Annotated in this window: 50 protein-coding genes and 1 pseudogene (1 of these 51 only partly in view); 24 read left to right on the top strand and 27 right to left on the bottom strand. The window is 48.7% G+C overall.

Annotated elements, in window-relative coordinates:
- Both KVT34_RS20220 and KVT34_RS20215 read right to left on the bottom strand, forming a co-directional pair.
- Positions 1–719, bottom strand: partial view of an ankyrin repeat domain-containing protein gene (locus KVT34_RS20220; RefSeq protein WP_217560641.1) — the 5' portion only. It extends 367 nt beyond the left edge of the window; only the first 719 of its 1,086 coding nucleotides appear in the window; it begins with the start codon at positions 717–719; the stop codon falls past the left edge of the window.
- Between the two features lie 209 nt (positions 720–928).
- Complete coding sequence (locus KVT34_RS20215) at positions 929–1,510, bottom strand: TetR/AcrR family transcriptional regulator (protein ID WP_217560640.1); 582 nt, start codon at positions 1,508–1,510, stop codon at positions 929–931.
- 280 nt (positions 1,511–1,790) lie between these two features.
- Here KVT34_RS20215 and KVT34_RS20210 point away from each other — a divergent pair, with 280 nt between their 5' ends.
- Entirely contained in the window at positions 1,791–3,002 is a 1,212-nt protein-coding gene (locus KVT34_RS20210) for an MFS transporter (protein ID WP_217560639.1), read from the top strand.
- A 92-nt stretch (positions 3,003–3,094) separates the two neighbouring features.
- On the opposite strand, the gene KVT34_RS20205 is transcribed toward KVT34_RS20210, so the two are convergent.
- The 4 genes from KVT34_RS20205 to KVT34_RS20190 all read right to left on the bottom strand — a co-directional run bounded on the left by KVT34_RS20205 (position 3,095) and on the right by KVT34_RS20190 (position 7,474).
- A complete protein-coding gene (locus KVT34_RS20205; protein ID WP_217560638.1) occupies positions 3,095–4,183 on the bottom strand; it encodes a low temperature requirement protein A in 1,089 nt (362 codons plus the stop codon).
- Positions 4,184–4,409: 226 nt separating this feature from the next.
- Positions 4,410–4,952, bottom strand: a complete 543-nt coding sequence (locus KVT34_RS20200) for a hypothetical protein (RefSeq protein WP_217560637.1) — start codon at positions 4,950–4,952, stop codon at positions 4,410–4,412.
- A gap of 57 nt (positions 4,953–5,009) precedes the next feature.
- Positions 5,010–5,753: a hypothetical protein gene (locus KVT34_RS20195; RefSeq protein WP_217560636.1), complete on the bottom strand. Its 744-nt coding sequence runs from the start codon at positions 5,751–5,753 to the stop codon at positions 5,010–5,012.
- A 233-nt stretch (positions 5,754–5,986) separates the two neighbouring features.
- Positions 5,987–7,474 carry a malate:quinone oxidoreductase gene (locus KVT34_RS20190; protein WP_217560634.1) on the bottom strand — a complete coding sequence of 496 codons (1,488 nt, stop codon included), beginning with the start codon at positions 7,472–7,474 and terminating at the stop codon, positions 5,987–5,989.
- Between the two features lie 416 nt (positions 7,475–7,890).
- On the opposite strand from KVT34_RS20190, the gene KVT34_RS20185 reads away from it, so the two are divergent.
- Entirely contained in the window at positions 7,891–8,265 is a 375-nt protein-coding gene (locus KVT34_RS20185; protein WP_217560633.1) for a hypothetical protein, read from the top strand.
- Between the two features lie 105 nt (positions 8,266–8,370).
- Entirely contained in the window at positions 8,371–8,793 is a 423-nt protein-coding gene (locus KVT34_RS20180; RefSeq protein WP_217560632.1) for a DUF4259 domain-containing protein, read from the top strand.
- Positions 8,794–8,900: 107 nt separating this feature from the next.
- On the opposite strand, the gene KVT34_RS20175 is transcribed toward KVT34_RS20180, so the two are convergent.
- From KVT34_RS20175 to KVT34_RS20145, 7 genes are all read right to left on the bottom strand, one after another.
- Positions 8,901–9,518 (bottom strand): hypothetical protein, encoded by a 618-nt coding sequence (locus tag KVT34_RS20175; RefSeq protein ID WP_217560631.1) that lies wholly within the window; start codon positions 9,516–9,518, stop codon positions 8,901–8,903.
- Between the two features lie 221 nt (positions 9,519–9,739).
- Positions 9,740–11,449, bottom strand: coding sequence for an ABC transporter permease (locus KVT34_RS20170; protein WP_217560630.1), 1,710 nt, complete (start codon positions 11,447–11,449; stop codon positions 9,740–9,742).
- 17 nt (positions 11,450–11,466) lie between these two features.
- A complete protein-coding gene (locus KVT34_RS20165; RefSeq protein ID WP_217560629.1) occupies positions 11,467–12,474 on the bottom strand; it encodes an ABC transporter ATP-binding protein in 1,008 nt (335 codons plus the stop codon).
- An 81-nt stretch (positions 12,475–12,555) separates the two neighbouring features.
- The gene (locus KVT34_RS20160) at positions 12,556–13,644 is read right to left on the bottom strand and encodes an extracellular solute-binding protein (RefSeq protein WP_217560628.1); all 1,089 of its coding nucleotides are present in this window, start codon (positions 13,642–13,644) and stop codon (positions 12,556–12,558) included.
- A gap of 74 nt (positions 13,645–13,718) precedes the next feature.
- Positions 13,719–14,537, bottom strand: a complete 819-nt coding sequence (locus tag KVT34_RS20155) for an MBL fold metallo-hydrolase (protein WP_217560627.1) — start codon at positions 14,535–14,537, stop codon at positions 13,719–13,721.
- A 20-nt stretch (positions 14,538–14,557) separates the two neighbouring features.
- Complete coding sequence (locus KVT34_RS20150; RefSeq protein ID WP_217560625.1) at positions 14,558–15,700, bottom strand: GntR family transcriptional regulator; 1,143 nt, start codon at positions 15,698–15,700, stop codon at positions 14,558–14,560.
- Between the two features lie 380 nt (positions 15,701–16,080).
- On the bottom strand, positions 16,081–17,640 hold the full coding sequence (locus KVT34_RS20145) for an SAM-dependent methyltransferase (protein WP_217560624.1): 1,560 nt from the start codon (positions 17,638–17,640) through the stop codon (positions 16,081–16,083).
- Between the two features lie 402 nt (positions 17,641–18,042).
- On the opposite strand from KVT34_RS20145, the gene KVT34_RS20140 reads away from it, so the two are divergent.
- Together KVT34_RS20140 and KVT34_RS20135 are read left to right on the top strand one after the other, a co-directional pair.
- Positions 18,043–18,309: a pentapeptide repeat-containing protein gene (locus KVT34_RS20140; protein WP_254635026.1), complete on the top strand. Its 267-nt coding sequence runs from the start codon at positions 18,043–18,045 to the stop codon at positions 18,307–18,309.
- A gap of 172 nt (positions 18,310–18,481) precedes the next feature.
- Entirely contained in the window at positions 18,482–19,273 is a 792-nt protein-coding gene (locus KVT34_RS20135) for an AIM24 family protein (RefSeq protein ID WP_217560623.1), read from the top strand.
- 151 nt (positions 19,274–19,424) lie between these two features.
- Here the strand turns inward: KVT34_RS20135 and KVT34_RS20130 are convergent, their stop codons facing one another.
- The gene (locus KVT34_RS20130; protein ID WP_217560622.1) at positions 19,425–23,009 is read right to left on the bottom strand and encodes an S-layer homology domain-containing protein; all 3,585 of its coding nucleotides are present in this window, start codon (positions 23,007–23,009) and stop codon (positions 19,425–19,427) included.
- Positions 23,010–23,220: 211 nt separating this feature from the next.
- Entirely contained in the window at positions 23,221–23,958 is a 738-nt protein-coding gene (gene srtB, locus KVT34_RS20125) for a class B sortase (protein WP_217560621.1), read from the bottom strand.
- 110 nt (positions 23,959–24,068) lie between these two features.
- On the opposite strand from srtB, the gene KVT34_RS32770 reads away from it, so the two are divergent.
- Positions 24,069–24,584, top strand: a complete 516-nt coding sequence (locus tag KVT34_RS32770) for a Cys-every-fifth RiPP peptide CefA (RefSeq protein WP_369016294.1) — start codon at positions 24,069–24,071, stop codon at positions 24,582–24,584.
- A gap of 697 nt (positions 24,585–25,281) precedes the next feature.
- Here KVT34_RS32770 and KVT34_RS32990 read toward each other — a convergent pair.
- Positions 25,282–27,147: pseudogene (locus KVT34_RS32990) on the bottom strand (DUF7601 domain-containing protein); the annotation flags it as partial.
- A 3,396-nt stretch (positions 27,148–30,543) separates the two neighbouring features.
- On the bottom strand, positions 30,544–30,807 hold the full coding sequence (locus tag KVT34_RS20115; RefSeq protein WP_217560618.1) for a hypothetical protein: 264 nt from the start codon (positions 30,805–30,807) through the stop codon (positions 30,544–30,546).
- A 33-nt stretch (positions 30,808–30,840) separates the two neighbouring features.
- Between KVT34_RS20115 and KVT34_RS20110 the strand changes: the two genes are divergently transcribed.
- Positions 30,841–31,911: a hypothetical protein gene (locus KVT34_RS20110; RefSeq protein WP_217560617.1), complete on the top strand. Its 1,071-nt coding sequence runs from the start codon at positions 30,841–30,843 to the stop codon at positions 31,909–31,911.
- A gap of 293 nt (positions 31,912–32,204) precedes the next feature.
- The gene (locus KVT34_RS20105; protein WP_217560616.1) at positions 32,205–33,275 is read left to right on the top strand and encodes an SDR family oxidoreductase; all 1,071 of its coding nucleotides are present in this window, start codon (positions 32,205–32,207) and stop codon (positions 33,273–33,275) included.
- Positions 33,276–33,341: 66 nt separating this feature from the next.
- Here KVT34_RS20105 and KVT34_RS20100 read toward each other — a convergent pair whose 3' ends face one another.
- The 3 genes from KVT34_RS20100 to KVT34_RS20090 all read right to left on the bottom strand — a co-directional run bounded on the left by KVT34_RS20100 (position 33,342) and on the right by KVT34_RS20090 (position 35,926).
- A complete protein-coding gene (locus tag KVT34_RS20100; RefSeq protein WP_217560615.1) occupies positions 33,342–33,713 on the bottom strand; it encodes a winged helix-turn-helix transcriptional regulator in 372 nt (123 codons plus the stop codon).
- A gap of 290 nt (positions 33,714–34,003) precedes the next feature.
- On the bottom strand, positions 34,004–34,465 hold the full coding sequence (locus tag KVT34_RS20095) for a phage tail protein (RefSeq protein ID WP_217560614.1): 462 nt from the start codon (positions 34,463–34,465) through the stop codon (positions 34,004–34,006).
- Between the two features lie 264 nt (positions 34,466–34,729).
- Positions 34,730–35,926, bottom strand: coding sequence for a macrolide family glycosyltransferase (locus tag KVT34_RS20090; protein ID WP_217560613.1), 1,197 nt, complete (start codon positions 35,924–35,926; stop codon positions 34,730–34,732).
- A 206-nt stretch (positions 35,927–36,132) separates the two neighbouring features.
- Here KVT34_RS20090 and KVT34_RS20085 point away from each other — a divergent pair, with 206 nt between their 5' ends.
- From KVT34_RS20085 to trpB, 8 genes are all read left to right on the top strand, one after another.
- Positions 36,133–37,653 (top strand): MDR family MFS transporter, encoded by a 1,521-nt coding sequence (locus tag KVT34_RS20085; protein WP_217560612.1) that lies wholly within the window; start codon positions 36,133–36,135, stop codon positions 37,651–37,653.
- A 46-nt stretch (positions 37,654–37,699) separates the two neighbouring features.
- Positions 37,700–38,662: a helix-turn-helix transcriptional regulator gene (locus KVT34_RS20080; RefSeq protein WP_217560611.1), complete on the top strand. Its 963-nt coding sequence runs from the start codon at positions 37,700–37,702 to the stop codon at positions 38,660–38,662.
- Between the two features lie 22 nt (positions 38,663–38,684).
- Complete coding sequence (locus KVT34_RS20075; RefSeq protein WP_217560610.1) at positions 38,685–39,437, top strand: SDR family NAD(P)-dependent oxidoreductase; 753 nt, start codon at positions 38,685–38,687, stop codon at positions 39,435–39,437.
- Between the two features lie 316 nt (positions 39,438–39,753).
- On the top strand, positions 39,754–40,329 hold the full coding sequence (locus tag KVT34_RS20070) for a class I SAM-dependent methyltransferase (protein ID WP_217560609.1): 576 nt from the start codon (positions 39,754–39,756) through the stop codon (positions 40,327–40,329).
- 67 nt (positions 40,330–40,396) lie between these two features.
- Positions 40,397–41,005, top strand: a complete 609-nt coding sequence (locus KVT34_RS20065) for a DedA family protein (protein WP_217560608.1) — start codon at positions 40,397–40,399, stop codon at positions 41,003–41,005.
- Positions 41,002–41,703, top strand: coding sequence for a response regulator transcription factor (locus KVT34_RS20060; protein ID WP_217560607.1), 702 nt, complete (start codon positions 41,002–41,004; stop codon positions 41,701–41,703). Before KVT34_RS20065 ends, KVT34_RS20060 begins: the two co-directional genes overlap by 4 nt.
- The gene (locus tag KVT34_RS20055; protein WP_217560606.1) at positions 41,696–43,123 is read left to right on the top strand and encodes a sensor histidine kinase; all 1,428 of its coding nucleotides are present in this window, start codon (positions 41,696–41,698) and stop codon (positions 43,121–43,123) included. The genes KVT34_RS20060 and KVT34_RS20055 overlap by 8 nt, the downstream gene beginning before the upstream one ends.
- A 239-nt stretch (positions 43,124–43,362) precedes the next feature.
- Positions 43,363–44,526, top strand: coding sequence for a tryptophan synthase subunit beta (gene trpB, locus KVT34_RS20050; RefSeq protein WP_217560605.1), 1,164 nt, complete (start codon positions 43,363–43,365; stop codon positions 44,524–44,526).
- A gap of 381 nt (positions 44,527–44,907) precedes the next feature.
- Here trpB and KVT34_RS20045 read toward each other — a convergent pair whose 3' ends face one another.
- Positions 44,908–45,495 carry a DUF4304 domain-containing protein gene (locus KVT34_RS20045; protein ID WP_217560604.1) on the bottom strand — a complete coding sequence of 196 codons (588 nt, stop codon included), beginning with the start codon at positions 45,493–45,495 and terminating at the stop codon, positions 44,908–44,910.
- 192 nt (positions 45,496–45,687) lie between these two features.
- On the opposite strand from KVT34_RS20045, the gene KVT34_RS20040 reads away from it, so the two are divergent.
- Positions 45,688–46,053, top strand: coding sequence for a PadR family transcriptional regulator (locus KVT34_RS20040; protein WP_217560603.1), 366 nt, complete (start codon positions 45,688–45,690; stop codon positions 46,051–46,053).
- Complete coding sequence (locus tag KVT34_RS20035; protein ID WP_217560601.1) at positions 46,040–47,077, top strand: HAAS signaling domain-containing protein; 1,038 nt, start codon at positions 46,040–46,042, stop codon at positions 47,075–47,077. The genes KVT34_RS20040 and KVT34_RS20035 overlap by 14 nt, the downstream gene beginning before the upstream one ends.
- Positions 47,078–47,291: 214 nt before the next feature.
- On the opposite strand, the gene KVT34_RS20030 is transcribed toward KVT34_RS20035, so the two are convergent.
- The 4 genes from KVT34_RS20030 to KVT34_RS20015 all read right to left on the bottom strand — a co-directional run bounded on the left by KVT34_RS20030 (position 47,292) and on the right by KVT34_RS20015 (position 51,386).
- The gene (locus KVT34_RS20030) at positions 47,292–48,767 is read right to left on the bottom strand and encodes a serine hydrolase domain-containing protein (RefSeq protein ID WP_217560600.1); all 1,476 of its coding nucleotides are present in this window, start codon (positions 48,765–48,767) and stop codon (positions 47,292–47,294) included.
- Positions 48,768–48,814: 47 nt separating this feature from the next.
- Positions 48,815–49,924 (bottom strand): sensor histidine kinase, encoded by a 1,110-nt coding sequence (locus tag KVT34_RS20025; protein WP_217560599.1) that lies wholly within the window; start codon positions 49,922–49,924, stop codon positions 48,815–48,817.
- Positions 49,909–50,604, bottom strand: a complete 696-nt coding sequence (locus KVT34_RS20020) for a response regulator transcription factor (protein WP_217560598.1) — start codon at positions 50,602–50,604, stop codon at positions 49,909–49,911. Before KVT34_RS20020 ends, KVT34_RS20025 begins: the two co-directional genes overlap by 16 nt.
- Positions 50,605–50,801: 197 nt before the next feature.
- Positions 50,802–51,386 carry a TetR/AcrR family transcriptional regulator gene (locus tag KVT34_RS20015; RefSeq protein WP_217560597.1) on the bottom strand — a complete coding sequence of 195 codons (585 nt, stop codon included), beginning with the start codon at positions 51,384–51,386 and terminating at the stop codon, positions 50,802–50,804.
- Between the two features lie 160 nt (positions 51,387–51,546).
- On the opposite strand from KVT34_RS20015, the gene KVT34_RS20010 reads away from it, so the two are divergent.
- Positions 51,547–53,019 carry an MFS transporter gene (locus KVT34_RS20010; protein ID WP_217560596.1) on the top strand — a complete coding sequence of 491 codons (1,473 nt, stop codon included), beginning with the start codon at positions 51,547–51,549 and terminating at the stop codon, positions 53,017–53,019.
- Between the two features lie 792 nt (positions 53,020–53,811).
- Positions 53,812–54,303, top strand: coding sequence for a hypothetical protein (locus KVT34_RS20005; protein WP_217560595.1), 492 nt, complete (start codon positions 53,812–53,814; stop codon positions 54,301–54,303).
- 200 nt (positions 54,304–54,503) lie between these two features.
- On the opposite strand, the gene KVT34_RS20000 is transcribed toward KVT34_RS20005, so the two are convergent.
- Positions 54,504–55,001, bottom strand: coding sequence for an SMI1/KNR4 family protein (locus tag KVT34_RS20000; protein ID WP_217560594.1), 498 nt, complete (start codon positions 54,999–55,001; stop codon positions 54,504–54,506).
- A gap of 105 nt (positions 55,002–55,106) precedes the next feature.
- On the opposite strand from KVT34_RS20000, the gene KVT34_RS32985 reads away from it, so the two are divergent.
- The 3 genes from KVT34_RS32985 (at position 55,107) to KVT34_RS19990 (ending at position 56,018) form a co-directional block, all read left to right on the top strand.
- On the top strand, positions 55,107–55,295 hold the full coding sequence (locus KVT34_RS32985) for a YetF domain-containing protein (RefSeq protein ID WP_309244121.1): 189 nt from the start codon (positions 55,107–55,109) through the stop codon (positions 55,293–55,295).
- Between the two features lie 17 nt (positions 55,296–55,312).
- Positions 55,313–55,447, top strand: a complete 135-nt coding sequence (locus tag KVT34_RS32980; protein ID WP_254635025.1) for a DUF421 domain-containing protein — start codon at positions 55,313–55,315, stop codon at positions 55,445–55,447.
- 145 nt (positions 55,448–55,592) lie between these two features.
- A complete protein-coding gene (locus KVT34_RS19990; protein ID WP_217560593.1) occupies positions 55,593–56,018 on the top strand; it encodes an exosporium protein C in 426 nt (141 codons plus the stop codon).
- Positions 56,019–56,189: 171 nt separating this feature from the next.
- On the opposite strand, the gene KVT34_RS19985 is transcribed toward KVT34_RS19990, so the two are convergent.
- On the bottom strand, positions 56,190–56,633 hold the full coding sequence (locus tag KVT34_RS19985) for a cell wall hydrolase (protein ID WP_217560591.1): 444 nt from the start codon (positions 56,631–56,633) through the stop codon (positions 56,190–56,192).
- A 228-nt stretch (positions 56,634–56,861) separates the two neighbouring features.
- On the opposite strand from KVT34_RS19985, the gene KVT34_RS19980 reads away from it, so the two are divergent.
- Positions 56,862–57,605 carry a GntR family transcriptional regulator gene (locus KVT34_RS19980; protein ID WP_217560590.1) on the top strand — a complete coding sequence of 248 codons (744 nt, stop codon included), beginning with the start codon at positions 56,862–56,864 and terminating at the stop codon, positions 57,603–57,605.
- Positions 57,606–57,671: the final 66 nt, after the last annotated feature.

The raw sequence follows: 57,671 nt of genomic DNA, 5'->3' as shown, positions 1-57,671 counted from the left end.
TGAAGCTCAGCCGGCTCCAGGGATTTCAAATAGTCGGCCAAAGCGGCATTCTTATTGCCCACCGCAATCGTATACGCCCGGTCGCCGTCCTTTTCCGTTATCGTAATGTCCGCACCGCGTTCAATCAAATACTTAACCATCGCGACATTGCCTATGCGCGCGGCAACGGTTAGAGGAGTCGCTTGATAAGGATAAACTTGGTCCGGTTTATTGTAATTAATGTCCGCCCCATGATCGAGTAAATACCCGAGTGTCTTAAGATCATGGTCCGACACGGCCTGGCGCAATACGGCGCTGCCGTGCTTCTTTATATCCAATCCCAGCTCATGGAGGAGCGGAATATTGTTTTTATTTCCATAATAGGCCTGCGAGTAAGCTCCAGAGCCCACATGATTGAGCTTGTCCGCTTTAGCGCCCTGCTCCGCAAGATAGCGAACGGTGTCTTCCTTGCAATAGCGGACAGCCCGCAAAAAAGCCGGATTACGAGGAACATTCAGGTTAACGCCGTGCTCTACAAGCAGCTTTACAACGTCCAGCCTCTCCGATATAAGCGCCAAGTCGAGCGGACTCAGCGTCGTATACTTGCTCAGTTGAATGCCCTCTTCAATATCCCAGCCTGCCGCAATGGTCTCCCGCAGAGCCGGTATATTTCCTTGGTAAATGTGCATCGCGATTTCCGGCAGCTTCTCGAATTTCCCGATATCTTTCAGTTGGATCATCGATTATCCTCTCCTACCCCAAGTCTTACAAGAAGTATAGAAAAGCTCTTGGAAAAAAACAACAGGCACCAGGCTGCGGCCGATAGTCCGGGAAGCCGGCGGGATAAATTTTGAGATGTTGCTCTTATATTCGGTCCAAATGACTAGCCGTATGCCGGTCGCTTTGCCATAGTCATTCCCTTCCCCTCAAAAATTCAGAAGAGCTGATTTCAAGCTTTAGAACGGATTCCTTCTAATGCGGTCTGTACCAAATACTCCACATAGGGTTCGTCCAGCTTGTCCCCTGTCACAAGCAAACGATAGAAAATCGGTCCATAAATGAGATCAATGCATATGTCAATGTCGATCCCATTTTTCAATTCCCCAAGTTGAATTCCCTTCTCCAAAAGACCCCTTGCCTCAAGCCGGCGGGGACGGAAAAATCGGGTTCGATAGGCTTCCGCCAAGCCTGAATCAAATTGTCCTTCGCCCAATAATTCCGTAATGATCGTTCCCTCCCGGCTTGTCAAAAACCGGGTTAAATTCGTGGCGTGAATTAAAATATCCTTACATGCCGAACTCGTATCAGGCACGGGTAATCTGGCTGTGGCGGCATACATGAAACCATCCATTACTACGGCAGCCTTGTTAGGCCACCATTTATAAATCGTGGCCTTGCTGACTTGGGCGCGATCGGCAATTTTATCAACCGTGACGGCTTGAAAGCCGTTCTCCAGCAACAAGTCATAAGACGCGGAAAGAATAGACTTCTGCGCTTCCACATTACGCGGCCTGCCTCTTTTGCCATTCATCGTAACCGTCTCCTTTCGTCCATACCTCTCTTAACCGTTAAAAAACTATACGTTCAGTATACCAAGTGTGAATAAAAAATAAAGTTCAAACTGCCTATTTACAAAACTACACGTTCAGTATATGATTCTAATATCAATTAATAAACTGATCGTTTAGTATTTAAAACATCGAAGAAGGGAGAAATTATCCTCCGGAGAACACCGCACGGAATTGTAACGGCGTGGAACTATGCAGTTGCTGCGTTAGAGCATGATATTTCGATATAAGGAGTTGTCTAAAATGAATGTTTTCAAAACACAAACAACCGAAAAAAATATCCCGGCATGGCTAACCCTGCTGCTGGCAGCCGCATGCGGTATCATTGTAGCCAATCTTTACTATGCGCAGCCTTTGGTCGGGGAAATCAGCACTTCAATCGGGCTGTCCGCAAACAGCTCCGGCTTTATCGTGACGTTAACGCAGATTGGTTATGTAGCCGGCTTGTTGTTTGTCGTGCCTCTGGGAGATATCGTTGAGAACCGAAGACTGGTTGTCGTTTCATTGCTTCTCACAGGGGCCGCCCTTGCAGTCACGGCAGTGTCAAAACAGGCGGTGCCATTCTTAGCCGCTTCTTTTGTAATCGGATTAGGGTCGGTTGCCGCGCAGGTACTCGTGCCTTTCGCATCCTACCTTGCCTCCGAAACTTCACGCGGCCGCGTTGTCGGCAATGTCATGAGCGGGCTGCTGCTTGGAATCATGCTTTCGCGCCCTCTGTCGAGCTTGGCAGCCGACTTCTTTGGCTGGCATGCCGTATTCGCTTTGTCAGCCTTAGCTGTCATTATTCTGGCTGTCGTCCTGTCCAAGGCGCTGCCTGTTAGAAAACCGTCGACAGACACATCCTATACGGCTCTGCTCGGTTCGATGTGGCACTTGCTGCGAACAACCCCGATCTTACGCCGCCGGGCTGCCTATCACGCCTGTGTGTTTGCGACTTTCAGCTTATTTTGGACAACGGCACCGTTGCTGTTAGCCGGACCGCTCTTTCATTTTTCCCAGAAAGCCATCGCGCTGTTCGCGCTTGCCGCAGTCGCGGGTGCAATAGCGGCTCCCGTAGCCGGACGATTGGCCGACCGCGGCTGGACCAAACCCGCAACGGGAATTGCACTCGCTGCGGTCGCCATTTCTATGCTGCTGCCGCTTGTAATCCGTACGGGTTCATCCGTCGGGGTAGCTGTTCTTGTCGTTTCAGCCGTATTATTGGACGCCGGCGTCTCCGCAAATCTCGTACTTGGGCAACGCGCGCTCTTCTCGCTAAGCCCGGAAATTCGCAGCCGGCTGAATGGGCTCTTTATGGCTATTTTCTTTTTTGGCGGAGCCGTCGGATCTGCAATCGGGGGGTGGATATACGCCACGGGAGGATGGAGCGCCGCGTTATGGACCGGTATAGCTTTCCCGATCGCCGCCCTGCTTTATTTTGCCACGGAAAAGCGATCCAACGCGCAAAGAGGTTAACCTCTTTCGTAAAAACAAAACCATCCCGCGAATTTGCTTATTCCGGGATGGTTTTTCATTCATCTTTTTTTGAATTCCTGATAGTTCAATCATCAAGTCGTCATTTTCGCATACGCGATAAAGAAGACCATCATCTCCCCGACAATCGCATAATTGGGTACATGATAAATCAAGTTTAATGCTATACAGCAGCCCAGAATCCCTAATAATACGGCCAAATGATAAGGCTTTAAACGCAGATGTTTGGGTCGGTACAGGTGAAAAACCAAAGAAGTGGAGAAAAAGTAAAGAAGAACGGAACCGAATGCAAAAATCAACATGAACATATAATTTAATTTCTCTTGATATAACAACTGGATGGCAGCCGCGATCATACTCATGGACAAGTAGATGAATAAGTGTCCGTAAATAATCGTCTGGCCGGCCGTTTGGATTTCCTTGCTCACCTTGGTTTCGACATTTTCAAAGTACTGCCACCAGATGGCGATCACTAACACGCTTGTAAACGCAACGAACAAAACGGATGGCAGATCCCAACTGTTGAACTGCAGCACGGCCAGAATACTGACCACCGATTCACCCAATAGAATGAGCGTAAATAAGGCAAACCGTTCAAATAAGTGAGGCGTATGTATAGGTGTTTTTACCAGGTGCTTTCGCCCGATCAGGGGAAGTATAATATCGACGGCAATCCCCAAGTACAGAACGGCATACCGGATCCACGAGTCAAAGAAAAGCGAACAAGAGGAGATCAAGATTCCGATCAGAAAGTGCGTCCCCAAATAAGAAGCGGTCGATTGTTGATGAGCGGCTTTTGATTTATGCACCAACAAATATTGAATGGCGGTCAGTGCCCTCGAACCTATATATCCTATGAAGAAGGGAATATAGTATTGATCAAAATCAGGAGATAAGCTCGCTGTCATAATTAAAATAAAAAAGAGCTGCAGGATGCTTAATATTCGATGGATAAAGATATCTTGACCGAATCGGTTTACAAAGAGCGTTTGTCCTACCCATCCCCACCAGATCGGGATAAAAATCAGTACGAATTTAACTAAATATTCAATGGGAATGACCCCATGATCCGCATGCAGTAAGACATGAGTTGCCTTTGAGACTGCCGCGACAAAAAGAAGATCATAAAAAAGCTCTAACCAGGTGACCTTTTTCTCAACCATACACTTTTAAGCCCTCCTATATGGACGCATGTTTTCTAAAAAAATTAAGCGGAATGAAGGCTTTGCTTCATCTGAATGATCCATTTATTATACCAATTTTCGTATCAGGGTCTATACGATTAACAATTGTATCCGCTGCACATACAAAAAAACCTTCAATCCGAACGGACCAAAGGTTCTAACCCCAATGATTCCCCGAGGCTGATTCTCCAAAGTTGGCAGCTATCTAGATGTTTCTGTTATCCGGGTGAACGTCGGCAGGCTCGTAATCATTCATACGCAGCAAGATATACTCAATTTCTTCTAAGGGCATTTTCAATTCTTGGCTGACTTCATATAGCCCCATATCCTGTGCAAGAAGCTCCCGCGCTCTATTTATTTTTCCATGAAGCCAGTTGTTCTCCAGCATCCAACTCTTCACCTGGGCCAAGAAGCGGTTCTGAGTGTCCTTATCCGCGTACTTCTTATATTTAGCAACAGACTCCGACAGATAGTCGTATAAATAAATACCTAAGGTCTCACGCTGCTCGTTCTTAGACATCCGCAGATACTGCTCGTAAATTAGGCTCATGTCTAAACCCAATAAGTTATCCCGGCTGTCAAAACGTCTGAATGTCTTTCGTCCATAGCTTTCGGGTAAAACACGAAAGACAACAACGATCGCATAAGGAAATTCCCATGTTTTCGCCGCTTCTTCTAACGGTAACAGTTCATCTGTCAATTCACTCACACACGTTCCATGTGTATCTAAATAAAAGGATAGTTCCATGAGGACCTCCTCTTGCTGCCGTTTTTTTGATCCGTCTTAAAAGGCTGCTTGCAGGTTTCATGACTTCTTCGGATACGGTTCGCATCCTTTCGACACGAGCCACTGTTTTATAACGTCTACCGCCTGTATTTCGTCCTGTTCATACATGACGGCCACCTCTTGCCCGTTGGCGTAATTAAATCTCACATAACCGCCCCATGCCTGATAGAAGAGGAAGCAAGAATATTCGGTTTCAACGGACAGATCCGGCGAAAAAGCCGCTCGGCACATTCCGGCCAGATCTACCAGCGAGAACCCTTCCTGTCCCGGTGGCAGCCGTAAAAAGAAATGGCTCCTTGACCCCGTCCACGGCTCGTAATAAACGGCTCCCTCCCGGCCGCATCCGTACACCTGACGATAGATTTCGTCCAGCACCGAAGCGTACGTCGCTTCATCTTCCCGCTCCCGCGTCTGGAGAGGAATCGCCGTCACTCGTTCCCCATGCCGCGGCAGCCAAAGCAGCTGAGCCGTCTGGGGATGCACCGCCAGAAAATCGCCGTCCACCGTCGTGCCTACAGCGACACACTCTGCGATCTGCCGCTCGGTAATCGGGCTGTCCGCGTCATGCTCCCATAACCCGTACTCGGCAAAAGGCTTAAGCACCTCCGGGTCCGGCAGCTGCACATTCATCCATCCCCTATAGGTCCCTTCGCCGAAGGACCGCAAAAACCGGAGATAGCCCGGTGGAAAAACGGCCTCGTCTATCGCAAGCGCTTGGTTGATGCCGTCAGATAGCGGCTTTGGCCGAGATACCAGATACATGCGTCTTCCCCCCTGTGTCATGAACTTTTAAATTTTCATAGTAAATTTGGATAGTCAATTCAGCTTAGATTTAAAGCAGCCTGGCTCTATTATACTATATATAGGAATTGCTTCTATCATTTCCCCCCTACGTATACGACGTGAAACGCCAGTCTATCGGATTTCCAGATCTTCTGCCGCAAACGCAAAAAAACCTTCGATCCAAGAACGGATCAAAGGTTCCTTATCTATAATCAGTTATAAGCCAGTTCTTTCTCGACCAGACCAAGCGTCTGAGCCGTTGACGTGAGAATTTCTTGGAAAAGCTCGGGATTGTTCAAGAGTGACACGCCGTAAGAAGGAATCATTTCTTTGATTTTCGGTTCCCACTCTTTCATATGCTGCGGGAAACATCGTGCCAAGATCTCCAGCATCACGTGTACGGCAGTCGAAGCCCCCGGAGAAGCGCCGAGCAGCGCGGCGATTGAGCCGTCAGCGGCTGTAATCACTTCCGTACCGAATTGTAGGGTGCCTTTGCCGCCGGCTTCCGTATCCTTGATCACCTGCACACGCTGGCCCGCCACGACGATATCCCAGTCCTCGCCTTTGGCGTTCGGGATAAACTCGCGCAGTTCTTCCACGCGCTTCTCATTCGATAATAGTACCTGCTGGATCAGGTATTTGGTCAAGGCCATCTCTTTGACACCGGCCGCCAGCATCGTCAAGACATTATCCGGTTTCACCGACGTGATTAAATCAAACATGGAACCCGTTTTTAAGAACTTAGGCGAGAAGCCGGCGAACGGTCCGAACAGCAGCGATTTTTTGTTGTCAATATAGCGTGTATCCAAGTGCGGAACCGACATAGGCGGAGCTCCGACTTTGGCTTTGCCGTATACTTTGGCATGGTGCTGTTCGATCACTTCCGGATTGTTACACACCATAAAGAGCCCGCTTACCGGGAATCCGCCAATATGTTTTCCTTCGGGAATACCGGACTTTTGCAGCAAATGCAGGCTTCCGCCGCCGCCGCCGATAAAGACGAATTTCGCCGTGTGGCGTTCGACGCTGCCGTTATCGAGGTTGCGCACCTTCAATTCCCACGATCCGTCGGCGGCACGCTTAATATTGTCCACGCTATGTTTGTAATGCATCTCCACATTTTGGGTCTGCAGGTAGTCAAAAAGCATGCGCGTTAAAGCGCCAAAGTTGACGTCCGTCCCAGAATCGATTTTAGTAGCCGCGATCGGTTCACTCGATGTACGGCCTTCCATGATAAGCGGAATCCATTCCTTCAATTTCTCGGGATCATCGGAAAACTCCATCCCTTGGAATAAAGGGTTGTTCGACATCGCTTCAAACCGTTTCTTCAAGAACGTAACATTCTCTTGCCCCTGCACCATACTCATATGCGGAATCGGCATAATAAAATCCTGCGGATTGCGGATCAGCTTGCTGTTTACAAGATAAGACCAGAACTGTCTGGAAAGCTGAAACTGTTCATTAATTTGAATCGCTTTGCTTATATCTACGGAACCGTCCGGTTTTTCGGAAGTATAGTTAAGCTCGCACAGTGCGGAATGGCCTGTACCCGCGTTATTCCATTCGTTAGAGCTTTCTTCTCCTGCCTTTGCGAGTTTCTCGAACACTTTGATTTCCCATTCCGGCACTAGCTCTTTCAGTAACGATCCCAAAGTCGCGCTCATGACCCCGGCACCGATTAAGATAACGTCTGTTTTCATGATAACCTTCCTTATCCTCTATATTTATAAAAAAAGAGCAGGCACGCCTGCTTCGTATAGTAAAAAAGCAAGGCACCACCTAAGAACGAACCGATTCTGTCTCCACTATAACCCTATCTACTCTATTATAATTATTTTTACACTAAAATATCTACCATTAAGTACTTCCAAAAGCCCTAAAAACAAAAAAAACCAAGTCCTTAACTCAGTTTATGCAGAATTAAGGAGTTTGGTTTGTATTTTTTGTGAGTTCTTCTAGTTTCCGCCGTAGTTTAGCAGCGCAGAATCTTAGCGCACTTTCAGCAACGGCACGTTTTGAGGTAAAAATATAGACTTATTTATATGATTAAATTAATCTTAGTAGGTAGGATCATTTTTCCATTTCTGAATAAGAGAAGGAAGCGAGGTGTCTGCCGTTGAGTGCACTGATTGTGATACTTGTCATTATCTCACTAATTACGGCGTCCGTTGCAAGTACCATCGTGGTTCTGATGCTGCGTACCCGCAGCAAACAACGCCTGCAAAGCAAAACCATTCTTACGGAAGGGACTTCCGCGCAAGCGGTGATCAATTCCATCCGGCAAACTAATGTACAAGTGGACGATCAGCCGGAAGTCTTGCTTGATCTGACCGTCACCCAACAGGACGGCAAGGTGGTCCACGCCTTGGTAAAAGCCGTCATCCAGATCGTGAATATTCCCGCTTTTCAAAAAGGCAGCGTCATTGAAGTGAAATATATGACCATAGACAACGAGCAAAAATTCGCTGTGGTCGGTTCCTATATGCCTTAGAGCAGGAATGGCATGCTGTTCCCGCCCGGGCTATGTCATTGAGCGTCATGCGCCTAAAGCAGAGAAGACTAGCATAAAAACAGGTAACGAAAGGTGAGATCAACCATGGGATCTTGGGGTACGGCATCGCTGGAAAGTGACGAAGGACTGGACGTTCTTCATGCGTTAACGGAATACACAACGGAGCGTAAATCAGTCCAGTTAAAGGAACTGATCGCTCATTTCAAGGAGATCGGATTCCTTTCGGAGGACCCGGACGAGGAGGATTTCCTTTACGATAACACGGCCATCGCTCTGTCTGAAATTGTATGCGCCTATATCGAAAACGGCAAGACGAAGTACGAGCAGCTGAACGGCCTGAACGAGATTGTCTTGGAGACTGAGGATGTGCTCGAATTGAAGCAGCTGGTTCAGCAGGTACTCGATAATAAAGGCGGAGACCGAGAGCTGTATGAGCTGAGAGACGGGGATTCCGACTGGATTAAACATATGGAAAATATGGTTCGTATTTTGTCGGAGCGGCTATAATTGCCGGAAAACAGGTGCAGGATGCCGCCGCTTAAAACGGCCGGCGGCATCCGGCCCAAAGCCGCGTAACGCGGCCTTTTTTTTCGAAAGGCTTTCGGGAAAGATGTCTACTGCTTGCCCTTCATAACAAGTTCATATTTTTTAAAAATCCAGGAATCCGCCAGTTCATTTGCCGCATTTTGGCTTATGCGAACAGGCGGTTTTTGCTCTTGTAAAGCATCTGCCGCGTAGGCCGAGAAACGAAGCGGCTTTGTGATTTTTTTCGTATAGCTTGCCAGTTCATCAAAAAAAGCATAAGTTAACGGCTGATGTTCCCGGATATCCTCATACACGTAATACTTCCCTTTCTCATCCTCCAGATTAATTTGAAAGCCCTTGGGAAGCGAAAGCATGACATACGGCAATTCATCTTCCGCCCACTGCCCATGATAGGGAAATCGGATTCCTTCGTTTCTTACAAAGAATCCGGAGCTTTCATTGCCCGCAGCAAAAGGAATTGAATATACGAAGAATGGGTAGTAATTCGGCTTTTCTTGTGCCGTAAAATATCGGTAAAACGTTTGGTAAGCCTCAACTACCTCATGTTGATCATGTTTGGTCCGGGCATGATTAGTAAGATGAAATTGTGCCTGTTTCGGCTCAAAGTGCTTCAAGACACTTTCAAATTCTTCCGGCGTTATGAAAAATTTAAGTTTATAGAATCCGCTGTGCTTCAATCTGTCCATTCATCTCACCGCCAAATATAGAATCGGGTTATAAACCAAAGTTTGGCACTCCTCGCATCTAATAATGTCGGATACCTATATTCCACACATCCTTACGTCCTCCTGTCTTCTCCGAACATTATTTTTCACCGTTATTTACGGTTCCGGCTGATCTAGCGGCATAATTAAAATAGAACCCCCTTGCTAAGGCAGGGGGTCCATTTCATGGTTAAAAAAGCTTTTTACACCTTACTTTTTCTTCCATATACAAAGTATAAAGTAATGGCGGACATAACCATCAATATGACGGAATATACCAACGTTAACGCTTTGGTGTCAGCCAGAGCCTGTGCATCCGTACTGTTCTTGATAACGATACCGAGAGGCTGGTACAAAGGATGATAGAGAAATACGGTAAGATCGTAATCCGCCAAAATACCGTTGAAATTCAAAGCAAGAATGGCCAGCGTTGACGGGAGAATAATGGGCAGTAATACTTTGGTGAATGTGTAGAATGACTTGGCACCCAAATTTTTCGCCGCATCCTCCAGGTTACTGTCCAGACTGAAGAAAGACGCTTTCACCATCCGGAGAGTGAACGGTATGTGCACGATGACATAGGCAAGAAACAGCATCCAGACGGACCCAACCAATATATAATTCCCGATAATCAGTCTTGGCGTGTTAAAAGTTACGATGAGCCCGATCGCGATTAAAGTCGACGGCAGCATCCACGGGATCAGCAGCGCATACTCCAGAGCCATTGTCCACTTGTTCTTGTATTTATGCAAAATTCGCGATGCCGCCAAGGCCAGAGCCACAACGGTTACCGATGCTGCAGCGGCGTACGCAATACTGACAAGATAAGGTTTGAATGCGGACATGTTGGAGAACACATTCATATAATTGCTCAAGGAGAAGCTGTGAAAATTCAACGTTGCCGTTGATATGCTGTGTGCATCCGTAAATGAAAAGACGATAATGAGAACGACCGGAATGATATAAAGGAGAAACAGGAAGTACGCCAGAATATGCACGGCAGCATTTCCAAGCTTATTGTTGATCTTTTGCTTAACCAGCTCCGACTTGACTTTGGAAACGGACATGAAGTTACCTTTTCGTTCAAATCTGATCATAAGGGTCAGCAGAATTAAAGTAGCCAAGCCTAGAATGAGAGCCAGCAGCGCAGCTAAATCTTTGGAGGACGCACTGTTCGAGAAGGTTAAGATCATCGGTGTGATCGTTTGAAACTCTACTCCACCTAAGATCAGAGGAGCGGACGTTGCAGCCAGTCCCGTCAGAAAAATCAAGATGGTCAGCGCGAACATCGTAGGCTTCAAGACCGGGAGAACGACTCTCCACAGGATATAAAAGGTCGATGCCCCCATATTCTTTGCCGCTTCTACGGTTTGAAAATCAATTTTACGAACAGCATTGCTTAGAAACAGGACGTGGTTGGAAGTGCAGGCGAACGTCATTACGAACAGAACGGCCCAGTAGCCGTGAAACCATGTCGTATCAAAGGAAGGAAACAGATTGACCAGCAGCTTGGTCATGAATCCCGTTTCACCGTATACGAATTTATACCCCGACACCAATACGACACCGCTATAGATAAGAGTTGTAAAATAGCCCAGCCTTAAAATTTTCGCACCCTTAATATCGAAATATTCCGAGATCAGAACCAGAGTAACGCCGACAATGTTTACCGTAAAAACAAGGGATACGGCCAGAATAAAACTGTTATACAAGCTTCTCATCGCACGTTCGGATGACAAAAGCTTCTCCGCCGCCTCGAACGAAAATTTACCGCCCTTAAAAAAGATTTCATAATAGGTGTTCAGGTTAGGATAAATCAGAAAGGCTATGACAAACCAGGCTATCAGAGCATAAAAAACGAATGCGGTCGGATTGATGGATGTCAGCCTTTTTTTTATTTTGTCTGCGTTCAACACACTTCCTCCTTCCCTTAGTACTGCAGAATATCGCTGATACGGATATAAATATCAATATCGTCGCCGACTTTATCGGGAGCAAACCCGCTTTCTTTCTCGATGGTCTTGATGAGTCCCCCTCCGGCCACCTCTATTACATATTTGCTGTACAGCCCATAAAACTCCTGATCTACGATTTTGCCTTTCATTTGTACAGCTTCAGTACCGGGCAGGGGCAGCAAGCTCACTTTTTCGTTGCGGATATAGGCTATTTTGTTAGGGTCGATGCAATCCTTCAATCGGCTGTTTCGGATAATCAGCGGGTCGATTCTATTGATATCGCCTATAAAATTACATACAAACTCCGTTTTGGACTGATTGTATACTTCTTGAGGACTGCCGACTTGCTCGACGATTCCATTATTGAAGACAGCGATGCGATCCGACAATGTCAGTGCTTCTTCTTGATCGTGAGTAACATAGATCGTGGTGATCCCGAACTTCTTCTGAAGATTTTTTAACTCATTGCGCAATTGTACCCTCAGCTTGGCGTCCAAATTGGATAAAGGCTCATCCAGCGCCAGAATACTCGGCTTTAGGACCAGCGCTCTGGCAATCGCTACGCGCTGCTGCTGGCCGCCGGACAATTCCGACACCTTCTTAAAAAGCTGGTCTTCCTTCAGATCCACCTTCTGCGCAATGTCCCTCACTTCCCGGTCTATATCGGCCTTCGAAGCCTTTTTAACACGCATACCGAAAGCGAGATTATCATACACATTCATAGTCGGAAACAGGGCATAGCTCTGGAACACCATGCTGATCTCTCTTTTTTCGATAGGCACATGGGTAATGTCTCTGCCGTCCAGCATAATGTGTCCGCTCGTAGGTTTGATAAATCCGACCAGACTGCGCAGAATCGTTGTTTTTCCACACCCCGACGGTCCGAGAAAGGTAAAAAACTCGCCTTCTTTTATTTGCAGATTGAGGTTTTTGATGGCGTGGAAATGACCGAATTTAATTTGAATTTCATTAAATGTTATCATAGTTACCCCTATTCCCGTTTTCTTAAAGAATAACTGCATATTGGCCCCCCAATATGCAGTCTGTCGTTCATCCCGCTTTGCTTATTTCATGATCTGTAATTCAATTTTCTCTACCCATTTTCCGATGTTGCCGGCAATAAAGCCCCAGTCCATAGGCTGTGCTTTTAAATTGGAATATAAAGCCTTCACGGATTCATTAGCCTTTGCGGCAGCTTGGATGTTCGCAGGCATGGAATTGAATTTAGAGGCAAATTCCCCTTGGACTTCAGCAGTCCCTATCCACTCGACGAACCGTTCTGCCGTTGCTTTCTTCTTCGTGCCGTTAATGATAGCCGCATGTTCCACAATCATAGGCACGCCGATTTGCGGACTTACGATGCCTGCTTTCACTTTATACTGTTCTTCCTTCTTGCTTAGTGTGCCGGAAACCACCGCTCCAAGCGGCGTTTTACCGCTTGCCAGATTGGCATAGAAGTCTTCCCCTTCAACCGCTCTTACCCCGTTGTCAAACAATTGCTTAACTTCATTCCAGCCTTCTTTGGAAATGCCGAGTTCACCGTTCGGATCCTGATATCGGGTCAGAATTCCCGCGACTACGAGCTGCGGCGTAATTTGTCCCAGCAGGGTTGGAGCTTCATATTTACCCCTAAACGCTTGATCTTTATAGAGCTCCGTCCAATCCTTCGGTGCAGTCTCGGCTGTAAATTTATTCGGGTTGTAGCTAAGCAGAATAGCCTGCTTCACTAGTCCGTGATAAAAGCCCTCCGGGTCGTTTAAGCCCGGCTCCACATCTCCAGCCCATTTCGGAACATACTTGGACAGGACATTTTCTTTCTTCAAATTTTCATAAAGCATGTTGTTCAAACCGAACACAACGTCCGCGATCGGATTGTTCTTCTCGGCAATCAGCCGGTTGGTTAAGTTGGCACCGCCTGCTCCGACAAGCTCAATCTCAAAGCCGGCGCTTTTCGCTTTGTCGACCAGCCATTCGCCGCGGCCATCCGAATTCGCATTTGTATAAACAATCAGCTTTTCATTCTTGACCTGTGCAGAAGACGACGTATTGGATGGGGCAGTCCCATCCGCATTCCCGTTGTTATTGCCGCCGCAAGCAGTTACCGCAAGACACAGGATCGTCAGTAAAGATGCACTTACCATTTTTTTGAACATTCTGATTCACACTCCCTATTCATGTAGGTGGAATTTTATAAATCCATGATAATTCGTAAACCGCATCCGTACGGTTAGATGTGGAGGATCATTCCGTCATGGGCCACCACAACCCCCGCGGGTTTGAATATGTTTTCAAATTCATCGTGAAGCAGCTTGGAATTATGGCTGAAGTGCGTGACGATGATGCGTCCTTCTTCTTTTAAAATCTGCTCGTTCCGAAACTCACGCTGGGCCTCCAGTACCGTCTCGATACACATATGATTGCGATCGCGGGATTTCCCGGTGTATCCGTGAGTGCAGTCGAGTATGGCACCATCCAGATTTCTTCCCTTCAACCACGCCCACGTAGCTTCCGGAAACCAGCCCGAATCGTGCCCGTACAGCAGGCTTTTGCCCTCCTTCTCGATCACGTACAACAAGCATGTTTCCATCTTGTCATGGTCCGCCAGCAGGGGGGTAACCCTCGCATCGCCTACCGATATCGTCTCAAACGGACGGAGGAGATGAAAGGCAAACCGTTCCCCTTCAAATCGGCCGATGGCAGCACGCGTATGATGCATCACGGCATCGTTTCCGTAAATATGCAGCGGATACGGAAGGTTGTGAGCGATTCCCGCTCTGCGGCATTCCAAGTCATAAGCGTTATAATGATCCGAGTGCGTATGGGTGACAAGCAGGTGCTCGATTGCGCCCAAATCAATGTTGTCGCGAAGCGCCTGCATATAAGAATCGGGGCCATAGTCGAATTTGATTACATCGTCAATGATGGCCGAGCTTCGTGTACGGATGTTTTTTCCTCCAAGCTCCCGTGCTTTGAGGCAATACTCACAGCGGCAAAATGCATTCGGAAAGCCCTCTGCGGCCGCGGTTCCCAGAAAATGAATTTTCATATAAACTCCTTCTGTCAATCCTAAAGAACGGATTTCCTCTCTACGATCGTCGTTTGAATTTTGATGGTAATTTGTTTCTCAAGAGAATGCTTAACTCTCTTCATAAGAAGATTAAATGCCGATTGGGCAAGCTGCTCGGTATCCTGTCTGACCGTTGTAAGAGGAATCGGGGTTAATGCCGATAATTGGATATCGGAGAACCCGACAATAGAAAGCTTGTCAGGGACAAGAATTCCCATACGTAAAGCTGTATATAAGGTTGAAATGGCAACATGGTCATCTCCGCACATAACCGCTGTCATCTGCGGATTTTCATGAATAAACCGTTCCTGTTCCGGGTCCCCCTCGTTAATATGGCTCGGATTGCAAGGAACGCTTTTGAAATGAATAGATTGGTTTTTGACTGGAATCGCATGATCAAGCAACGCCTGGATATAACCTTGATACCGCTCTTCCCGGCTTGTGATATTATCTAGCGAATTCGACGTGTATCCGATTTCCCTGTGCCCCTTCTCGATCAGATACTTAGTCATTTGGTAAGAACCCAGATAATGATCGTGATACACGCAATCAATCTGAACCTCATGAAAAATCCGGTCGATAATAACAATTGGAAATTGCATCAATTTTAACCTCAGCACTTGGTCACTGCACGTCTTGCGCCCTTGAGGAAACAAAACGATGCCGCTTATTCCCCCATCCACAAGCCTCTGCAGGCAGCGATCCTCATCCTCTTTATTCCGGCTGATTTTCAGAATAAGATCGCAGTCGTGCTTTCGTGCTTCGTTCTCGGCTGCTGCAATGATTCTTGATGTGTAGTCAGATAGATGGGGCACGATGAGAGCAATCTGATTACTTTTCTTCTTTTCTATTGGAAGCGCTTTCTTTTCTGTTGATAGCAGTCCGCTTTCAGGCACTCCGTCCTGTTTTCCGGAAAGGAAGGTCCCTCTTCTCGGCAAACGGTACACCAGGCCCTTCTCAGCCAACTGTTCCAGCGCCAGCTTACTCGTCATCCGGCTTACGCCGAACAGCTTCGCGAGCTCTCCTTCTGAAGGGACGGGATCATGCGGCTGAAGCCTGCGGCTCTGGATAATCTCCAGGACCTTATCGGCAATTTGCAGATACAGCAGATTCGGTTTCTTTGTCGCCTGTACATTCTTCATCTAAGGTTTTTACTGGCCGGTAACTTCTTTCTGTCGGCATATTTATCCATAGGTGTCGGACATTCCCCTTCCTGAGTTATTGGTGATCTAAAATGAGCTTACTTAATGTCACTGACATATTCAATGACATACGTATTAAAAATATGTAAATAGAGCATTTTTCATTAGAATTCCTTGAAAGATCGACGATTCCTATATCAGTGAAACCCATATTTTCATAATCTAACATTTTGCAAAAACGGCTCTTAGGCATACAGAAGGGCCGTCCCCACCCGTCACTTCAAATGACAGGAGGACAGCCCTCTCTTGGTACAGTCAACCTTGTTTTTTCCAGTTACTAGTTACTACAGCCAACCGTTTGCCAGACCTTTTTTACTACTTTACTCGGGTTCATCAAAATGGCTGATCAGCGCCAACGCCTCTTCATGATCAGGCTCAAGCTCTAACAATTTTCGTGTGTAACTCAATGCATCTTCAACTAACTCCAGCTCGAAACAACATATGGCGAGACAATAAAACACGGTTGACACGACCTCGTCTTGTTCTTCCTCTACCGAAATTTCCAAATACCGTTTGGAGTGTTCGTACATGTCCATCTCAAACAGGATCAATCCGGCATCGAGCGCCAGATCGTAACGCTGCTCCATGACGTAGTAGGAGGACCACATCAGCTCTATGCCTCTCAACAAATCCTGCTTTTCTTCATCGTTCGCGTCCGGTAACAGACTGGAAATCCGCTTCGTGCTTTGAATGAAAAATTCCGCGTCATATCCGCCCAAACGCCAAAAGCTTAAGATTTGCTCCAGCCTCATGCTGTCCAGATTCCGATCTACCCAACCCTTCATACTAAAAAACTCATCCGGACCGAAGCGTTCGATGCATCGGCGATAAGCCAATCTCATACTCGGATAGTCCTTCGGTTTGTCCAAATGGAGGATACAACCGACATTTATATTTTTGTAATGGTGGGGAGGAAATAACGCCTCGGCTCCTCTTTGTTCAAAAACATGTACGAACGCATGGTAGTTGGCCGTTAAAGAAAAACTTCCATGCAAGACCAACTCCGGCGGTTCCGCGAATTTCCAATTATCCAGCAGGTGATCTCCTTTGTCCGCCGTTATCAATAGGAAACCGGCCTGAGATAATGAATTCAACCGCTCTAAACAAGTTAACCCGGCGGCTGGAAATAAAATATGGGAGTCTTCCAGCTGCTCCTGGTAAAGGGAGATGACATCGCGGTAAGGATAGGTTTCTTGTTCATACTCAGGCGCCCGCCGATGCTCATAGTGCAAAGTGATTTGATTCAACCATTCCGACGGTTTAAGGGAATCCTTATGTTCGGGATACTCGACATCAACATCCGCTTCATAAATTTGTCCCTCACTCACATAAATCAGCTCTTGCGGGATGCCGTCAAAAAAGTAGTTGGCCACAATGATTACCGGTTGTTTTAAATCTCCTTCACTAACGGTTGTACCCGCTACAACGAGGTTCAATACCGTATCATGGACAGCGTCAAATTGCGCAAAATCGAGTAAACCCTCGGCAATGAAAGTTTGCAAGGCGGGATGTTCCTTCCAAGCCATCACATTGCTCATCGCCAAATCCGTCATGATATAGCGGAACCCGGGCAGCGGTATTCCCGCGTAGTCTCTCATCTGACACAACTCATGCAGCACATGGTAGGCGAAACGTCCGGCTCCGGCACCAAGCTCTACAATGGTAACCGGCTCCGAACCATATCCCTTACTCGCGCGGTCTTGAAGCAGCCCAAAGATCATTTCCGCATAAGCGGCGGCGATCATCGGATTACTCGTTATGTACTGAGGAACCTGGTCATTGTTCCAAGCCTTCGTCCCCAATTCTTCGTAATATTTCCGCTGGATATTCCATATAGGCGCTTCACTGAAGCGGTAACGCTCTTTCTTATTATCTGTCATTTCATCGATCCTGCTCTCTCGAAGTCATTATTACCTCTACTTATATAACTTACATCAATAAGTCCTTTTTTTATACACCTTGTATCAAAACCTTGTACATTCCCCGCATATTCTTCCGGCTTCTCCGCCGCCGCTGTTTATTTAGAGCAGCGCTCACCGTGTTGTCTGTAACGTTATTTTTGCCTTCCAGGATTTAGGTTGCTATTAACCGAACTTATAAAAAAAGACTGAAACTCGCAGTATTCTTACGCAGCCAAACTTCACCGGTGAAACAGGAGGTTGTCATTTTGAACAAAAAGCCATTCATTACAAGGTGGGACGACGAGCAGCTCGCTGAAGCCAACCGGTCATTGGCCGCCGTTACAAGCTGAATAATGCCAGAATCAGCGAACGATTTGAGGATTGCGATTTTACGGAAGCAATTTAAGCAAAGCCATAGCAAACGACGTAGCGTTCATACGATGCCGTTTTTCCGATGTTAATTTTCGCGGCGCCATGTTTATGCATGGCCGGTTTGAGGAATGCAGCTTCGAAGGGGCTGTTTTTCATAACGGTTCGTTAGCCGGAAGCCGTTTTACGGGAGAGACCGGCCTGCTTCCGGTTTGGGGAAATACGATACCGGATGGCGTTAAGATCAATGGGGAGAGATTGGTTTTAACCCCTGACTAAGGGTGTTTCTATCTCGCTTCAAGAGAAAACTATTTCGCCGTCGTTACTGTCGGACCCAAAAGGGCATTTAACCAAAAAACAAGGAAGAGGATTTTTATTGTCGAATACCTATGTATATTGGCAATATTTGTACATATTTAAGATAATAACTCGCCCAGGGGGACTAATTACTATGGCTTACACGATTAATAATCTTAAAGATAACGACAATGTTGTGATTAAGGAACAGCTTGGTGGATTTACGGTGATCGAGTATAAAGAAGATCTGAGCAATACAACAATGACGGAAGCACAAAATAACTTCTTTATGAGCAAAAGCAATATGCGCAATAAGCAGCTTATGGTCGAACTAAACAATAGTGAGATTATGTTGAGCGCAGGGGCTATGCAGTATATGATTGGTAATATTGAATTAACCACAGGCATCAAAGGTGTCGGAGGTTTGATGAGAAACCTAGTATCTAGTGCAGTGACCGGAACCAGTGCAGTAAAACCTCTTTATAAAGGGACCGGTACGATTTTAACGGAAACCACTTATAAATACCTGTGGTTAATTGATGTGGACAACGATCATATTGTGATGGAAGATGGCATGTTCTTAGCATGCGAAACCACGCTCGAATTAGCCGTTACTGCGCGTAAGAATCTTTCCTCTGCCGCACTCGGCGGAGAAGGCCTTTTTAATTTAAGCGCAAAAGGGAAAGGTATTCTTGCACTGGAAGCGCCGATTCCAACCGAAGAAGCTGTTGTCATCGAGCTGGAGAATGATGTGCTGAAGGTCGATGGAAGCTTTGCGTTAATGTGGTCGAATTCACTAGACTTCACCGTAGAGAAATCCGGAAAAACCAAAATGGGATCTTTAGCTACAGGAGAGGGACTCGTCAATGTTTATCGAGGAACAGGAATGGTATGGCTAGCTCCGCTCCGCTCCCTTCCATACAAAGTGGGTCCTAATCCCTCCTAATACAGCTTCAGGGCTGGAAGCCGGCAATGAATTGTTAATAGTTAGACTATCATTTATACGGCTTGCATGCAGCGCAATTTTATTAAGTTATGCTGGCGCAAAAAATAAGCTCCCCCGAAATTAATTACGGGGAAGCTTATTTCTCGATCACTTATATTTTAAGGTGTTTCAGTAGAGACAGAATCGTGGTCGCCGATTCGGCTCTCGTAGCTGTTGCCATCGGTTCAAACTCATTGTTGTCCCTTCCCTGAATGAGTCCCGCTTTAGCCGCCGCCGCGACATAAGGGGCTCCCCATGAAGGAATCTTATCCGCATCCGAAAACGTAGGCTCGGCTTTCGGATCTACGGCGATCTTGGAAGCGCGAACGATTAACGTTACCAGTTCCAGCCGGGACAACGATTGATTCGGCCGAAGCGTATTGTCGGAAAATCCGTCAATCAGCCCTGCGCTTACAGCCTGAGAGACGTACGACTGCGCCCAATCCGGAACCAAATCCGCATCCGTAAAAGTGAGGCTGGCTCCCGCCCCTTTCAACCGCAGCGCTTTGACAAGCATCGAGACCATCTCAACACGGTTAATCTGCTTGTCCGGCTTGAACGAGCCATCCTCGTACCCCGCGATAAATCCTTTCTCAACCGCTTGGGTAATAACGGAATAGGCCCAGTGGTCTTTAATATCCGTTAACTCTACTTGCGGCTTAGGTGCTATTTCTCCCCCGCCTGTATTGGGATTGCCGTTATTTCCGCTGTTACCGGTGTTGCCGGTGTTACCGTTGTTGCTGCCGCTATTGCCATTGCTGCTGCCACTACCGCTGTTGCCGTTACCGGCGCCGCCGGTGTTTCCGTTATCGCTGTTATTGCCACCGCCGCCGCTGCCCCCACCGTCACCGCCATTACCGCCACCGCTATTGCCATAAGCGGCGATAACTTCATCCGAGCTGTTCTTGCCGCTCACGGCCTTAATAGCAAACCGGTATGTCTTGGACGGGTCAAGATTAGCCAACGCATACGTCGCGGAGCCTCCGGCAGGAACAACTCTTGCGTTCCAATTTGCTCCCATCTGATCGTTCTTCTCATAGATCCGGTAAGCCTCCGGTTCCGGCCCGCCCTGCGGAGCATTCCATGTCAGCGTGGATTGCCCGTTCTGAATGGTACTCATACGGGCGTCTCTAACCGGATTAGGTTTAGCGTCCGTTTTCTGAATACTGAATTGATCGTACAGATCCGTCGATCCCTTCTCCGTCGTCGTATACACTTGGAACGACATCGAATTATCCTCCACCGTTATACCGGTGAACATTTCTTTGCCGGGCTGTCCGTACTTGGCCGCAAAAGGAAACGGCCCCGCTTTTGGCGTATAGCGCTTATCTCCCGCCGCATTGCTCACCAGATACAGTGTTCCTTTCGGATTGATAATTTGGTTATTCTCGTTGGTCGACGTCTTCTCCGGCACATTATCAAACATCGGATACGTTCTCGTATAGGTATGGTCATGACCGCTGAGCACGACGTCGATACCCAATTCGTCGAACAGAGCCGTCAGCTTTTTACGGAAGAAAAGGACATCGCTATCGTTCGTATGATTCGCTACGGAGTACGGCGATTTATGGAACATGACGATTTTCCACTTTTTGTCCGTTTTGGCCGCTTCCGCCCGCAACCACTCTTCCTGTTTCTTGTAGACGGTATCGATGCCCTTGGCTTCGTTGTACTCCGTATTCATCACCATAAAATGAGCGGGACCGTAATCGAACGCGTACACCGATCCGTCCGGTTTCGCTTCTGTGTTTGAAGTGTTCGGCACATTGAAATGATAGGTGAAATTATTGTTTGCCTTGCTCTCATGATTGCCGAGCGCCGGTACGATCGGCAGCTTGGAGAAAATCTCCTTCGGCTGGTTCAGCAGCCACATCCATTGGTTCTCGATGTCCCCGTTGTCGACGAGATCACCGGTGATGGTTACGAACTTGGAGGCCGGGAACTTGCCGAGGGCTTCCTCTAAAGTATGCTTCCAAGTGACGTATTCGCTTTCCGTCGTCCCTTGAGGGTCCGTCGTATACAGGAACGTAAACGCATTTCCGGCCCCTCCCGTAGTAAAGCTCCGAATGTCGCTCCAGTGACCGTCTTGTCCGTCACCGATCCGGTAGCTGTAATCCGTTCCCGCCTTGAGACCGGTCGCCGTAACCTTATGGCTGGCATAAGTCGTGAACTTGCCCGAGTTCTTGTCCGAACTGGACTGATAGACGCTGACCGGCAAGGCCGTACCTTCGAACGTGCGTGCGTCACCGGCCGGGAATGTGCCATTGACCACTTTAGCCGATTCGGCCACCTCCAGCTTAGTCCCCGTTATGCTTGGGTCCGTATACCAGCCGAAACCTTGGGAAGTTTTCGGATCGCCGTTAAACGTTAGGGCGATAGCGGTCGGAACGACGGGGCCTTTAATTCCCCCTCCGCCGGAAGGCGTCTCATCCGGATTCGCGACGAGTTTCATATCCCAGTAAAGGTCCGAACTGCTGTCGCTGCGTTGATGAACTTCCGCCGCCAACACATTGATTCCGTTATGCAGCACACCGTTTAACGCGGACGTCAGATCCACCGTTTCAGTGGCAGGTTCGTTGATCGTGGTGGAGCTGAGCGTCTGGAAGTTGGGCTCGCCCTCCGGCATATTAAACCGGTACACTTCCTTGCCGTTGACATAGAGAACCGCCCCGTCATCCATACCGAACGTGCCTGCGATTTTTTTATAATCCACAAGGTTCTTCACATCTATCGTCGTGCGGAAATAAGAAGTCCGATACTTCATGCTGGCGTTATTCCCGTAGCTGATCGGCTGCTTAACGCTGCCGAATGCGTCGGTCGCCTTCCCTGCGGGATAACCGAAAGGTCCGGCTTGCACGCTCCAGGAGGAGTCGGCGAATTGCTCTCCCCTCCAAGCGGTTGCCTGATCGGTACCGTTATCGAGATATTTCCATGCCGCGTTCGGAGGCAGCAATACGATGTTTTTACCGTCGGCAGCCCCCGTTCCCGGGCCATTGCCCGTACCGCAGCTGCCGCTTTGCTTGAGCGCCGCCGTCAGCTCCATGTCGAAATACAAATCGGAGCTGGAATCGGTCGAGTTGTGAATCTCGGCGGTAATCACGTTATCGCCGTTTTTTAATGCCGCCTTGAGATTGACGCTTAAATCTTCCTTGTATACGACCGGATCGGTCTTATTCGAAGTCGCATACGTCGTGTACGTCGCTTCCGTTACGGACATTCCCGCGCGGTAAACTTCGATTCCGTTCGCATAAAGAACAATGCCGTCGTCGACTCCCAGCGTTGCTTTGTACGATTCGTAAGCGCCGGTGTCGCTGATCGGAACGGTTTTACTGAAATACGTCGTAATGTGTTTTTTCTTATCGTTACCGCCAAAGCTAAGCACGGTCGAGACCTTGCCGAAATCCGTTTGAGGGGCCACGTCCCCCGTGGTTACGCCGCCCGTCACCTTATAACCGAACGGAGCCGCACCCGCCTTCCAATTTGAAAAGTCAAAAGAGCCCTTCATCGCATATCCGTAGTCGAGACCTTCATCGCTGTAGCTCCAGAAAGAGCCTTTATCGATCAATTTCACGGACGCCGCATCCGATACCGAATTTTCACCGGCAGCGCTTACGACAATACCGCTTAAAAATGTTTGCAACACGACCATAATCGTTAAAAAGATGGCTAAGCTTTTCTTTAAACCTTTGATTGACATAAGCAAGTAATCGCCCCATCCGCAGTGTAATAGGACTATTGTAGGGATAGATTGTTATAGCAAATCTAGTAATATGTCAGTGGATTGTTAAATCAAGCCATTTGTTTTAATCCCCTAAATATCCAGAGGAGAAGTTAAATTTATTCAAAAAAACACGTCCTCCAAGGGAGAACGTATTATAAAGCGGCTTGACTCCGTATTGCAACAATCGTCATTTACGTTTTCGGGCGACCACCGCCAACCGACCGTTTTCGGTCGAATACTCACAAGTAGACAATACAATAAGCTTGTCACCATACCGGGGTGTTACGCCCGTGTCGTAAAGAGCGAGTTTTTGGATATTCTGAACATACGAATCGAAATCGGCTGGCGTACTTACCTTCTCAATCTGGTAATACTTAAAAACGTCGTCCGATTTGCGGTAAACCTTTGACAGAATAACAGCGACAATCTCATACTCTTCCTTTTCGGTAAGCGTACTAAACTGGAATACAGCATGCTCCTTATAAAAGCTTTCTTGCTTATACTTCATCAAGTCTTTGAACATCCAGCCGCTTTTCATGTGGTGTCCGTGAACAAGCAAAATGTCCGAGCCGTTAATCCGGCTGTGAGCATCCAAAAAGGGGAGTCCGCTTTTGCTTTTCTTTTTATCGAAATCGTGATCGAGATAGTACTGCGCATCCTGTTGATTCTGCATGACTGGATACTCGATCCGGGTGCCGTCAATCTTCAGCCAGCCGACGATGTCCGGGTTTCTCTCATAAAGCTCTTGAAATTCGGAATTCGTCTTCGTGGTCAAAGGGGAAGGGACTGCTCCCCGAACTTTTATCAACTCTTCGATCTTCTGTTGCTCAGCATAATCCCGAAGGAAAGTTCTCGCAATCTCACCAAGAGAGAATACCAACAGAAGGATGGAAACGGCGATAAGAACTTTTTTAGTTTTACTCATTTCTTACCGCCTTTCCGGTTACTGGATATGCTTCTTCTGCTTGCTTTGGCGCAGACAAAGTCCGATCGTAATTAAGGACATCAGCGCCAAAGCCATATAGAGGATTGGTGATGGGCTGTTATCCCCTGTTTTCGGGGTATCATCCAGCTCGTTATCGCCGGTATGGGCTCCTCCGCTGCCAGCTCCGTAGTCACCGTTGCCGATCCTGCCATTGTCTTTGCCGGGCTCAGGCTTGCCTGGCACAGGCTTGCCAGGTTCGGGCTCGCCGGGCTCGGGCTTGCCGGGCTCGGGCTTGCCGGGCTCAGGCTTGCCGGGCTCAGGTTCGCCAGGCTCAGGCTTGCTGGGCTCGGGCTTGCCAGGTTCGGGCTTGCCGGGCTCAGGCTTGCCGGGCTCGGGCTTGCCGGGCTCGGGCTTGCCGGGCTCAGGCTCGCCGGGTTCAGGCTCGCCAGGTTCAGGCTTGCCAGGTTCAGGCTTGCCAGGTTCAGGCTTGCCAGGTTCAGGCTTGCCAGGTTCGGTTCCCGGGTTCGAGGGTTCTGGTCCAGGGGTGCCGCCACCGCCATCACCGCCCGAACTTGCCGGCTTCAGCTGTACATCATGGCGTACGATGTCGCTTCCGACCGAGATAGTCAGGCTTTTGTGCGTCTCATATCCGGCTTTCGTTACAACCAGATAGTAATCCGTGTCTGGGAACACCATGTACGCATATGCACCGTTTGCGTCACTGTTCTGACTTGGGCTGGTGTTATTATTGGGCGCAAAGCCCGGAATTTCAGGAAGCGTTACTTTCGTGCCGGGCACGATGCCGTTCGCCTTGTTCTTCGGCGTATCCGCGAAGTACAACGTCACTTCGGCGCCTTCAATCTTTGCGCCGGTGTTTGCGTCTGTAATGATACCATACGGGTCAACGAGCTCCTGGGAAATATTCAATTCCCCGTTTGCCTTCACGTCCAGATCCGCATCCCGTATGAGCGTCAGTTCTTTCCCCGGCACAAATTCGTAACGCACTTCCATTTTGTAGCTCTCCGCGGATAAGCCATCCACAGCAAATGCGCCGTTCGGTTGCAAGTTAAATGCTTTCGGAGCGCCTTTATCATCTACAACATATTGTCCGTTCGCATTCCGCAAATAAATGCGCATCTTGCCGGCGAGTGTGCCGTTCAGCAGCGAAGGCTGCCCTCCAGGCTGTTTCAGGAGCACGACGCCTACAGCTCTAATGTGCGCCGGAACCAGCTCGCCGCCCTTCACATTGCTGTCAACTTCCGCTTTTTGCGTGAAAGTGATCGACTCGTCGACACCATTGATCTTTTTCAAGAAGCTGATCGTATAGTCGCCGCCATACGGCACAGGTTGGAAGTATACGCCGGCGGCGTCAGTTTTGATCATGTACTTCTCGCCATTCGCCTCATTGGTGACGACAACGGCCGCATTCGGAATCACTTCACCCGTTGTATTGTCGCGCAGCACCCCGGTGATTGCCGCCGGCACGGTGGTTACCGTCGTGTTAGCGGTCAATTTCCCTTCCGTCAGACTGTCCGTCTTAGCCGTGATAGGGTGGACCTTAGGCGTTGTTGTGTCCAGCTTCGGCGGTGTATAAGGGATGACTGCTTTGCCTTCCGCATCCGTCTTTGCTTTTACCTCTGTATTATCCGGCAGAGTAAAGACGATCTCGGTGTCCGCAACCGGTTTGCCTTTATAATCGGTCAAAATGGCCGTCAAGCTCGAAGGCGTCTTGCCATCGCCGGGAACAATCTCAGGGTTGGCCGTCAGCGTCAGTTTGCCGGGGAGATACCTCGCATTGATAAATCTCGCTTCGGCTATTTGATTCTCCGTAATCGTGCCGCTATACGTCCGATTCACCGGATCGGTGGTGTAACCGTCGCCCGTATAATCAGTCTGAGTGACGATATAGCTATCACCGCTCGGAATGCCTTCAATGGCGACGGTTTCCCCATGCTTAAGGGTGATCTTATCATCGGACTTGATCGTTCCCTGCGTCCCGTTCGACTTCGTATAGGCGTACGCCACACCTGCAGCGGCATTCGGGAATTGGACCGTAAACTCAAATTCTTTATTCTTGTCCGCCCCGCTGCCTTCCACCGTCTGACCGATTAGCAGGCCGCCGTACACCATCCGCGTGTTGACGACTTCCTCTTTATGGTCGCCCCCATCGGTAATGATGCCGGTTATTTGACCGTCGGGCCAGGTCGTGGTGTAGCCGTCGCCCGTATAATCGCTCTCTTTGACGATGTAAGTTGTATCCTTGGGAATCCCATTGATAACGGCGGTTTCTCCATGCTTGAGGGAGATCTTGCCGTTAGATCCGATGGTTCCCGTCGCGCCGCCCGATGTCTTGTACGTATACGTCTTTCCGGCACCCGCGCCTTCGAAAGTGACGGTGAACTCGAACGCCTTGTTCTTGTCCGCGCCGTTGCCAGCGACCGTCTGCCCGATCGTCAGCTTGCCGGGAAGGTACTTGCTGTTTACGAACCTCGCTTCGGCCGTTTCGTCTGCGACTATGCTGCCGGTACGCGTCAGATTCTCCGGATCAGTAGCATAGCTTTCGTCCGTGTAACCCTTCTGGACGACGGTGTAGGTGATGCTATCCGGGATATCCTTGATGGTGATGGTCCAGCCGCCTTTCAGCTTAACGGTTCCGCCACTGGCCAAGTTGCCGTTTAGGGAGCCGGAATAGGCATAAGACTTGCCATTGCTGAAAGCAATCGTATATTCGAATTCCTTGTTCGGATCTGCCCCTTGTCCCTCTATCGCCGTGACCAGCTTCAAATGGCCGGTCTTCCACACCGGAGTCGGTACAACCAGCGGGTTGGAACTGGTCACCTGCACCCCGTCAACCCAGATGGGATTCCAGGGAGTAGACGCCACTCGCACCTGATAAACCGTCGTGGTCGGCAGATAGGTGATGGGATCGATGTAGGTTTGCTTGAGCACGTAAAGCCCCGCTTTTGCGAACAGGCTAAGCTTGCCGTCCAAACCTGTAGTTCCGCGGGTGACCTCTGTTATGCCGTCGGGCTCATACAGCGTGAATATTACACCGCCAAGCGGCTTCCCTTTAGGGTCGAGCTTGATCAAATCCAGCTTGCCCTGGGTATCCGCGCTGCCGCCCACGTCACTGTTATCAACCGCGTGTTCGCTTTTGGCGCTGACGTTCTTCAGGGTGTCATCGCCCATCAGCTTGATCTCGTTGCCCACCTTCCCGCCGCTAGGCACTTTGGTGACCTCGGTCTGATATACGATCTGATAGAGTTGATTCGGATTCTTCATGTGAAAGATCAGCCGGGTTGCGCCGCCTTCCATGACGGCTTCCACCTTGACCTCGCAGTTCGGGTCGAACAGGTTCAGCGCATCGCCGTCCCTCGTCAGTCCGCCGCTGGGAGTCAGCTTGGCGCGGTACACTGCCATGTCAGGACGCCGCAGCGAGAGGTTCCCGTTCTCGTCCTTGCGCAGCGCCAGCCCCTCGCCAAGTGTATCCTGCAGATAGACGCCATCCTTCACCTCAAAGGGCGGGGTGTAATTCACCGCCCACTCCAGTACTCCGGGATTCGGCTTCGTCACCGATTTGCCCAGCGACTGCATCGGGACAATGACCTTGCGGGTGGCTGCGACCGCGGCGGGCTCATTCCCCCATGTGATGTTCATCTCCGCGGTGTTCGTCATCTCATGCTTTGCTTCGCCGGTTTCAAAGTATTGGCGCAATGCAGCCTCGGTGGGTCTTGCCTTGACCAGAATGACATAAGGACTTTCCAGTTTGGTAAAAGAAAAGGTACCTAAGTTCCCTACAGCTGAAAAGCTCACGAGATTACTCGGGTCGGAAATAAGCGTCCTAGCGCTAACGGTTGCTCCGTAATCTGCCCGGGTCCCTTGATAAATCGCAAAGTCCTGTCCCGCAGAATAAGGAACAAACTCCCAGCCCTGGGGCAGGGTATCGACGAGTTTGATATCGCTGGCAACGTGATTGCCCCCGTGCTTTGCCATCTCCTCGGTCTTTAGGCCGTTCATATTGACCGACAGCCGGAAAGTTACCGTCTTGGTCACTTGATCATAGGCTGCCAGTGTGTATGTTTCGTTAGCGTCGTTTCGGATGTAGCTACCGACATTATTGGGGGTTACGTTCGTCCCGTCGGGTTTGTTCGCATAGAGCATCTCTGCGGCCAGCATCCCACTGTTGATGCGCTGAGAAGGCCGAGTTGAGTCACGTGTCCGGGTGGCACCTTCGAACAAGAACGCCTGGTTATATTCGTCTATGGAATTATTACCCGCGAAGTGCTGCCACTGCGTCATCAGGGAATTAAAAAAGAATGAAGCAGGCGCAGCGGTATTGTACCCGGTGACACGAAGCAAGTCCGCGACAGGCTTCCCATCCTGCGAAAGTGTGTATACCTGATGCGTCAAGCCGTCACTCGACCCAAAGGAACCGGACTGAAACCGCTGGTAGTAGTTCCCTTTCAACTTCAACTGATCCAGGATTCCAGCGTCTATCGCCGGATCGGCCGTAACCTTGGTGAAGTCGATAGACTTCGCATCCCCATACACCAGCAGATCGTACACCGCACCGTCCGGCAGGGCCTCCTGAGGTGTAAGGGTAACCTTCCACGGCAAAGCGCCCGAAGCAAGGGGATCGACACCCGTGCCTACGCTTTTTGTCAGAGTATGGGCGCCAATGGAGACAGTGGCGGTGTCCGACACGGTAGCCTGGTCATTGTGCTGAACGGAGTTTACATCCAGCTTCCATTGGGCGGTGGCCTTGTTGGCGAAGTTGGCTACACTCCCCGCAACTTCGGACACAATGACCAGCCGGATCGGGCCGTTCACTTCTCCGAAATTGTATACATTGTTGGCATCGCGGGTAATCGGCGCTTTCGTCGCCGACCAGTCCTTCAAGGTACTATCCCACGACTGCCATGTGGCCGATCTCCAGGTAAGTCCGGCCGGCAGGGCATCGGTGATGGTGAAGTCTTTCAGCCCTTGTTTGTTGTAGTTCTTGTTGACATCAATCGTCCATGTAATGGTACGCGGGTCGGTAGAACCCGACTGCTTGTCTAACGTGCCGCTCTTCTGAATCCAGTCTGGTTTGAAGGCGACGCGCCACGAATTCGAGGAAAGCAGCTTACTATCCGACGCATCCCTCAGATCCGCCGTATTTAGGACAGTCTGGAACCCGGTACTACCGCTGTTATACTCGTAGTAATACTTGGCCTTGGGAATCCAGGTCTTGAAGGTAATGACCGCCTTGTCCCCGAATCCCGCAGGGAAGGTGTAGGCCAGTGCGCTCGCGGTTCCCCCATCCGGTGTCGCCGCATTGCCGTTAACCTTAAGGGTACCATCCACATAAATTCCTAACTGAGCCGAATCGAGCGTGTCATAAAACTTCAGCCCGTCCAGCGGTTGCGGGATAGCAGGGTCAAACATATCTGTTGCGGAAACTTCCACCCGCCACTCGATCGCTCCCTCTACAAAATCCGGCTCATGGAACCAGCCGTTCTCAGAAGCGTTGCTGTTGGACTTCATGGTGATGTTGTACGCAGGCGTGATCGCGGGGTTTTCGAGCATATAGCCTGCCCCGAAAATATCAATCGGCTTTTGGTCGCCGTAGTTTATGCCCGACACATCCGCCTTCGCGGTGGATTCAAAGCCGAAGGTGACGCTGCTCCCTTGACCGTTAAAAAAACGTTCGTCACCGTCAAACACCACCTTGATGCCCGCTTCGGAGAAATAGGCGGTTCCGATTTTGAAACCCGACTTTTCTTTCAGTGTCATGGTGGCATTCGGCAGAATCACTTCCGCAAAGTAGGCCGCCTTGTCCAGCAAGATATAGTCGCCTTGCAAAATGACCGTGCTGAGATCTACCGTGTTCGGGTCGGCAGCGTCACCCTTCACCGGAATCTTGATGTCGGCCGACTTAAGTGAAAAGGGTTTTCTGCCGTGAATGACATCCCCCGTCTTTAAGACATTCCCGTCCTGTGTGACTTCCAGCGGAAAGGGCGTATTCGCTCCCATGAGCACCGCCGTTTTGTCCGCCGGGTTGGCCGCCAACTTTATGAGATTAGCCGGCACGTCGTACACCGCTCCGGGTACAGATGACGGTTCTCCCGGCAGAGTGTACACCGCCTCAGATACCGAGGATCCCGCTGCCGTGGTCCCCGAGCCGCCCCCCATACTCTCCGCAAATGCGGAAGCTGAGAACGTCACCGTCTGCAAAACAAGCAGCACTGCTAGGCAGAAAGACAGCATTGCTTTACCTAAACTGCGTTTTTGTTTCAATACAAGAATCTCCTCCATTCCCGAAATTGCTGAAATTTTTGGCGACAGCAAGATCATCTGCCCGGTATGACAGTCAAGCGAATAGACATACGGCTATTGCTTGATCCCACCCTTCTGCGTTATCGGAATTTACGAAGTTACCGATGGGAGGATAAGTGCCGCGGGCGTCAGCACGTTGATCATGCTTAGAAATTTTATTCCACCTCCTTCGATCATTTTCGCCACCCGCATACTATAGATGACAAAATACGCCTAGTTTACACAGCGTATCTCAACATTATATTACGAGGGACCTATACAAAATCTCTACAACCCTCGGCAATAGGCGTAAAAACTCAATCCCATCATCACCAGTCTCACCACGACTTCCGGCGTTGGCGGAACCGGTGTCGGTGTCGCCTTCACTTCCGGTGTGGGAGTCGGCGGTGCAGGCTCCGGCTTCTGTTCGACCGGCGTTGGCGTCGACTCCTGCTCATCGTTATTTTGACCCGGCGAAAACGTTATTTGAATAAGCGTCAAAGAGCCGCTATGATGAACACATCGTAGAATTCGGAATGAGTCATTTGCCAAGACTCCATCATCCATGAACGGGGGATCGGACTGATGAAACTTCAATCGCTGTATCATGACTACCTGAATCTAAAATTCAATAAAAACTTACCGTGCCTACTAACGGACGGCTTCGAATACGGCTTGTGTGAGGATGATCGTGCAGAGCTGTTTTTGGCGGGCCGGGAAAGCGGGCCGTTCAGTGAATGGATCTCCGAGTTACAGCCAAGAGACCCCAATTACACGGTGAACCCCGACTGGAAGCCCGTTCTCTTGACCGCTTTTCCACAACTAGACGTATACGACGAACTGATTTTCTATTACCTGTTGTTTACGATCAACACGACAACGTCCATCGTTAAGGTCAACGCGTACAATGAAATGAATGACTTTATGAAAAACCATTGCTTCTTTCAGTTATCTCAATTGTCCGATGTCACCGCACTAAGCGAAGAACAGCGGGAACAGCTTAGGGACTTTTTCTTCTTTTTTTATCTATACACGCACCCGGTTAACGAGGAAACTCTCTACTCCTTTTCATTCCATGGACAAAATATAATTCATACGAAAACCGGTATTAGCGTGGAACGTTATTTTTCAAACTATCATGACTACTACAGTGAAAATTTCGACAGGTATAAGGACCAATTAGACCTGACCTCTCATGAAATCCAAACATGCAAAAACGTCACAATGGAGCTATTAAGCGCAATTGAGGGTAAATCCAAGCTGATGATGCCGCACGAGGAAGGGTTAGAGGATGTCTTGCAGGGGATCAATAACGTCGATACGTTGATCCATACTTACGCGCAAAACAGAACGGAGCTGTTTAACGTATTGGCGGAGTTTCTCTCTGATCACCGACCCAGCCCTTATCGCGACCATTGTTTCAAAACGCTGCTCCAGAATTATGTTGCGTATATCCTTTATTTTGACTTTGACGAGATTAACGAGCTGGTGGATTATTTCAAAGCTACCCGTTTATGGTGCGAAAAGATCATCAACGCCATTTTTACCGATGCCATCTTTATTCAGAAAATACTACGGCAGAATCTTATAGATCTAGCGGAGTATAGAAATGTAACGGAATTTTTCGGCGAGAGGGCAAGGGAGATTTATTTGTAGGTTAGACGAAACGAACTGCTTTGGCCATAGGAGTAACTCTCGAAACCGTTGCCGGGGTAACGAATTTGATTCAAACCATGGAGCAAATGCTCCTTCGCCTGACAAGTCAGAACCGGATCGATATTCTCGTTAATAATGCCGGTACAGGAACTTCCAAGCAAGATGGAGGAGCTGTTTTCATTAGCTTCCAGGCCCGTACGTTACTTTCAAGTGCTTATGTGATCTCAAAGTGCGTACTTCTCAGATTCCTTCTTCCCTCTCATAATAACCACTATAAGAAGGAGGAGAGCCCTATGGAACCAGAAGAAAACCTATCACGTAAAACCGCTCTTGTCATTGGAGCTAACGGAGTAATCGGAGGGAATCTCATCCAGCATTTAATGACGCTCCCCGAGTGGGATATTATCGGAGTTTCTCGACGCGGCGGAGAGGATACCCCCGAGGTGCGGTATGTGGCGGTTGATCTGCTAAATGAAGAGGATACCCGGGATAAGCTCGGCAAGCTAACCGAAGTCACTCATATCTTCTACGCGGCTTATCAAGATCGCCCAACTTGGGCCGAACTGGTTCCACCCAACTTGGCCATGCTCGTGAACGTGGTTAATGCGATCGAACCGATCGCTCCTAAACTGCAGCATATCAGTCTCATGCAAGGTTATAAGGTGTACGGGGCGCATCTCGGTCCCTTCAAGACACCTGCGCGGGAAACGGATGCCCATCATATGCCGCCGGAGTTCAACGTTGACCAGCAGCAATTCCTCGAACAACGGCAGCCGGGCAGCAAGTGGACTTGGTCGGCCCTTCGTCCGTCGGTCGTTTGCGGGTTCGCATTGGGCAATCCGATGAACCTGGCCATGGTTATCGCGATTTATGCTTCCATGTCTAAAGAACTCGGCCTGCCGCTCCGTTTTCCCGGGAAGCCGGGCGCCTACCACAGCCTGCTGGAAATGACCGATGCAGGCCTGCTGGCTCGGGCGACTGTATGGGCGGCAACAGATGAACGCTGCGCGAATCAGGCCTTTAACATCACGAACGGAGACCTGTTCCGCTGGAATGAGCTTTGGCCGAAGATTGCGACATTTTTCGAGCTTGAGACAGCCCCTCCGTTACCGATGTCTTTGGATGTGGTCATGGCCGACAAGGAGACGTTGTGGAACACCATGGTGAAGAAATATGATTTGGCGAATAACAGCTTCCAAGACGTTTCCTCCTGGCGGTTCGGGGACTTCGTATTCTCCTGGGATTATGACTTTTTTGCCGACGGCACCAAAGCGCGTCGTTTTGGCTTCCATGACTTCATCGATACGGAACAGATGTTTATGGACATCTTTGAAGACTTCCGTAAGCGCAAGGTAATTCCGTAATTTAGCGATCAACGCACAAAACCGGTTCCTCACGTCCAGGAACCGGTTTTTTCTATCTTGTCTATCTCACTCTTCAGATTGCGGCGGTTCGAATAACACCCTTCCCTTATCGCCGTATACCTTTTCAATATGCATATCGCCCCATTTGCACATGAGATGAAGGATATCCTTCAGGCCCCAGCCGTAGGCCGTTAACTCATACTCGACTCTCGGCGGCACTTGGTTATAAGAAATACGGGACACTATCCCGTCCTCCGCCAGCTCCTTTAACTGCTGGGTCAGCACTTTTTGCGTTACCGCCGGCATCAGGTTCATCAGCTCGCCATTGCGCTTTTTACCGAACGTGAGATGAAACAAAATAACCGGCTTCCACTTGCCCCCCATCACTTCGAGAGTGGCTTCCACCGCAGTGTTGTAGGTTTTTTCTGATTCCTGCATAGCTTTGGATCGCCTCCCACCATGTAACTTCGAAACCTTTCTTTACCTCGCTGCATTTTTAGCGGTCTTGCTGAGAGAAACCCGTGATAGCTATTCTCTTATCTTAACTAGGAATGAATCCCCCTCATTATACTAGATCTGATTAGAACTTCAATTTCCTGCTTTACCGCTGCCTATGATACGGTTCCACGCGGAGAGGCTCCGGCAACGAAACGCCAAAAAGAGGGAATGCGCACTCCCCTCTCTTCGTTATGAGCTTATTGACACAGCCGTTCCCGCTTTCGCTTCCTTTAATATTCTCCTTTAATTACAAAAAACGATCCCCGAATGGTTCCGGCTAGTTTAGATTTCTGCCTGGCAAACTTAAACTTCCCTTCCAGCTCCTGCGGGACCTCCATCCCTTCGGAAAGCTTAAAACCGACGGCCCGCTTCTTAGGATTATCTACCGTATACATGACATTCAGCGCAAGCCCGTCTTCATAAAAAACGTAGGTAAATAGGATATTTTCCACTTGAAAACGCGACGTTTCCAAAGGTTTGGCCGCAAACTCGATATCACGTTCTTTCAAAATCCGGTTCACATAATCAAGGTTCTCCTGACTTTCGCCGGCGGGTACAACCGTAAATTCATGCTTGTATTTGTTCATAAAATAACGGGCTTCATTGGCACGTAATCCGGCTAGCGCTTCCGCCACAGGTGAAGACTCCAAACCAACCGTAGACACCTCTTTAAAATCAACCATATACGACATTTAAATCTCTCCTTTTATCTCATTATTTCCAAAAAAATTTGCCGTTATGATAAGGTTCACCGCACCGTCCTCATAGACCTGCATATCACCAACATAAATTAATCGGTTGTACCTGATATAACGAGGTTCAGTTCGTATGCGCCTCAGCGACAAAACAACAATGAGATAGACTCACCGTTAGTTCATTATGCCGTCGCAAAAAAATAAGCTCCTGCCGAAATTAATCGGGGGAGCTTATTTCCATGACCTTCCATCGGATCAAATTCATTGGTAACTATGAGTTTGATTTTTAAATTCGAAAATCTCATCCACGGCTTGACGATATCCGCCGGATTTTCGAAAAGATTCGCCGATATGTGCAACGGCTTTTTGAAAAGATGGGAGACTTAGCACTTGATCGACGGCTTCACGCAGTTGATGTGCAGTCAATCCTTGCATTTGTAGGGCAAGGCCTGCTCCGATTTTAGCGACTTGCGCCGCAACCATCGGCTGATCGGCATTTTGAGGGATGACAACGAGCGGGACCCCGTTATAGAGACCTTCATGGGTGCTGTTCATTCCGCCGTGTGTGATAAATAACTTCGTGTACTGCAAAACTTCCGTTTGCGGCACGTAATTTTTGACGATGAAATTATCAGGTATTTCCCCCAAATCGGAAATTAGGGTGTTATTCCCCACAGACATGACAATCGTATTCTCCGTGTTCCCGAACGCCTCGAAACAAAGCTTATAGAAATCAATCGCCTGGTTAAAAACGGTGCCCAATGAAATGTAAATCGGGTCTTTCCCTTTGATTGCGGACAGGTCGAAATTGTTTTGGGCCGGCCGCGACGAGAGGGACGGACCGACAAATTTATACGTTTGGTCGAATTTCTCCTCATTCGTTTGAAAGTCCCTTGTTGTATATACGATGGTAAACGGAGCCGGATTACAAAACACCTCATAAGGAGTACGGACCTCTACACCGTATTTTTCGCTCACCGTTTTCGTCAGGCTTTGAAACCGTTCAACGATTTCTTCGGGGGTTTTTACGGGAGGCGGTTCCAGGAGGGCATCGAACGTTTCTTCGATATGCGCAAAAGAAGTACAAGAACTGATGGCGGGAAGCTTAAGAATCTGAGCGAGCATCCGCCCGCATCCGAACATGGAATCATGGATCATGTAATCAAAATGCTCCCCTCGGATCTGCTCGAGGACGGTCGGGATGACTACATCCGCCGTAAGCAAAAGACCGATGGCTCTTTCGAGCACATAGTCTTTTCCACCGGAAGTAAAGGCTTCTATAAATTGTTGATCGTCAATAGTTCGTACCGAAGCCCCCGTCTTCTCTATTCGGTCCCGGTAAGCCCCTATACAGAAGTACACCACCTCTTCTCCACGCGAAACAAGCTCCTGGACAACGCCAAGCGTCGGATTGATATGTCCCTCTGATCCGGCATTAATAAATAACACTCGCGCCATTTCTATCACTCCTTAGGTTACGGTTCTAAATCGTGTAAGAGCAACGCCTTCTGTGAAAATAATGGAAACAGGTCTATCATATTACAATTTTTTGGAAATCTCAAAACTTTTCTTCCCTGACACACAGATGTCAACAAGGGTAGCTTATGATGATCTCAGATGATTGTTCAGCAATCAATTCAGGTACATGAAAGGAATGGGAGTGTATGAGAAACAAACTGTCCGCAATCGTTGGAGGCCTGCTGCTTGCAATTCTGATGGCATCCATGGACAACACGATTGTATCCACGGCGATCGGCACGATCGTCGGAGAGATGGGAGGACTCGACAAGTTCGTCTGGGTCACCACAGCGTATATGGTTACAGAGATGGCCTGCATGCCGATCTTCGGCAAGCTGTCCGATATGTATGGGCGCAAACGTTTTTTCATCTTTGGGATCATCGTGTTTATGATCGGTTCCGCGTTGTGCGGAATAGCGCAATCCATCGTAGAGTTAAGCATCTATCGGGCCGTGCAAGGGGTCGGAGCCGGGGCGATGGTGTCCATTGCGTTCACGATATTGTTCGATGTCGTGTCACCCAAGGATCGCGGAAAGATGATGGGAGCATTCGGAGCGGTGTTCGGTTTGTCCAGTGTGCTTGGTCCGCTGCTCGGCGGGTACATCACCGATCACCTCAATTGGTCGTGGATTTTCTACATCAATCTGCCGCTGGGCTTCATTGCCTTGCTGATGGTTGCCTTGTTCTACAAAGAATCGGCAGAGCATTCGCAGCAAAAAATCGACTGGGCGGGTTCTATTCTTCTCGTAGGGACTGTCGTCTGCTTTATTTTCGGGCTTGAGCTGGGCGGCAAAACATATGCCTGGGATTCCCCGCAAATTATCGGACTGTTCGCCGGATTCGCGGTTCTTGCTTTCCTGCTTGTCCTGGTCGAGAAAAAAGCCGCGGAACCGATCATCTCGTTCGGCTTGTTCCGCAGCAGACTGTACACGACGAGCAATCTGGTCGCCATGCTCAGCGGAGCGGCATACATGACAGCGGCGATTTTTATTCCGATCTACGTGCAGGGCGTGCTTGGCGGTTCCGCCTCCAATTCGGGGTTGACCTTATTGCCGATGATGGTGGGTTCGGTTGTCACCGCGACGCTTGGCGGATTTCTGATGACGAAACTGCAATACCGGACAATCATGATAGGGACGCTGGCGATGCTGCTGACAGGCCTTGCCCTCCTCTCACAAATTACGGTAGAATCTTCTCGACTTGCGATTACGGGGATTATGATTCTGATCGGTCTCGGGATCGGCGCTTCCTTCTCGGTATTAAGCACTTCTGTGCTTCATTCGTTCCCTGCGGCGCAGCGCGGGGCGGCAAGCTCGACATTGAATTTCAATCGCTCGCTCGGCATGGCGCTAGGCATCACTATTTTCGGGATGATACAAAGCCACAGCTTGCTCTCGAAGCTCACCGAATCGCTTGGCAAGGGCGACATCGCGGTCCCGGGTGACTTGAACTTAAGCGATCCCCATTCGCTGCTGAATCCGGCGTTTCGACAATCCGTCGATCCTCAGCTTCTTGATATCGTTACCGCCGGGCTGTCGGGCTCCATCGGAACAACCTTTGCCTGGAGCCTCATTCCCGCTGTTTTGGCGCTGGTTGCGGCATTCCTGATGACGAAGGATAAAATGGCCCCCGCTGCCGAAGGCGAAGAATTCGCCGCCGCACACTAATTCATCTATCGGCAAGCTGCAGTAGGCCGACTTAGGAGAGATGACCATGAAGCTTGAACGGTTAATGACCATTACGATTTTGCTGCTCAACCGAAAGCGGGTACAAGCGCAGGAATTGGCGGACCAGCTTGAAGTGTCTCTGCGCACCATTTATCGCGATCTCGATTCTCTCGGTCAAGCCGGCATTCCCATCGTCTCCTATACCGGCATGGAAGGCGGTTATGAGATTATGGACAGCTTCCGGCTGGACCGGCAGCTGCTGTCCTTCGATGAGCTGACCGCCCTCTCCACTGCGCTTCGCGGTCTTGAGTCTACGAGGGCCTACGACCGTTCGAATATGGATCTCCTCCTCAGCAAAGTTGGGGCAATGGTGGCGCAAGCCGAGCAGGGCCGGGCAGGAGAAGGAGACCGTATTCATATAGATTTTACCCCTTGGAAAAATAGCGAAGAGGACCAAAGCCGGTATAATTCGCTTCGCCAAGCCGTAAATGACCGGAAGCTCATCCGATTCAGATACACGAGCAGAACGGGCGATGAACAAAAACGCGAGGTAGAGCCGATGGCGCTCGTGCTCAAGAACTACGCGTGGTACCTTCACGGCTATTGCCGCTTGCGCGGTGATTATCGCATCTTCAAGCTGACGCGTATTCGGGAATTGGACATTCAAACCGGCACCTTCATTCGTCGAGCGGAGTCGCTAGCGCAGCTAAATGACAGGTGGAAGAAACCTGAGATACACGAGGCAAATGAGGCGATTGCAGTTGTTCTTCAATTTAAAGCATCGGCTGCCGTGTCCGTGATGGACCATTTTGATGAGAAGGATATTGAACGGCTGCCGGATGGACAGCTTATTGTGCGAATGACCTACCCGAGTGAACGTTGGCTGATCCGTACCCTATTTCATTATATGACGGATGTTAAGGTGCTTGAGCCCGCTTCTATTGCCGCAAAAGTGAGGCAGACTGCTCTGGATATTGCCGGACAGTATGGCGTGTCGGATACGAAATAAGTTCAGAGAGGGAGGTTTGCTTATGATGTCCTTAGACGGAAAAGTAGCGATTGTTACAGGGGGCGCCCGGGGGATCGGAAGAGCGACGTGCATTCAGTTGGCTAAACAGGGAGCGAAGATTGTTGTCAACGACTTCGGAAATGAGTTGGCCGCCGAATCTGTCGTGTCCGAGATTGTGGCGGATGGCGGCGAGGCCGTGTCGATTCCGGGGGATGCCCGCAGTGCGGGACAAATGGAACGGCTCGCGGAAGCCGTGAAGCACGCATTCGGGCGCATTGATGTTCTCGTATGCAATGCGAGTAACGGCGCTGCAGCCGCGACCTTTGCCGAGCTCTCTTGGGAATCGTTCGAACGGCAGCTGACCGATGAATTGAAGGCGGCATTCGAGCCGACGAAGGCAGTTCTCCCCACGATGACGGCACAGCAATTCGGCCGGATCATTTATCTGTCCGGCACGGATGGCAAAGATCCTACCCCTCAATATATCGCATTCGGTACGGCCAAGGGCGGGCTCGATACGTTTGCGCGATATATTGCGCAAGAATTCGGCCCTTACGGGATCTCGGCAAATGTCGTCGCTCCCGGCTTCGTCAGAACCGATGAGACTTTTATGATCTCGGAGGAAGAGGCTCGCGTGATAGGCAGCTTCACGCCACTGAGCCGGATCGCCGAACCGGAAGATGTGGCGGGAGTGATTTCTTTTCTCGCCGGAGACGGCGCGCGATTCCTGACGGGAACATACACGCCCGTTACCGGCGGGCTTATCATGGAGTGAGCCTCTCCGCACCATCTGAAAGTTTGCGGGAAACCGTTAATCCCGGCTTGCTCCTTGCTTCAGGAGGGACCTGCATAAACACTCGATACCAACCTCATGATGCGATTGCCTCGCACGGGAGCCTTTTAAGGCTCCTTTTTTGTATGGTATATGGCGGCAAATTCGCCTGGGGAAGACATGTCCTTAAAGTAGGGGCATGTCTTTTTTCAATAGATCTTAAGAAAATCTTTATGGTTTACGGACGTAAATGCTAATAACTTTTCGGTACGATAAGGCAAGTAATCGACAAAGTACATTTAAGGAGCTGAAATGAACGATGTTGACCAACACCTTTACAAAAACCAAGATCACCGATAGATGGCGTTTCCTTAAAAAATTTATCCAAAATCCCCACGACGTCGGGAGTATTGTCCCAAGCTCGAACAGATTGACGCAAAAAATGCTGGAGCCCGTACCCTGGAATCATGTGCACACGTTAGTCGAACTGGGAGCGGGAACAGGGGTATTCACCCAAATGATTTATGACCTGGTTCGACCGGATTGCCAAGTCGCCGTCTTTGAGAAGGAAGAGGAGATGAGAGAATTACTCAAGCGAGAGTTCCCCGGATTCCATCTGTTCTCCAACGCGCTGGAGCTTAAGGACAGCTTGAGCAGCATTGGAGCGGACCGAGTGGATTGTATCGTCTCCGGGCTGCCTTTCGCCAACTTTTCTCAAGTAGAGCGGGAGAAGATCATCCGGCAAGTTCGCGAGACATTAAGGGAAGACGGATTGTTCATTACCTTCCAATATTCGCTGCAGATGAAAACCATGCTGGAGGCGGCGTTCGACGAGGTAAACATCTCGCTTGTTCCGTGGAACATCCCTCCGGCCTTCGTCTATACATGCAAATAAATGCCGCTATCTTAAAATTTCCTTTTTTTCTTTTATTTGTGATTAAATTAGAATTGGGGGAGACATCGTGAGCGTAGATTCCATACTCGATGCCATTCATCACTTCGGTTATTTCGCGCTCTTTTTCTCGTTATGGCTGGGCATAGTCGGGATGCCGATACCTGATGAAGTGGTTGTCATGACCGGAGGAATGGTCGGTTCGCTGCACTTGCTGGAGACGGTTCCGGCTTATATGATCACTTACCTGGGAGTCGTGTCCGGGTTATCATTAGGTTATATTTTAGGCAGGGTGATGGGTCCGCTCGTCGTCGAGTGTCTGCGCAAGAAGAAAAAGATCGCGCCCTACATTCAAAAATCCGACCGGCTGCTTGAGAAATACGGGTCTTTCGCGCTGGCGATCAGCTACTGTTTTCCGGTAGTTCGTCATGTTCTGCCTTACTTGGCGGGAGTCAATAAAATGCCGTTCCCTAAATACGCGATGATATCCTACTCGACCGGACTGCTGTGGACGACGATTTATTTTATGATCGGTTATTTTTTTGGAGGCAACATCGAGCGGATAGGAAATAACGTGTATAAATACGGGTATTACGGGCTGGCCGCAGTCGTTATTCTCTTGATCGGTGCCGTCATTATCCAAGCCATTCGTAAAAAGAAGAAGGTGTGTTCCGAATGAAGAACGGGAAAGGGGCCTCCGTACTAATCATTGACGATGAGCCGGAAATTCGCGACATTGTCCAGATTTTTCTCAACAATGAAGGCTACGAGGTCATGGAAGCCGAAGACGGGGCCGCGGGTTTGGAGCTGCTTCGAAAGAGGGAGTTCGATCTGATCATTTTGGATGTGATGATGCCGAGGCTCGACGGGATCCAGGCCTGCATGCAAATTCGGCAAACCCGGAATACCCCCATTATTATGCTCTCCGCCAAGAACGAAGACATCGACAAAATATTGGGCTTAACGAGCGGAGCGGACGATTATTTATCCAAGCCGTTTAATCCTTTGGAGCTTGTCGCCCGAGTCAAATCGCAGCTGCGTCGAGTCCGGATGAGCGAGACCCAGGATAAGCGGCAGCCGCTAGAGCTCAGCATTGGGGATTTGGTCCTGAATATCCCCCGCCACCAGGTAACGATCAAAGGAAAGGACATTTCTCTTACCCCGCTGGAGTTCGATATTCTGGAGCTGCTCGCGACGCACCGGGGGCACGTGTTCAGCGTGGACAAAATTTACGAAACGATCTGGAAGGACCCTGCGCTGCAATCCGACAAAACGGTCATGGTGCATATCCGGAATCTTCGCGAAAAACTCAAAGACAATCCCCGGGAGCCCAAATATATTAAAACCGTCTGGGGAGTAGGTTATAAAATTGATTAAGCTCAATAGACCCGGTTGGATCAAAAGTCTGCAAGTAAAGCTAATGCTGGCTTTCGGAGCGGCCCTTGTGCTCACGACGATTCTGAGCCTGCTCTTCGACTATGTGACGCGGGAATCGCGCAAGGTCTATTTCACCAGTTTTGAATCAAGCAAACAGAACGTCAATCAGCTCTTGAGCGAAATGGAACGGCAAATACCCGCGCTCTCCGGTCCGGAGGGGATCGATCCGCTGCTAAAGCACGAGAGCGAAGCCAGCCGGCTGCGCATTCTGCTTTCCGATATGCAAGGGACTATCGTCTATCATTCCCCATCGGTTACAGAGGATAAGATCGATTTATACCAAATTATCTATGAGCAAAGGGAGACGGAGAATCAGCCCGAGCCCGGCAAGATGTATACGGCGATTACACCTATCCAATATCAGGGTCAGAAGCTGTTTCTTGTCGTGTCGGGGCCGCTCTTTGCAGAACAAGGTTATCGATATGAGAATCCTCGTCTGTACAGCTCGCTTATGTTTTTGCTGTTATTCCTGCTGCTGTTTTATTGGTTCACCTTCAGCAAAATGAAAGAAATCCGGACCATGAGCAGAGGAGTCCGGCAAATTGCCGAGGGCAAGCTGTCCATACGACTGCCGGTCAAAAGCAAGGATGAGCTCGGGACCCTCACCGCAAGCATCAACGAGATGGCCGGACAGCTGGAAGAGATGATCGCCAAAGAGCGGTTGACCGAGCAAGCCAAGAGCGAGCTTATAACGAACATCTCTCATGACTTGAGGACTCCCCTGACGAGTATTATCGGCTATTTAACCGTCCTGATCGAACACCCCGAGACAGGCGGCGTGCTGAAGAATTACGTCCATAGTGCGCTGAACAAATCCAACCAGCTTAAAAAATTAATCGACGATTTATTCGAGTACACACGGCTTACAAGCAATCAGGTGGATCTGGACAAAAGCCGGGTGGATCTGGTGGGGATGCTGCATCAGATCATCATGGAATTTCTTCCGCTCGCCGAGCAGCACCAGGTCAGAGTGAACAGCACGCTGCCCGATCGGAAAGTGGAGGTAGTTATCGACGCAGACAAAATCGTCCGGGCCGTCGATAACTTGTTAACCAATGCGCTCAAATTCAGCGTAAAACCGGGCAGCATCGATATCGTACTGAATGCGGACCACCCCTGGGCCGTACTGTCTATCGCCAATAACGGCTTAGCCATTACGCCTGAGCAGGAAAAAAGGTTGTTCGACCGGTTCTATAAAGCCGACGAATCGAGGAACGATCACCGGATGCCGTACGGCTCGGGTCTCGGCCTTTCGATTGCACAGAGTATCGTGCAGCTCCATGAAGGAGATATCTGGCTGCGACGAACCGGATCGTACTATGAATTTTTTATTCGAATTCCATGGCCGTCCTCGCATTAGCCGACTCCGCTGCATCATCCTACTTAGGCGTTTGTATTTCACGAAATGATCCGTAGGTACAAACGCTTTTCGCTGCAATTTTTTCCGGAAAACTTGCTGTCATTTATGATACGATTCTCCGTATCACTCCAAGGGCGAATTTCTTCAAAGTTATTTAATGTTGACAAGATTTTTGCCGCTTTCTGTGATAGCATAGAAATGAATTGGTCATTATCCAGCTAAATGGAGGCGGTTTCACAATGATTCAAGAGAACTTGAGAGAAGGATACTTTGGTGAGTTCGGAGGCAGCTTTGTACCGCCAGATTTGCAGGAAGTGCTGGATTATTTGAGCACTCAATTCAACAAGTACAAGGATGATCCCGAATTTAATGAAGAGTTCCGATACTATTTAAGAGAATATGTGGGTCGTGAAAATCCGCTAACCTACGTCAAACAATTAACGGATGCGTGGGGCGGAGCTAAAATTTACTTAAAACGCGAAGATCTTAATCATACCGGTGCACACAAAATCAATAACGTGATCGGACAAATTCTGCTTGCCAAACGGATGGGCGCCAAACGAGTGATTGCCGAAACCGGAGCAGGACAGCACGGTGTTGCAACTGCGACGGCATGCGCCATGTTTAACATGGACTGCGTGATCTACATGGGAGCGGAAGATACGCGCCGTCAAGCTTTAAACGTATTCCGGATGGAGCTGCTCGGGGCTACTGTCGTACCCGTTGATAAAGGACAAGGCCGATTAAAAGACGCGGTAGACGAGGCGCTGAACGATTTAGTCCAAAACTATCAAAACACGTTCTATTTACTCGGTTCAGCTGTGGGTCCGCATCCTTTCCCGACGATGGTCAAACACTTTCAATCCATCGTCAGCGAGGAATCGAAGCGACAAATCCTGGAGAAAGAGGGGCGTCTTCCCGATGCGGTAATTGCCTGCGTCGGCGGAGGAAGCAATGCGATCGGCGCTTTCGCGCACTATTTGGACGAGCCTTCAGTGCGGTTAATCGGCGTAGAACCGGATCAAGCGGCAACGCTAACTCAAGGTGTTCCAAGCCTGATCCACGGCTTCAAATGTTTAGTCCTGCTTGACGAGCAAGGGAATCCCAAGCCGACATATTCGATTGCCGCAGGCCTTGATTACCCTGGAATTGGACCGGAGCACAGCCATCTGAAGGTAACTGGGCGTGCTGAATACGTGACAATTAGCAACGAGGAAGTATTAGCGGCATTCCAAGAGTTGTCCCGTACGGAAGGTATTATACCTGCGCTCGAAAGCGCGCATGCGGTAGCCTACGCTAAGAATCTGGCGCCAACGATGAGCAAGGACCAAATTATTATCATTAATTTGTCCGGACGCGGAGATAAGGACGTCGAACAAGTATTCCATATGCTGAAAAAATAATTACCGATATGCCAGAAAAAGCAGCTGCTGCAGTGAACAATGCAGGCTGCTTTCTTTTTTGGGTTAACTTCTTAGACCCTCAATCCTGTACAGTACAGAAACCATCTTCTTCAGAGTGCCTAACCTTTTTAAAATTGTTCTTTGCACGGGGTACCTTTTACGGAAGGCCCTGACTTTGTTCATTAGTGTCATGCATTCTTTGGCCCTGTCATTTTATCCGTTCGGTAGTTTTTCTCCCAGCGCTATCAAATGTGATCAGAGCTGAATGCCGAATTGCCCCCTTACGAGCGGCAATTAGGCTTAAAGGCGTTATTCTTGCATGCCCATACCGCTAGCCGAAAAGGCTTAGGAATGCAAGCGACTGACACACCTCATCTGAGCTTATAGCTCCTCGAATTCCACTCCATATGTATTGAAGATGGACTTGTATTTATTTTCGAATATGGTCCATCGATTTTCTGCTCCGTACTTTTCCCGCAAAGCTTTCAAATATTGTTGGGCGGCGGCTGTGTCATGGGATTGCAATAGCAAATGGAAGCTCTCTTCGCCCAGATGTAGGAACGGACCTGACGTGTAATAATCCACAATGGATCTGGCACTGGTCATTGTATCATAGAAATGAATAACTTCTTCCAATCCGCTTAGCAGCGTTTTTCTCAAATCATCCATATTCGTATCGGGAGTGATTGCGAATCGATCCGGAACAGCCCGGGCAATTTCTCCGATTCTTGCTCTGAAGTGACACTCCGCTTCCTGAGGCGCCGTCACAATCTCTTTCGATTGGATCTGCGCTAACTCCGCCGCATAAATACCGCAGTTCACATAAAACATGACATTGTCCGCGGAATTTCCAGAGGATTTTTGGAAATTGAATAGGTAAATGAGGCCTTCGGTTGTTTTGCTGAAATTCAAACTCTTCCTTGCGAAGCCATGCTCAGTAAGGAACGGCTTTACATCCTGCTTGATCATATCGTTAAAGAGCTGCTGCAACTTGGTCCCTCCTTAGAAGATCTTCAATCTTTTCCCCATATCGTATCACATAAAAATCATGGGCAGGGAACATCCAAATCCAGGGCATAGAGATCAATTGAAATTAAATTATACTGTATCATTTACAATAGTGTGTGACACACAGTATAATATTTTCCAGGAGCTGATCATATGGCTGATGTAAACGAAACGATAACGGGTTTATTAAGCGAGCTGCGGCGAGGCACGATTGTCATTGGCGTGCTCAGTCAATTGTCCGAACCGCGGTATGGCTATTCTCTCGTACCCTTATTGGAGGAAAAAGGAATTGCCGTCGATCCCGGCACCTTGTACCCTTTGCTTCGCAGACTGGAAAAGCAAGGGCTGCTCGAAAGCACATGGGATACAAATGAATCGCGCCCCCGTAAATACTATTTGCTCAGCCCTTTCGGGAAGAAAGTATATGAGGGGCTGTTCCAAGAGTGGCGCAAGCTAGTCGCCAACATGGATGGTATTTTGACTGATCTTGGAGGAGGAGAGCAGCATGGAGATCATTGACCGTTATATTTATGCGGTGACGCAGCGTCTGCCTGAGCAGCAAAGAGTGGATATTAAACAGGAATTGCAAAGCCTGATTGAAGATATGCTGGATGAGCGCATGCCGACCGGTCAAGCATCTAAAGAGGATGTCGAAAGCGTGCTGCTTGAGCTGGGCCCTCCGAATGAGCTGGCCGCGAAGTATCGCGGGTACGAGCGTTACTTGATCGGTCCGATGCTGATTGACGCTTACTTGACTACGCTAAAAATTGTGTTGGCCTCGATTGTTATAGGACTAACCGCTGTTTTCATCATCGATACATTCCTCTCACATTCGGCGAAGCTAGACCCGGTTACAAGCTACCTGGCCTCCCTAGTTACGGGTGCTGCACAAGGATTCGCTTGGGTCACCGTAGTATTCGCTTGGATGGAGTACAGGCAGCGCGCCGGTAACGACAGCGGGAATAAAGAGTGGAAGCCCTCCGATTTACCGCTGATTCCGGACGCAAAGTTAAAAATTAATAGGAGCCGGCCCATCTTAAGCATCTTTTTTACCATTGCGGTTATGGTGATCTGTCTCTATTTGACCGATCTGATCGGGATTTGGAGAAACCGCGACGGCGTGTTCACGAGTGTTCCGTACCTGGACAACGATGTATTCCGACACTATTGGCCGCTTCTGTGGATCGTGGCCGCCCTTTCCATTACGAAGCAAATCGTCCGAATTGTCGTGCGTTACAGATCGGGCAAACTGCTGGCTTTCCATATCGTCATGACGATTATTACAACGATGCTTGTGTGCATCATGCTTTCGGATCAAACTCTATGGAATCCCCACTTCATCCGGGATTTGACGGTCTCGAACCTTATGCCCGCCGAAGGAGATAACTTCCAAAATCTAGCGTCGACCTGGCCCAGGGTGAGCGAATGGCTCATAAACGCCATCGTGTTGGTTGCACTCCTCAATATCATAAGAGAGTCCCTTGCCTGGTACCGGGCAAAATCATCGTCCTCTCCCACCCCACAAAAAAAGCCGCTTGTGTAACGGCTCGGGCTGCTAGGCCCCCCACTTTCCGTTTGTGGCCGGATAAGGAGGGGGCTCGGCAAATTCCCGACAATCCGACTGACCTCAAGGAGGTCAGTTTTTTGATTCGGCACTATCGGCAAATGAATAGCTTCATTACCTTCACGTAAGTCGGGCTGACCAAAGGCACCCGATTGGGTGCCTCATTGGTGCTGTTTGCGTCGAACATGACCTATCAACCTTCGATTACATGAGGTTTCTTTTTTAAGAGGTAATACAATCTGAACCGGCATGCCAAATGCGCTATATTTAGGAGCGATAATACGGCAAGCCATAAAATTAGAGAGGACATGGCGGTCCATAGTCCAAACCAGGGCAGTACTCGCCCGCCGCCAATAAATGTAGCTATCGGCGACAAGAACAAGAGAATAAAAACGGGAATTATTCTTCCAATCGTTGAGATGATTAATTTTGCGGTCGTAATGCTTTTATTGTTTCTCATTAAACGGATAAGTCCGGACACTCCCCAGAAAATCGTCGCAAGGATCAAAAGAATCATCACGATCTCCAAGTTGCTGCTGTTAAGGATAGAAGCATCCGGATCTTGCCCGTGAATAATCTTTACGATCCCGTCGGTAAAAGCCGCATAGTCGACAAACATATTTAATCCCGAGTTAAACATCATCGTAATACCCAGCTGCTGATCCAAGTAGATGATCTCTTCCGACTTATACGTCCAGAAAATGCCGCTATGGGAAATCGTCCGTCCCTCTTGTTCATCGGCGCCGGCAAGCCAACCCATTCCATACGAACTCATCTGTCCCGCTTCATGGTACAGTTCCGTAAGCTCCGGGGAAAGAAGACGGCCGCTATATTGGGCAAGCATCCATTTAACCATATCTTCGGCAGTGGAGACGATACCGGCAGGGCCTTCAACGAACCATGATGGTTCATTCTGGCTTACAGGGCGGCCAAGTACGAGGTAATGCCCCCGAGGAATAGCCGGGTTATCTTTAATTTGCCGAGTAGAACTGATATTCACGGTTTGACTCATGCCCAAAGGCTTAAATATTTGATTTGCAAGGTAATCGGAGAAATTCTGTCCGCTTATTCGCTCCACAAGTAGGGCTAAATATTGGTAATTCGGATTGTAATAGGTATAAGCTGTTCCGGGATCATGAGCAAGCCTAACCGCATCCAACGATCGGTTAATTTCTTGCAAGGACTGATATTGAGGGACTCTTGTCATGTCAGGATTCACTTTATCGTTTAAACCGCTTGTCTGATTGAGCAAGTTCCGGATCGTAATATCGCGAACACGTTTGTCCTTGGGCGACACATCAGGAAAGTAGGATACGTAAGGCGCGTCAAGATCAATTAATCCTTTCTCCACCAATTGCAAAACAGCCAGCGCCGTAAATGATTTACTTAGCGAAGCAATAGGGAAAGGGGTTGTCCCGCTTATCCCGCGGCCATCGGATAGTTCACCGAATCCTTGCGTATAGAAAACCTCATCGTTATTGGATATCGCCAGGACCGCGCCCTTAATATGATTCGCTTCCATGTTTTTCGTTACGTAATTATGAATCTTCTGCCGGATTTCAGCCTTGTTTTGGACTTCAGCGGCTGATGCCGGTTCAGCCATAAAGGCAACTGCTGCCAACAAAAAGCAGACCAAGCTCAACCCCATTTTCTTAAATACGATGAACATGTTTAGCACCCCTCATCACTTGATAAGGAAATACTAATCGATAATTATCAACTATTTATCAACCCCGTCAAAAAACGGGCTGTTACTTGCCCGCCGCCGCCGGGACCATTATCTATTTGCAGATTCCCCTCATGCTTTTCGCACAGGACTTTGCAAATATACAGTCCCATTCCATGGTGTTCATTCGCATTCGCAACCTCTCCGCGATAAAAAGGCAGCATCGCCTTGTGAAGATCCGCTTCCGAAAAACCGGTGCCATCGTCCATAACCGTAATGGAGAGATAACCCATGTTGACGCAATAATGAATACGGACAAGTCCGGAAGCAAAACGTGCTGCGTTCGCCGTAATATTTTCAAAGACTTGCAGCACCAAATGAGTATCAACCGCTATGCTTGTGGAATCTGAAGCAATAGACGTGCTGAAGGTCTTGCCGCATTGCCCAATTATTTGGCGTGCGCTCTCATTAAGCAGCGCGATGAGCTGGTCCATTTCAATGAAGTGGCTGTGTACGGGCATGTCCTCCATCTTCTGAATGGAACTCATCGCCTCCGTGTACTTTTCAAGTCGTACAATATGTACACTCATGGTCTGAATCATATCCAGGAGCTTTTCCTCGGATATTTTATTTTGGGGCAGATAGGTGCTTAGAAACTCGAAATTTCCTTTCAGGACAGACAGAGGCGTTCTTAAGTCATGTGCAAAAATAGCGTTCAGCTGCTTGCGTTCCTCAACCGATCGCCACAACGTGGTATAGTTCTTCTCGAGTTGTCCGCGCATTCTTTCAAATGCACGGCATAGTTCGCCCATCTCATCCTTACCGTCATACGAAATTCGAAATCCCAGATCGTCCGAAGAAATTTTTTCAGATGCTTTCATCAAGATATCTAGCGGTTTTCTTAACTTCCAACGGTAAAAAAGGCTGGCCATTAGAACAATACCGGCTGCAACGGTTACCAGGACCAACGCGATTAACGAGGGTAGTATCCAGTCGTTTGCTTCTGAGTGCGCGGCATAACGCTGTCGTAAGCTTTCAGCCCATTGAAACTCCACTACGATAACGGCTAAAACCGCGATCAGCATAAGACAGCATAAAAAGATGAAGGACTGAAGCAAACTCATCCGCTTCAACTGCAGCCAGTTCATGATTTTCGCCATCTGTAACCTACTCCCCAGACCGTCTCGATCCTATCATCGCAGCCATGCTCTTTCAATTTGTAACGAATTCTTCTAACGTGTTCTACGATTACGGCGCTGTCTCCCTCACCATCAATTCCCCATACTTTCTCGAAAATACGTTCTTTGTCGAACACCATGCCTGGATGTGTCGACAACAACTCAATAATGGCAAACTCTTTTTTGGCCAAGGGAATTCGTTCGTCACGGAAATAAAGTGCACGGGCTGAATAATCAATCACCAAATCTTCGCTAAATTTGACGGACGTTTTATGCTGACTTCGTATTTCCCGGCGCAGGTGCGCCTCTATCCTTGCGCCTAATTCATGAATACTAAACGGCTTTTGAATATAATCGTCTCCGCCCGCACGAAAACCCGATATTTTATCCGTATCCTCCACACGGGCGGTTAAAAATAAAATAGGGCAGGATATAAAGTTCCTGATTTTTCTGCATAATTCAAGACCATCCATCTCCGGCATGTTTATGTCAAGCAAAATTAGATCCGGATGCTCTTCAATTTGCCGAATCGCCTCGCGACTGTTTTGGGCGACCATCACAACATACCCGTTTATTTCAAGGTAATCCGTAAGCAGCTTGCGGAGATCGGGTTCGTCGTCTACAATCAAAATCTTAGTTGCATGCCTCCGGTGCTTTTCCATTTGAACCATTCCCCCAGTACCCATCCTCCCGAAATAGGGTAAGGATAAAATTCCGTTCTATTTGTGATGGCTCCGCTTAACGAATCTATCGGCGAACATATTTATTTAAGAAAAACCGGAGGCGCTGCCTCCGGTCCTCTTTAGGTTGTACGTATGTCCGAGCGTAATATTGCCTCCCGCGAAATGAAGATCATGCGTTACCCGCGATGGTTAACCGGAGCGAGCTGCTTCTCCAAGAGCAGCTCCGCAGCATTCCGAAAATACTCCGGATCAAATTCGGACCTATCCAAGTAGCTCTTCATCACGAATCCGTCATACAACATTCTAAGCTGCGCAGTCAGCTCCTCGGGCTCTCGTGCCCCGCCTTCCCTTGCAAGCTCTAGAACCCGAGACCAGAAACTTCTCTGAATGCCCAGCAATTTGATGTGGGCGGGGTGATCCGGATCCGGGAATTCGACCGCCGCGTTCAAGAACGGACACCCCCGGTAATCCGGCATCCCCATCTGTTCGGTCACATCGCGAATGAGGGTGTCGAGCTGTTCCTTAGGGGAGTTCGGATACAGCTGCCTCAATCTTTCCAGCTTTTCTACTTTTAGTTCATCCCTAGATTCGAGATAAGCAACCGCCAGATCATCTTTCGTCGCGAAACTTCGATAGAAGCTTGCCTTGGCAACGCCGGATTCCTTGATAATCCGATCGATGCCGACCGCCCGTATTCCCTCCATGTAAAACAACTCGGAGGCGACTCGCAGTATACGATCTCTAGCCGATTCTTTTTGCATATTCGACCCCCGTCTCTATAGGTTTGGAAAAAAGTATGTTGACATGAGACAGATCTGTCTGTATCATTTTGATCGTGAAGAGACAGACCTGTCTACTCCATTATATGAAATCCACTCGCCTCCTGTCAATCGAGCGAGTAGTGAGAAAGGGGAACTTTCTATGCCCAATGCACTTTCGGACGCTTCCACCCAGGTGGTGCGGACTCGCGACCCCGTCTCCAAAGGAGACGGACGCAGATCGCGTCTGATGCTGCCGGCTCTGCTTTTGCCCGTATTTATGGCCGTGTCGAACGCGTTCATCGTGAACGTAGCCACGCCTTCAATCCAGAAAGGGCTCGGGGCCAGCTTCGCCGATGTACAATTCATGCTTACCGGGTATACGCTTACGTTCGCCGTTCTGCTGATTATCGGCGCCCGGCTGGGCGATCGGTTTGGACGCCGGAGAATGCTGTTCATCGGGGTGGCCTTATTCACGGTCGCTTCTCTGTTATGCGGCTTATCTGGCCACGTCACTCTGCTCATTGCGTCACGCGTTGTGCAAGGCGTCGGCGCCGCTCTGTTTATGCCGCAGATCTTATCCCTCATTCAAGCCAATTATCCTCCGGAACGTCGGGGTGCGGTCTTCGGCATGTATGGAGCGACCCAGGGAATCGCGGCGACGGCCGGGCAAATAATCGGCGGGCTGCTTCTCCGCATGAATTTGTGGGAGCTGGATTGGAGAGCGGTATTCCTGATCAGCGTCCTGCTCGGGGCTCTCATCTTGGCCCTGATTCCGTTTATTCCGGAATCCGGCTCGCCGGATCGCGCGCCACTGGATTGGATTGGAGCCGCACTCGCCGCGGCCGGCTTGCTGATGCTCGTCTATCCGCTCGTGCAGGGACAGCGTCAAGGATGGCCCGCCGGCCTCGTCGTCAGTTTGCTCTTGTCGGCTCCTGTGTTGGTTTTGTTCGCCTGGTACGAACGTCGGCTACTGCGCCTCGACCGGCTCCCATTTATGAATGTCGATCTCTTCAGACATAAAGTGTTCACGTCCGGCATTCTCGTCGTGCTGCTGTTGATGTCGACACAGGGCGCCTTCTTCCTTGTCTCCGCCTACATGCTTCAGCTTGGACTTCATTTCTCGGCTCTCCAAGCGGGTCTTGTAATCGGGTCGATGGGAATAGGCTACTTCCTCGCATCGCTGTTCTCTTCCCGAGTCACTGCGAAGCTTGGAGCCCATGTGCTGACCGTCGGTTCCATCTTGACGACAGCCGGTTACCTGCTGCTTAGCTGGGCAGTCCGAACGACTGGAATTTCATCCGATATCGGCGTGTGGATCCCGGCTCTGGCTGTGCTCGGCATCGGTCAAGGCTTAGTCGCCGCGCCACTGACGAATATCGTTTTGGCGAAAATCCGTACAACGGATATCGGCTCCGCATCCGGCGTCATGACAACCAGCCTACAGATCGCCTCTACGATCGGAATCGCCCTGATCGGCATCGTTTGGCTTAGCGCTCTTGAAGCCCATACCGGCTCGGTATCCGCCTATTCCGACGCGTTTAACATTTGCCTAAATGTGCTGGCCGCCGTCACGGTGCTCATCCTGCCGCTGGCATTGATGCTGGCGGGGCGGAACGGAGCCCGTCAATCGTAAAAGAAATGAAGTCCCCCGCGCAACGAGGCACTAAGAACTTTCTTTATCTTGCCATCCGTCGCTAATGGAAATTACAAAAAAGACATCCGCTTTGAATTTCAGAGCGGATGTCCTTTTATTTTTGGGCATTTGTCGTCCCGTGTAGAGTAGAGTGCCCATCTCATGATGGTTTGCGAAGATGGAGCGATAGCGGAACGAAGAAAAACCATCATGTTTGAGCATTACCCTAATGGTTTTTCTTCTAGCGAGTCCCGTTAAGAATCCCAATGGAACCCGGATGCTTTTTTCCGGGGTCCATTGGGATTTAGGGACGGTGAACCGGGGGATTATAACACCTGTTTTCTTTACCTTTTCTTGAGGTCCCGCCAACATTTTAACCAAAATATACGTCAAGGACACTAAGATGCTTGAATAGCACATTTCTTCCAAAATTATGAAACCTTTCCTTGTTATAAACTGTCTACTTTACATGACAGGCTGGTCATACATTTTTTATTGTAAGGTGGATTTTTTATCAAAAATATATGTACTTCGACAATTCGACACCAGAATTCAACAAAAACAACTTTTAATATCAATGCTAAGACAACACATACAGTTACTGTTGACAGTTATAATTCGTCAGATACTTATGTATCTCAACATTCGGACTCAGCAGGTGTATGGGATAGTGGACTTGATCTTAAAAATATAATTAAAGCAAGAAAGGATGAAGGCACGGCTTCCTACGTATATCTACTAATTATTAAAAAAGCCACAAGTTAAATTCAAATTAAACGGGAGGGAACAATAATGAAAAAAAAATTAACTGTTATTGCGATCACTGTAGGTATTATCGGAAGCAGTCTTTTAACCGCCGGAGTAGCTTTCGGGGACGTAGACCCCATCAAAAATCTGAATAACTTAAAGTCAGCGTTTGAATCAAATAAAAAGAAATTAAACGAGATGCCGAATCAAACACCAGAAGAAATTGAGGCTACCGTTAAAGCTGGTAAAGAACTCAAGGATTTAGGCAAGGAAGTAGCAAAAAAAGAGCAAATTGCTGATCCCGATGGTGAAGCTAAATTTGCAAATCAACTTAAAAGTTATATCGCTGGTATGAAGGATTCGGTAAGTGAACTAAAACACATGGCGGAAGAGACAAAAGATAGTAAGTATATGAAGAAAGCTGAAGAGCTTGAAAAAAAAATTGCTAGGTATGAACAAGAACAACAAGCTTATCTAAAAAAAGAAGGAAAAACAGTGAAAGAATTACGTAAAGAATTAGATATTCCAGCGTATTAAACCAGGAGATTAAAAAAAACAAAACAACTATGAAGAATCATTTTTTTGATCTCTTCATAGTTGTTTTTGTTATCGCACAAAAAAATAAATATCACGTAGTGGCCTCAATATTAGACTGAAATAGTGGGAGGCTTTTTGCGTAAAGCAGACCGCCTCTCCCGTTAGTACACGCTATGGGCAATAATATACACCTTTATTTATCACGGGAACTCTATTGAATTCGACATAATTAATTCCAAAAACTCTTCAAGAGAATTGGCCACTTTATCAACTTCTTCGAATTCGGGCTCATAGCCGCGTACAATAGCACCTTTATCATGGGTTAAATCAATCGCATAGAAGGAATATCCGCCATCAACTGACATAACGATCGGCAAGTAATTATCCCACCACGCAGTTATTTCCGATTTCCAACTATCGTCATTCACTGCTGCTTCTAAACTGAGCAATTCAACTTCATTCCATTTAAACGCACTATCCGAACTATTATTGAACTCATCCTCACAAATAAACCAAGTCTTCTCATTTGGTGTCCTACATTTTTCAACCACACTTAAAAAATCCAAATATTCATTTGGGATTTCTTTATATCTCGATACAATGCTGCTATCTAAATTTAATTGAACCCCGGATTTTTCGGTTATAGCCCAACCGTTTTCATTAGCCCAAATAATAAATTCGCCCATTTTTTTGTCCATATTCATCACCCCCCTAAAATATTCCATACACCCACCACATTCTCCTAGGTTCCCACGACATTATTTTCACCATCACTTAGGGTACGGTCAGCTTAACGCTCTTTCATCCAGCTGCTTCGGAACAAGGATGTCTTCTCGCCCGAAGAAGTCGAATTTGCAATTCTGGAACCTGACGGTAAACTCAGTGTGTTGAGAAAAGAAGAACGACTGCCCGCAACAAAAAAAGATATAAAAGCAACTCTACGCCTATTCAAAAAATCCCGACTGAGCTTATCGTTGATGGCAAAACCGTAGAAAAAAATCTGATCAAAATGGATGTCTCCGCTGCCTGGCTCAACCAACAATTAAAGAAAGCCGGCATCCATTCTTTGGATCAAGTATTTTACGCAGAGCTCCAGTTGGACGGGACGCTCTATATCGACAAATACCAGGATTCGATGCCATAAAAAGACCCGGCAGCGACTACTTTTCCTCGGAAAGAATTGCCAAAGTTAGGGTTAAAACACAGATCTCGTGTTCATCTTAAATGTGCCCGGTCATTCCCGCTTCCTCTTACATAAATTGGAGCATAAAAAAAGAGGAGTTGATCCTGTGGTACGCATCCTTGATAAAGCGGCCGTCCAGCCGCTTAGTCGCTTCAACCCGGCCAAATCGTTTACTATTCGGCGGGCCCCGCAAAAATCCGGCATAGCAACAATCCCAATCCGGATCCCGGCGAATTCTCAACCGAACCGGGTAGATTTGGTGGCATCCGTTGGTGTCAGAGGTGTCACGGGCATTGGGCAAATTCGCTTTAGAGTCTTCCGCGGCGATACAGAAATTTTCAATACACAGCAAGGTATCGAATCTACGGGTTCGGAGCAAAATTATATCGTTACCTTCCAAGCTGAAGATAGAAATGTAAAAGCAGGTACGCATGCTTACACAGTCACGGCGGAAAACCGCACTGCAAATACAAGAGTGGATGTTGTTGGGCCAATCTCATTTAGCGGGCTGGCTGTCAAAACCAGAAACTAAACTGCGCCTTTTATCATCGACATCACGCGCAAATAGATGGACGGGGCCCGTCCAAATCCGGAGCTAAATGTATACGGCCATCCTTAGCGGGATGGCTTTTTGTAAACCAAAACTTGTCTCCTTCAGAATAATAAAGAAGCCGCGATTTACGCGGCGCTTAATGAGACAAAATTAGAACGTGTTATATATATTTTCGCATTCTTCCCCGGTCGGTTCATAAAAACAGTGCTTCTTCCATCGTCCTGCGAGCGGCTGATTATACCAAGTTTCCGGACAAGGTCCGGGATTTTCGAACGTTCCCGGACGGAAATACCACAGGGAGAATTTACCCGGCCAATTCCGCTCCCCGTTCACAGCCCGCCGCGCCAGACGACGCTCCCTATCTCTTGCTTTTTGATAATACAGACCATGTAGCAATGCTTCGAACGCATGCGGCTGGTTGATCATTTGGGGAATGGTCCGGATTCCTTTAAAATCGGAGCAATTCGCTCTTACCCGGTTAATGCCGACATTTCCAACAAGAAGCATGCCCATCTCGCCTTCGGTCTCAGCCTCGGCCCGAAGCAACCTTGCCAGCATATCAATGTCCTGGTCCCTGGCTTTTACGACTGCCATTGGATCACCTCTTTAGATTTCCTAGACCCATCATATTGTAAGAGAGGAAGATGTGTGACTCTGGGCAGGCCATTTAATTAAATAAACAAGCTACACTTCACCTCATAGCCGGCTTTTTCGTCTAGGTTATGAATCCACCCTCGCCAGGAAGATCCGCCCAAACTCAACGATACGGGTGTGCTATAATAGGCTCTAACGGATGAATTTAGAGAATAGGTGTGTGGACCGATGGAAGTAAAGCCGGAACATCTGCCCAAAGCCAAAAAACCGCTATACCTTACTGTATACAATGAACTTTTCAAAAAAATTATGAGTGGTGTGTTCCCCTCCAATAGTCAATTGCCTACTGAACCTGAACTTGCCAAAATGTTCGACGTAAGCAGGATGACGTTAAGACAAGCATTGGCTCTCTTGCAGGATGACGGGCTGGTAAAGAGTATTCATGGCAAAGGAAACTTTGTTACCCCGTCTCGAATGGTGCAGAGAAATGATGGGCTGGATAAAATCGGAAACCCTATTCATAAATGCCATACAGAGAACATTGACCATGTCGACATCCAGTTCAGACTGGACTTGGAGAGTGACTACACCAAAGAGATCTTGAAAAGGAAAGCCACGGCTGTGGTAGCCGTTGAGCGTTGGTATATGAGTAAAGGACAGGCCGTGGCTTTCGGATTTACCTTTATGGCAATTGAGGCCGTAACGGAACTGAACCTGGACCTCCAAAATGAAGAGCAGCTGTTGGACATGCTTGAGAATAAAGTGTATGAGCTGGCTAACTCTGCAACGGTGGAGGTCAAACATTCTACGGTGATGAATACCTCGTCTCAAAAATTTGAACTTGATGCCGACGAGGGATGTGACTTGCTGCTGGAAAGTCTATATATAAATGAACAATACCCGATTGTATACAATAAATATTATATTCCTAAGGAATTTAGCCGGATTGTGATCAACGCTTCGAGAAAATAGGACATAATAGAATTGCCGGGCAGTGGTTTCTCTATAAAGGAGAAGCCACTGCTTTTTTGCATAGGA

This window comes from Paenibacillus sp. GbtcB18, from assembly GCF_019091125.1.
Classification (GTDB): Bacteria; Bacillota; Bacilli; order Paenibacillales; family NBRC-103111; genus Paenibacillus_F; species Paenibacillus_F chitinolyticus.
The sequence above is the reverse complement of the archived record's forward strand: the minus strand, read 5'-3'. Positions and strand labels throughout refer to the sequence as shown.

What these genes read in the sequence shown, in the direction of transcription:
- KVT34_RS20215 (WP_217560640.1), bottom strand. Translation starts at nt 1,510, where the DNA reads ATGAATGGCAAAAGAGGCAGGCCGCGTAATGTGGAAGCGCAGAAGTCT.
- KVT34_RS20210 (WP_217560639.1), top strand. Translation starts at nt 1,791, where the DNA reads ATGAATGTTTTCAAAACACAAACAACCGAAAAAAATATCCCGGCATGG.
- KVT34_RS20205 (WP_217560638.1), bottom strand. Translation starts at nt 4,183, where the DNA reads ATGGTTGAGAAAAAGGTCACCTGGTTAGAGCTTTTTTATGATCTTCTT.
- KVT34_RS20200 (WP_217560637.1), bottom strand. Translation starts at nt 4,952, where the DNA reads ATGGAACTATCCTTTTATTTAGATACACATGGAACGTGTGTGAGTGAA.
- KVT34_RS20195 (WP_217560636.1), bottom strand. Translation starts at nt 5,753, where the DNA reads ATGTATCTGGTATCTCGGCCAAAGCCGCTATCTGACGGCATCAACCAA.
- KVT34_RS20190 (WP_217560634.1), bottom strand. Translation starts at nt 7,474, where the DNA reads ATGAAAACAGACGTTATCTTAATCGGTGCCGGGGTCATGAGCGCGACT.
- KVT34_RS20180 (WP_217560632.1), top strand. Translation starts at nt 8,371, where the DNA reads ATGGGATCTTGGGGTACGGCATCGCTGGAAAGTGACGAAGGACTGGAC.
- KVT34_RS20175 (WP_217560631.1), bottom strand. Translation starts at nt 9,518, where the DNA reads ATGGACAGATTGAAGCACAGCGGATTCTATAAACTTAAATTTTTCATA.
- KVT34_RS20165 (WP_217560629.1), bottom strand. Translation starts at nt 12,474, where the DNA reads ATGATAACATTTAATGAAATTCAAATTAAATTCGGTCATTTCCACGCC.
- KVT34_RS20160 (WP_217560628.1), bottom strand. Translation starts at nt 13,644, where the DNA reads ATGTTCAAAAAAATGGTAAGTGCATCTTTACTGACGATCCTGTGTCTT.
- KVT34_RS20155 (WP_217560627.1), bottom strand. Translation starts at nt 14,537, where the DNA reads ATGAAAATTCATTTTCTGGGAACCGCGGCCGCAGAGGGCTTTCCGAAT.
- KVT34_RS20150 (WP_217560625.1), bottom strand. Translation starts at nt 15,700, where the DNA reads ATGAAGAATGTACAGGCGACAAAGAAACCGAATCTGCTGTATCTGCAA.
- KVT34_RS20145 (WP_217560624.1), bottom strand. Translation starts at nt 17,640, where the DNA reads ATGACAGATAATAAGAAAGAGCGTTACCGCTTCAGTGAAGCGCCTATA.
- KVT34_RS20135 (WP_217560623.1), top strand. Translation starts at nt 18,482, where the DNA reads ATGGCTTACACGATTAATAATCTTAAAGATAACGACAATGTTGTGATT.
- KVT34_RS20130 (WP_217560622.1), bottom strand. Translation starts at nt 23,009, where the DNA reads ATGTCAATCAAAGGTTTAAAGAAAAGCTTAGCCATCTTTTTAACGATT.
- srtB (WP_217560621.1), bottom strand. Translation starts at nt 23,958, where the DNA reads ATGAGTAAAACTAAAAAAGTTCTTATCGCCGTTTCCATCCTTCTGTTG.
- KVT34_RS32770 (WP_369016294.1), top strand. Translation starts at nt 24,069, where the DNA reads ATGGGCTGTTATCCCCTGTTTTCGGGGTATCATCCAGCTCGTTATCGC.
- KVT34_RS20110 (WP_217560617.1), top strand. Translation starts at nt 30,841, where the DNA reads ATGAAACTTCAATCGCTGTATCATGACTACCTGAATCTAAAATTCAAT.
- KVT34_RS20105 (WP_217560616.1), top strand. Translation starts at nt 32,205, where the DNA reads ATGGAACCAGAAGAAAACCTATCACGTAAAACCGCTCTTGTCATTGGA.
- KVT34_RS20100 (WP_217560615.1), bottom strand. Translation starts at nt 33,713, where the DNA reads ATGCAGGAATCAGAAAAAACCTACAACACTGCGGTGGAAGCCACTCTC.
- KVT34_RS20095 (WP_217560614.1), bottom strand. Translation starts at nt 34,465, where the DNA reads ATGTCGTATATGGTTGATTTTAAAGAGGTGTCTACGGTTGGTTTGGAG.
- KVT34_RS20090 (WP_217560613.1), bottom strand. Translation starts at nt 35,926, where the DNA reads ATGGCGCGAGTGTTATTTATTAATGCCGGATCAGAGGGACATATCAAT.
- KVT34_RS20085 (WP_217560612.1), top strand. Translation starts at nt 36,133, where the DNA reads ATGAGAAACAAACTGTCCGCAATCGTTGGAGGCCTGCTGCTTGCAATT.
- KVT34_RS20080 (WP_217560611.1), top strand. Translation starts at nt 37,700, where the DNA reads ATGAAGCTTGAACGGTTAATGACCATTACGATTTTGCTGCTCAACCGA.
- KVT34_RS20075 (WP_217560610.1), top strand. Translation starts at nt 38,685, where the DNA reads ATGATGTCCTTAGACGGAAAAGTAGCGATTGTTACAGGGGGCGCCCGG.
- KVT34_RS20070 (WP_217560609.1), top strand. Translation starts at nt 39,754, where the DNA reads ATGTTGACCAACACCTTTACAAAAACCAAGATCACCGATAGATGGCGT.
- KVT34_RS20060 (WP_217560607.1), top strand. Translation starts at nt 41,002, where the DNA reads ATGAAGAACGGGAAAGGGGCCTCCGTACTAATCATTGACGATGAGCCG.
- trpB (WP_217560605.1), top strand. Translation starts at nt 43,363, where the DNA reads ATGATTCAAGAGAACTTGAGAGAAGGATACTTTGGTGAGTTCGGAGGC.
- KVT34_RS20045 (WP_217560604.1), bottom strand. Translation starts at nt 45,495, where the DNA reads ATGATCAAGCAGGATGTAAAGCCGTTCCTTACTGAGCATGGCTTCGCA.
- KVT34_RS20040 (WP_217560603.1), top strand. Translation starts at nt 45,688, where the DNA reads ATGGCTGATGTAAACGAAACGATAACGGGTTTATTAAGCGAGCTGCGG.
- KVT34_RS20035 (WP_217560601.1), top strand. Translation starts at nt 46,040, where the DNA reads ATGGAGATCATTGACCGTTATATTTATGCGGTGACGCAGCGTCTGCCT.
- KVT34_RS20030 (WP_217560600.1), bottom strand. Translation starts at nt 48,767, where the DNA reads ATGTTCATCGTATTTAAGAAAATGGGGTTGAGCTTGGTCTGCTTTTTG.
- KVT34_RS20025 (WP_217560599.1), bottom strand. Translation starts at nt 49,924, where the DNA reads ATGGCGAAAATCATGAACTGGCTGCAGTTGAAGCGGATGAGTTTGCTT.
- KVT34_RS20020 (WP_217560598.1), bottom strand. Translation starts at nt 50,604, where the DNA reads ATGGAAAAGCACCGGAGGCATGCAACTAAGATTTTGATTGTAGACGAC.
- KVT34_RS20015 (WP_217560597.1), bottom strand. Translation starts at nt 51,386, where the DNA reads ATGCAAAAAGAATCGGCTAGAGATCGTATACTGCGAGTCGCCTCCGAG.
- KVT34_RS20010 (WP_217560596.1), top strand. Translation starts at nt 51,547, where the DNA reads ATGCCCAATGCACTTTCGGACGCTTCCACCCAGGTGGTGCGGACTCGC.
- KVT34_RS20005 (WP_217560595.1), top strand. Translation starts at nt 53,812, where the DNA reads ATGAAAAAAAAATTAACTGTTATTGCGATCACTGTAGGTATTATCGGA.
- KVT34_RS20000 (WP_217560594.1), bottom strand. Translation starts at nt 55,001, where the DNA reads ATGGACAAAAAAATGGGCGAATTTATTATTTGGGCTAATGAAAACGGT.
- KVT34_RS32980 (WP_254635025.1), top strand. Translation starts at nt 55,313, where the DNA reads ATGGATGTCTCCGCTGCCTGGCTCAACCAACAATTAAAGAAAGCCGGC.
- KVT34_RS19985 (WP_217560591.1), bottom strand. Translation starts at nt 56,633, where the DNA reads ATGGCAGTCGTAAAAGCCAGGGACCAGGACATTGATATGCTGGCAAGG.
- KVT34_RS19980 (WP_217560590.1), top strand. Translation starts at nt 56,862, where the DNA reads ATGGAAGTAAAGCCGGAACATCTGCCCAAAGCCAAAAAACCGCTATAC.